The organism is Pseudomonas sp. HMSC057H01, from assembly GCF_001836405.1.
GTDB classification, from domain to species: Bacteria; Pseudomonadota; Gammaproteobacteria; order Pseudomonadales; family Pseudomonadaceae; genus Pseudomonas; species Pseudomonas aeruginosa.
Map to the genome: position 1 here is coordinate 82,217 of NZ_KV828521.1, position 52,766 is coordinate 134,982.

Sequence of the window (52,766 nt, forward strand, 5' to 3'; positions counted from 1 at the left end):
CCTGTGCGGGCCGCCGCCGATGGTCGAGGCGGTCGAGCGCTACCTGCGCGAGCAGGGCGTGCGCCCGGCGAATTTCTACTACGAAAAGTTCGCCGCCAGCGCGGCCTGAACCCGAGCGAGCCAAGGAGATTCCCATGAACGACAGATTCCGCGACAAGGTCGCCCTGGTCAGCGGCGCCGCCCAGGGCATCGGCCTGGGCGTGGCCCGGCGCCTGCTGGAGGAAGGCGCGCGGGTGGTGGCGGTGGACCGCTCCGAGCTGGTCCACGAATTGGCCGGCGACGCCTGCCTGTGCCTGACCGCCGACCTGGAGCGCTATGCCGAATGCCAGCGGGTACTGGAGCGGACCCTGGAGCGTTTCGGCCGGCTGGACATCCTGGTCAACAACGTCGGCGGCACCCTCTGGGCGAAGCCCTACCAGCACTACGCCGAGGACGAGATCGAGGCCGAGCTGCGGCGTTCGCTGCTGCCCACCTTGTGGTGTTGCCGCGCGGCGCTGCCGGCGATGCTGGGGCAGGGTAGCGGGGCGATCGTCAACGTCTCGTCGGTTGCCACCCGCGGGGTCAACCGGGTGCCCTATGGCGCCGCCAAGGGCGGGGTGAACGCGCTGACCGCCTGCCTGGCGTTCGAGACCGCCGACCAGGGCATCCGCGTCAACGCGGTGGCGCCGGGCGGCACCGACGCGCCGCCGCGAAGGATTCCGCGCAACGCCGCGGCGCAGAGCGAGGAGGAGCGGCGCTGGTATCGACAGATCGTCGAGCAGACCCTCGACAGCAGCCTGATGAAGCGCTACGGCAGCATCGACGAGCAGGTCGCGGCGATCCTTTTCCTCGCCTCCGACGAGGCGTCCTACATCACCGGCGTGACCCTGCCGGTAGCTGGCGGCGACCTCGGCTGAGCGCATCAGTCGCCGCTTTCGGTGAACTTCTCCAGGTACAGCCGCAGATGCTCCAGGGAGCGCCCGCGCAGCCACTGGCGGACCGCCTCGACCATCGGCGGCGGCCCGCACAGGTAGAGGTCGAAAGCTTCGTCGCGCAGGCGGGCGGCGTCGAAATGCTCGTGCAGGTAGCCGCGCCGGCCGTCCCAGTCGGCGTCCGCCTCGCTGAGCACCGGGACGAAGCGGAAGCCGGGAAGCCGCTCGGCGTAGCCGGCGATCCGCTGCAATTCGCAGAGATCGGCGGCGCGGCGTACCCCGTAGTAGAGATGCACCGGCCGCTCGCAGCCGCGCTCGGCCAGTTCGTCGAGCATGCCGAGGAACGCCGACAGGCCGGTGCCGCCGGCCACCAGCAGCAACGGGCGCTCCACCTGACGCAGGTAGAAGGTGCCCAGCGGCGCCTCGAAGCGGATCTCGTCGCCGACCCGGCACCCTTGGCGCAGGTAGTCGCTCATGGCGCCGCCCGGGAGCAGGCGGATGAGGAACTGCAGGTGGTTCTGCGGATTCGGCCGGTTGGCGAAGGAGTAGGCGCGCCGGCAGTCGCTGCCGGGTACTTGCAGGCGCGCGTACTGGCCGGGCAGGAAGTCCAACTGGCGGCCCGCGGCGCCGGCGTCGAGGCGGAGCAGCGCTGTGTCCTCGGAGAGCAGGCGCAGTTCGCGCACCACGCCGCTGTGCGCCTGGGCCGCGGCGGCGTGGCAGAGGGTCGAGGCGAAGTCGAAGTAGAAGGCCGCGTCGGAGCGCACCCGGGTCTGGCAGGCGAGCACCTTGCGCTGCTCCAGGTCGGCGGCGGAGAGGGTGTCCTCGTCGGCGTAGTCCAGGCTGTAGCTGCCCGCCTCGCAGCGGCCCATGCAGGTGCCGCAGACCCCTTCGCGGCAGTCCAGCGGCAGGTTGATGCCGTGGCGCAGGGCGGCGTCGAGGAGTAGGTCGTCGTGGCCGACGGGCAGGAACAGGGTCTTGCCGTCGGCGAAGCTGAGGGCGACTTTGTGATTCATCGTGACGGGGCCCGCCGTTCAGAGGTGGTAGAAGTCGAGGACCGAGTCGATCCGGTCGTTGAGCAGGACGATGTGCTTGCGCGCGATCAGCCAGGCCTCGCCATGGGGTTTCAGGCGGTAGGTGGCATGGCCGAAGAAGCTGCCGGTCTGGTCCAGGCGCTGGAACAGGGTCTGCCAGTTGACCCGCACTCGCAGCAGGCCTTCGCCTTCCTCGGCGATGCGCACGTTGCCGATCTGGTGCAGGGTGCGCGGCATCGGCACGGTGGACGCGGCCTTGCCGGTGCGGATACGGAACACCCGGTCTTCCAGGCCGGCACGGCTGGGGTAGTAGATCAGCGACATCTCGCGCTTCGGATCGCGGGTGTAGCGGTGCTCGGACTCCCACTGCGGCAGGTGGAACTCGCACTGTTCGTCGAACTGCGCGAGGTAGCCGTCCCAGTCCTGGGCATCGCAGAGTTCGGCGTGGCGGTAGAGGAACTGTTCGACGCGGTACTGCAGTCCGGCGTTCATGGGGTCACCTCCTTCGCGCGCAGGGCCAGGCGCTCCAGGCCGTCGAGGAGGAAGCGCCGCCAATGCGCGTGCTGGTTGACGTAGAGGCCTTCGTGGGTGATCTCGGTGCCGGTCAGCAGCGGCGCGATACCCAGCGCCTGGCTGTTCGGCGTCGCGCCTTCGAGCCACTTGCCGTGGCCGCGGGAGATGTCGCTCCAGCGCTCCAGGCGGGCCTGGAAGCCACGCTGGGCTTCGCGGAACTCCACCAGATCGTCGGGCGTGCCCATCCCGGAGACGTTGAAGAAGTCCTCGAACTGGCGGATCCGGTTCTCCCGGTCGGCGTCCGACTCGCCCTTGACGCCGATGCACTGGCTGACGATCTCGGTACGGTTCCAGGCCAGCGGGCGGACGATGCGCAGCTGCGAGCTGATCTGGTCGATGACGAACAGGCTGGGGTAGAGATTGAGGTTGCGCAGGCGATGCATCATCCACTCGGCGCGGGCCTGGCCGTATTCCGCCACCAGCCGCGGCATCACGCTGGCGTAGCCGGGGCGTACGGCGGGGTTGGGCATCTCGCTGAAGAGCACGCTGTGGCCGTTGGCGAAGGAGAACCAGCCGTCGTCGGTGGCCGCGTCGCCGGCGCCGAGCTTGCTGTAGTCGAGGGTGGCGGCCGCGCCGCCGCGCTCGGCCTCGACCTGCTGGCGGTGCTGCACGGTGGCTACGTAGTTGTAGTGCACGGTACTGACGTGATAGCCGTCCAGGCCATTCTCGTTCTGCAGCTTCCAGTTGCCTTCGTAGGTGTAGGTGGAGGTGCCGGGCAGCACTTCCAGCTCGCCGCTGGGAGACTGCGCCACCAGCATGTCGAGGAACACCCGGGCGTCGCCGAGGAAGTCCACCAGGTCGTCCTCGCCGGCGACGTCCAGGCTGACGAAGACGAAGCCCCTGTAGCTCTGGATGCGCGCTTTCTTCAGGCCGCGGGTGGCCTTGTCGAAGCCTTCCGGGTATTCGCCCGGCGCCTTGACCTTCACCAGCCGGCCGTCGTTCTTGTAGCACCAGGCATGGAACGGACAGGTGAAGGTCGACTGGTTGCCCTTGCCGACCCGCACCAGGGTCGCGCCGCGATGCTGGCAGGCGTTGACCAGCGCGTGCAACTGGCCGTTGCCGTCGCGGGTGACGATCAGCGGCTGGCGTCCGGCGCGCAGGGTGACGAAGTCGTGGGGCCTGGCCAGTTCGCTTTCGTGGCAGGCGTAGATCCAGTTCTTTTCGAAGATCAGCTCCATCTCCAGGTCGAACAGCTCCGGTTCGGTGAACATGTCCCGGGCGATGCGGAAGATGCCTTCCTCGGGACGGAAGTCGAGACAGCCGCCGACATAGTCGCGCCACTGTTCCAGGCTTCTGCGGGTAGCGTTCATGCGTTCTCACCCTTGTGCGTTGTCGTTATGGGTGAGCCATTCAACGGCCACGAGCGGGGGCGGGCTATCCGCTTAGTCGACGATGCGCATCCCGAAAATGTGCGGCCGCCGAGGAGCGGCCGAGGGCCTCGCGGAGGGCTCGTTCCGGGTTCGAGCGGCGCTTGCGGCGGACGCTTTGTCCGGAAAGTCGGCGAACGCTATCCGGATAGTGGAGGATGCGGGGAGTCGGCCTTGCGCCGGCACATGCCTTGCATTTTGCTGAAAACAGAGCGCCAGCAGAGCGCACCCCCAGCCTTGCCGTGTCGAGTGCCGAACCATGATGAGGAGCCATCCCGTCGCCGATCGTGGCGATCTCCATGCCGACCACCTGGACCTGGCCGCCGCCCGTTCCTGGATGTCGAAGGTCTGCGGGCCGCACCGGCTCGAAGCGGCGAGCCCGGGACTGGTGCAGTTCCAGCACCACGGCAACGTGCTGAAGTCGATGTGCACCACCCTCGGCTACATCGGCTACGGCACCGACGTCACCATCACCGTCGAGGATGCCGCGGCGTTCAACGCCTACAGCCTGAGCCTGCCGCTCAGCGGCGAGCAGGAGCTGTGCCGGGGCGGGCTGCGCCTGCTCTCCGACGTCCGCCGCGGGGTGATCATCGCGCCCAACGAGCGCCAGGAGCTGAGCATCGCCGGGGACTGCCGCAAGTTGCAGGTGGTGATCGGCCGCACGGCGATGCGCAAGGTCCTGGAGGAGATGTTGCAGCGGCCGATCGATACGCCCTTGCGCTTCGATCCGGAGATGGATGCCCTGGACGGCGCCTCCGCGTCCTGGTGGCGCACCGTGCGGCACATCAGCGAGGAGATGGCGCGCAGCGAACTCTACGCCCAGGCGTTTTTCAGCAGCGACCTGGAACGCGCGCTGATCAAGGGACTGATCCTGGCCCAGCCGAACAACTACAGCGAGGCCCTGCAGCAGGGCCTTGGCGGGCGCCCGCCGCACTACCTGCTGCGCGCTCGCGAGTTTCTCCAGGCCAACGCCCGCGAGACCCTGAGCCTGGAGGACGTGGAACGCGCCGCCGGGGTCTCGCGGTTCAAGCTGTTCGAGGGCTTCCGTCGCTACTTCGGGGTGTCGCCGATGAGCTACCTGAAGCACTACCGGCTCGCCGCGGTGCGCGAGGAGATCCTCGCCAGCGGCGGCGCCCGCAGCATCTCGACGATTGCCCTGGGCTGGGGCTTCAGCCACCTCGGACGCTTCTCCGTGGACTACCGCAAGCGCTTCGAGGAAACCCCGAGCATGACCCAGCGCCGCGCCGCGCGGCGCTCCTGAGAGGGCGTTCAGGCGTCCTCGCGGCCGATCAGCGCCAGGCAGCGCCGCAGGTGCGGGGAGCCGTCGCCCTGGCGCCGGCTGACGATGATCGGCGAGGTCAGGGAGGCGTCGGCCAGGGCCTGGTAGGCGACGTCGTCGCGGTGCTGCAACTGCACCGAGGCCGGCACCAGGGTCGCGCCGAGTCCGGCGGCGACCAGGCCGATGGCGGTCTGCATCTCGTTGGCCCATTGCGTCACGCGCAGGCTCAGGCCGTGGGTGGCGAACAGCGCCAGCACATGGTCGGCGTAGCTCGGCCGCGGCTGGCCGGGGTAGAGCACGAACGGCTCGCGCGACAGGCGCTCCAGGCTCAGCGGCTGGCCGAGCAACGGGTGCCCGGCGGGCAGGGCGGCGACCAGCGGCTCTTCGCTGAGCACGCTCTGGCGGATCGCCGGGTCGTCGATGCGGATGCGTCCGAAACCGATGTCGATGCGCCCGCTCTTCAGCGCCTCGACCTGTTGCAGGGTGGTCATCTCCAGCAGGCCCAGCTCCAGCTCCGGGTCGCCGCGCAGGTGGCGGATCAGCTCCGGCAGCACGCCATACAGCGCCGAGGGCACGAAGCCGATGCCGAACCACTGGCGCTGGCCCTGGCCGATCCGCCGGGTGCTGTCGCAGATGCTCTCCAGTTGGTCCAGGAGCGTCGCGCTCTGTTCGTGGAAGAAGCGCCCGGCTTCGGTCAGGCGCAGCGGCCGGCCGCGCTCCAGCAGGGCCACCCCGAGCATTTCCTCGAGTTGCTGGATCTGCCGGCTCAGCGGTGGCTGGGCGATGTGCAGTTGCTCGGCGGCGCGGGTGAAGTTGAGGGTCCGGGCCAGCGCCTGGAAGTAGCGCAGGTGACGAAGCTCCATGATACCTCCAGGGTATGGTTCGAGAGGAAGATGATATTGGACCCCAGTGAAGAAGGCGATGGATGCTTGGCCGAAACGACGGCGAAACCTGCTCGGTATCGAGCGAGCCTTGAGCGGCGAACCGTCGAAAACCCGACCGCAACCCTGGTGGACCCCCGAGAATGAGCCAAGCCGTGATCCAAAGCCTCGAGTCGATCATCGTCGACCTGCCGACCATCCGCCCGCACAAGCTGGCCATGCACACCATGAACCGGCAGACCCTGGTGATCCTCCGCCTGCGTTGCAGCGACGGCATCGAGGGCCTCGGCGAAGCCACCACCATCGGTGGCCTGGCCTACGGCAGCGAGAGCCCGGAGAGCATCAAGAGCAATCTCGACGCGCATTTCGCCCCGTTGCTGCTGGGCCAGCCGGCGGACAACGTGAATGCCGCGATGCAGCGCCTGGACCGGCACATCAGGGGCAACACCTTCGCCCGCTCGGCGGTCGAGACCGCCTTGCTCGACGCCCATGGCAAGCGCCTCGGCCTGGCCGTCAGCGAACTGCTCGGCGGCCGCCTGCACGACAGCCTGGAGGTGGCCTGGACCCTGGCCAGCGGCGACACCGGCCGCGACATCGAGGAAGCCGAGCGGATGCTCGACCTGCGCCGCCACCGGCACTTCAAGCTGAAGATCGGCGCCGGTGAGGTGGATGCCGACGTGGCCCACGCGATCGCCATCAAGCGCGCCCTTGGCGAGCGCGCCAGCGTGCGGGTGGACGTCAACCAGGCCTGGGACGAAGGCGTTGCCCAGCGTGCCTGCGCGACGCTCGGCGACAACGGCATCGCCCTGATCGAACAGCCCATCGCCCGCCACAACCGCATCGGCCTGGCGCGCCTGAGCAGCCGCGGCGGCGCGCCGATCATGGCCGACGAGGCCATCGAGAGCGTCGAGGATGCCTTCCACCTGGCTCGCGAGGGCGCCGCCCCGGTGTTCGCCCTGAAGATCGCCAAGAACGGCGGACCGCGCGCGGTGCTGCGTAGCGCGGCGATCGCCGAGGCGGCCGGGATCGGCCTGTACGGCGGGACCATGCTCGAGGGCGGCATCGGCACCCTGGCCGCCGCCCACGCCTTCGTCACCCTCGACCGCCTGGCCTGGCACAGCGAACTGTTCGGCCCGTTGTTGCTGACCGAGGACATCCTCCTCGAGTCGCCGCGCTACCAGGATTTCCACTTGCACGTGCCGCGTGCGCCGGGTCTCGGCCTGGCGCTCGACGAGGAGCGCCTGGCGCGCTTCCGCCGGCGCTGAAGCCATTCCGCAGACAGAGGAGAAACGACCGATGCTGTTCCACGTGAAGATGACCGTGAAGTTGCCCGTCGACATGGACCCGCAGCAGGCCGAGCGGCTCAAGGCCGAGGAGAAGGAAATGGCCCAGCGCCTCCAGCGCGAGGGCAGCTGGCGGCACCTCTGGCGGATCGCCGGGCACTACGCCAACTACAGCCTGTTCGACCTGCCCAGCGTCGAGGCGCTGCACGACACCCTGACCCGGCTGCCGCTGTTTCCCTACATGGACATCGAGATCGACGGGCTTTGCCGGCATCCCTCGTCGATCCATGCCGACGACCGCTGAGATTCCCTTCCCACGCCCGACAACAACAAGCAGAGGCAAACGCCATGACCGTGAAGATTTCCCAGACTGCCGACGTCCAGCGCTTCTTCGAAGAGGCCAGCGGCCAGCTCAACGAACGCGGCGATCCGCGCACCAAGGCCCTGGTGCGGCGCGTCCTCGACGACACGGCGAAGCTGATCGAAGAGATGCAGGTCACGCCCGACGAATTCTGGAAAGCGGTGGACTACCTGAACCGCCTGGGCAGCCGCCAGGAAGCCGGCCTGCTGGCCGCCGGGCTGGGCCTGGAGCATTACCTGGACCTGCTGCTCGACGCCCAGGACGCCGAGGCCGGCCTCACCGGCGGCACGCCGCGCACCATCGAAGGGCCGCTGTACGTCGCCGGCGCGCCGCTAAGCGACGGCGAGGCACGGATGGACGACGGCCGCGACCCCGGCACCGTGATGTTCCTCCAGGGCCGCGTCAGCGGTCCCGACGGCCAGCCGCTGGCCGGAGCCATCGTCGACGTCTGGCACGCCAATACCCAAGGCACCTATTCCTACTTCGACAGCAGTCAGTCCGAATACAACCTGCGCCGGCGCATCCGCACCGACGCCGACGGCCGCTACCGTGCGCGCAGCATCGTGCCCTCCGGCTACGGTTGCCCGAGCGACGGCCCGACCCAGGAACTGCTCGACCGCCTCGGCCGCCACGGCCAGCGGCCGGCGCACATCCACTTCTTCGTCTCGGCGCCCGGCCATCGCCACCTGACCACCCAGATCAACCTGGCGGGCGACCGCTACCTGTGGGACGACTTCGCCTACGCCACCCGCGATGGGCTGATCGGCGACCTGCGCTTCAACGACGATCCCGCCGCGGCCCGCGACCGCGGCGTGGAGGGCGGACGCTTCGCCGAACTGGATTTCGACTTCCAGCTCCAGGCCAGCCCGGCGCCCGCCGCCGAGCGCCGCAGCCAGCGGCCGCGGGCATTGCAGGAGTAAGGTGGGAAACGGGGAGGGCGGCTGGTCGCTGGCGACCATGCCGCCTTCTTCCGCCAGGCGCGACGGCGGATAAAAAAAGGCGCCATGACTGGCGCCTCAGGACTTGTCCAAAGGAGCAACCCAAAAAGGACAAGTGTATTGCTCGGTGAAAGGCTGCTCAGCCGTTGCCGTTCTTGCGCTCGGCGCATTTGCTGCGGTCGGTCTTCTGCGCTTGCGCTTCCAGTTGTTGCTTCTGCAGGCGCTTTTCGCGCAGTTCTTTCTGCGCGGCGCGGAATTCGGCGTTGTACTGCCAGGAGCGTTCGCTGCCGTCCTGGGCCTGGGCAGTGGCGGCGCCGGTCGCCAGCAGGGCGGCCAGCAGCATCGGGATGATCTTCATGGCAAACCTCTCGGGTTGGCTCGTCGCCGGGGCGAGGTATTCGTCCCGTTTGAGCAAAGAGTAAGAGCGGACGGATTACCCGAGGGTGAGTGGAAAATTACGTTTCCGATAACTTCGGCGATGCTCCGTTGCATGGCGGAGGAGTCTGCGCGAAGCGCATTAAGTGCGAGTTAAGATTGCGGAAAAGTAATCCCCGCCTCATGTCTGCGTCATTTCCCCGGTTCCAGAATCAGCCCCACGGTCAATGCCGGTTGCGGCAGGACTGCGCGGGGGCGCGATCGACCAGAAGTTCACGCACAGCCAGCGTCGCAAGGCATGGCCGCAGAAGAAAAACAGACATGAACCGATCTGGAGCAATCGCCATGCAAGGGGATGGAAAGAAACGACTGTGGACGCTTCCACTGCTGCTGGGCGCTGGAGTGATGGCCTCGGCCGTCGCCGAGGAGAACGCCGAGCGGAGCAAGGAAGGTTTCATCGAGGGCAGCGAGGTCAACCTGCTGCTGCGCAACTTCTACTTCAACCGCGACTTCCGCAAGGGCCAATCGAGCCCGGCGGGCGGCGGCTACACCGAGGAATGGGTGCAGGGCTTCATGGCCAACTTCTCCTCGGGCTTCACCCAGGGCACGCTGGGCGTCGGCATCGACGCCTTCGCCCAGCTCGGCGTGCGCCTGGACAGCGGCGGCGGGCGTTCCGGCGCCGGCGGTAGCGTCGACCTGCTGCCCTATGACGACCAGGGGCGGCCGCAGGACGACTATTCGCGAGCCGGCGGCGCGGTCAAGCTGCGCTGGTACGGCACCGTGCTGCGGGTCGGCGACGTGTTCCCGGAAACCCCGGTGATCCAGTACGGCAACAGCCGGCTGTTCCCCTCCAGCTTCCGCGGCTTTACCCTGGTCAACGACAGCCTGGCGAAGGGCCTGACCCTGCAGGCCGGCAAGCTGAACTCGATGACCCAGCCGAACAGCACCAGCGGCAGCGACGACTTCTACAGCTTCTACACCGGCCGGCGCATCGACTCGCCGTGGGTCGCCTACGCCGGCGGCGACTACCAGGCCACCGAGCACTGGAGCGTCAGCCTCTACGGCAGCCGCCAGAAGGACGCCTGGGACCAGTACTACGCCGGCACCAGCTTCAACTATCCGCTGGACGACAAGCTGTCCCTGCTCGGCGGCGCCAACTACTACAAGGTCAAGGACCAGGGCAGGCAGGTGATGGGCGAACTCGACAACGACATCTGGAGCGTGCGCGGCGGCTTCGCCTACGGCCCGCACCAGGTGCTGCTGTCGTACCAGCGCAACAACGGCGACGACGACTTCGACTACCTGCGCCAGACCGACTCCATCTACCTGGACAACTCGATCCAGTACAGCGACTTCAACTCGCCCAAGGAACGCTCGCTGATGCTCCGCTACGACCTCGACATGGCCGCCTTCGGCGTGCCGGGGCTGAGCTTCATGACCCGCTATGGCAAGGGCTGGGACGCCGATTATTCGAATGCCAACAGCGTCTACATGCGCACCGACGCCAACGGCAACCCGCTGACCAACCAGGGCCGCTGGGAACGCGACGTGGAGGTCAAGTACGTGGTGCAGGGCGGCGCGGCCAAGGACCTGGCGTTCCGCGTGCGCCAGGCCACGGTGCGCTCCGACAGCTTCGAGTCGGACCTCGACGAAGTCCGCCTGATCGTCGAATACCCGCTGCAAATCCTCTGAAGGCGCGCCGCCGCCCCATCCGGGGCGGCGCTCTGCGACAGCCCGTTGCTGGCGGCTGCGCGGCGGCGCTGCTACTTTCCTCTGGGTAGGCGGGCCGAAGGGCGGTTCCTGGCCGGGCATGGCTTCGACCTGCCGGTGGGCGCCGCGACCCGAACCTCGGCCACGCCATTCCACCCATGCCGCCCGGGCACCGGCGTGCCCGTGGCAGCCCAGGCTACGGGCGCCGCGTAGCCAGCCAAGCGGGAGTCGACATGGCCTCGTGGACCTTGGTGGACGCCAGCGCGATCGCTGTCCGCCATCCCTACACCTTCTACAAACCGGACGCGGAGACCATCGACCGGGTCGCCGCCGGGGAAAGCGTCAAGCTGATCTTCGCCTTCGATACCGACAACCCCGATGCGCCGCGCGCCGAGCGGCTCTGGGTGACGGTCGAGGGCATCGAGGCGGATGGCGCCTTCAGCGGCCGCCTGGACAACTATCCGCAATACATCCGCGACCTGTCGCTGGGCGAGCGCATCGTCTTCGAGGCGCGGCACATCATCAACACCGAGCACGACCCGCGGGAAACGCCGATCTCGCGCTATGCCCGGCGCTGCTTCGTGACGCGCCGGGTGATAGACGAGGGGAAGGCGGTCGGCTACCTCTACCGCGAGGCGCCGGAAGAGGAAAACGACAGCGGCTGGCGGCTGATGGCCGGCGACGAGTCGGACGACTACATGAATACCGCCGGGACCACCGCCTACGTCAGCCTGGGCTCGGTGCTGAACGCCGACGACAGCATCCTGCCGCTGCTCGACGCGCCGCCGGGACGGGCGTTCGAGCGGCTGGCCGACGGTTCCTTCATAGAGGTGCAGGGACCGGAGGGTTGAGCCTCAGCCAGGCAGCTCGGCGAGGAAGCGCTCCAGGCGCTCGGCCAGGGCCAGGTAGTCGTCGGGACTGCGGTTGCTGCCCATCTTTCCCGACCTGACCCGCCTGGCGTCGCTGCGCTCGCGCTCGGCGCGGCTGGCGAGGGCCAGGCGCAGGGCGCTGGCCCGCGCCGGCGACTCCTCCAGCAGCGGTCGTGCCATGATCCGCGCGGCGTCGGCGTCGCCGTATTGCAGGGCGAGGAGCACCGTATTCGGGTCGGAGATCGCGCCGAGCCGCAACAGGCGTTCGGCCAGGAGCGCATCGAGGTGCGCGGCGCCAATCTGCAGGCTGTCCTGGTGCACCGCGACGCCCTGGTCGAGCAGCCATCTGGCGGCCTCCAGGCGCCCGCGGGCGAGGCAGGCCTCCAGCACGCCGCCGCGTCCGCGCAAGGTTTCGGCGAAGTCGCAGCCGGCATCGCGCAGGCGTTGCAGCAGGTCGATGTCGCCGTCTTGCGCAGCTTCGGCCAGGGCCAGTTGACGCAGCCTTGGCTCGGCGGCCAGGCTGCCGTCGGCGAGGGCCGGCCGCCAGTCGAGGATGCGCTGGCGCAGCAGGACTTCCAGGCGGCCCTTCAGCGCCTTGCCGGGCTCCCCGGCGGCCTCCAGGGCGTCCAGCGCTTCCAGCAGCTCGTCGGCCACGCCGCAGGCGTTCTCGGCGTCGAACGGGTCCTGTTCGAAGGACAGCAGGCGGAACAGCCCGCCGACGTCGTCGGCCAGGCGCGTCAGCGAATCCTGGTGCAGGCGTCCGGCCCAGGCCGGCGGCAGGCCGTGGCTCCAGGCGATTACCGCGCCATACTCGGGGCCGGGTTCGACGCAGACGTAGAGCCGCTCCAGGTACTCGAAGCCACCGAACGGCAGGTAGGCCAGCTTGCCGTTCCAGTCGCGGCCTTCTTCTGCCGCGGCTTCCGCCGCCAGCTCGCGCTCGTGTTCGATCCAGCCCCAGAGGTCGTGGTAGCCGTCGCTGTCCGGATAGAACAGTTCGCTGAAAGAGAACGGGTGGCGGTGGCCGTCGTAGTCGACTTCCAGGTCATAGCCGAGGCGCCCGCCGAAACAGGTGCGCCAGAGGCGTAGCAGGTCTTCTGGAATCGGTCCGGCCAGGCCTTCGGCAAGACGCTGGACGTGTTCGGCGGACACCGGCGGTTGGGCGTCGTATACCACGCAGCCGTCGAACACGGCCAGGCGATGGGCCAGCAGGAGTTGGCGTTCGGCGGGGGAGAGTTCCATTCTCTGTGGTCCTGTCGATTCGGGGCGGCCACTCTAGCACGGCGAGGGTGCGCGTTCCGCAACGCCTTGGCTATCATGCGCGGCTTTCCATCCGCCCTGGCCGGAGTCCGTCGAACCATGCACACCTTGCAGCAACTGCGCAGCGGCGAACTGGCCGGCGCCACGCGCCTGGACCTGTCCTGCGGCCTGCGCGAGTTCCCCCGGGAAATCTTCGAACTGGCCGACTCCCTGGAGGTGCTCAACCTCAGCGGCAACGCCCTGGACAGCCTGCCGGACGACCTCGGCCGGCTGCATCGTCTCAAGGTGCTGTTCTGTTCCGCCAACGACTTCGCCGAATTGCCGGCGGCGGTGGGCGACTGTCCGGCGCTGAGCATGGTCGGCTTCAAGTCCAACCGCATCGAGCGGGTGCCGGCCGCGGCCCTGCCGCCGGCGTTGCGCTGGCTGATCCTCACCGACAACCGGATTGCCACGCTGCCCGAGGAACTGGGTCGCCGGCCGTTGCAGAAGCTGATGCTGGCCGGCAACCGCCTGGAGGCCTTGCCCGAGAGCATGGCCGCTTGCGAAGGCCTGGAACTGCTGCGGATCGCCGCCAACCGTTTCCAGCGCCTGCCGGCCTGGCTGGCGACGCTGCCGCGCCTGGCCTGGCTGGCTTACGCCGGCAACCCGTTGTGCCGCCTGCCGGCGCTGGCCGACAGCGGCATCGCCGCGCTGGACTGGAGCGAGCTGAGCCTGGAAGGGCTGATCGGCGAAGGAGCCTCCGGGGTCATCCATCGCGCCGGCTGGCGCCAGCCGGACGGCTCGACGCGCACGGTGGCGCTGAAGCTGTTCAAGGGCGAAGTGACCAGCGATGGCACCCCTGCCAGCGAGATGGCCGCCTGCCTGGCGGCGGGGCGCCATGCGCAATTGATCGAGGTGCTCGGCCGGCTCGCCGGGCATCCGCAAGGGCGCGACGGGCTGGTGCTGGAGCTGCTCGACGGCGCCTATCGCAACCTGGCGGGGCCGCCGAGCCTGGAGTCCTGTACCCGCGACGTCTATCCGTCGGGACTGCGCTTCGAGCTGGCCACGGCGCTGCGCCTGGCGGCCTCGCTCGCCGGGTTGATGGACCATCTGCATGGACGCGGCATCAGCCATGGCGACTTCTATGCGCATAACATCCTCTGGCGCGAGGAGGGTGCCTGCCTGCTCGGCGATTTCGGCGCCGCGTCCTTCCTCCCGGACGACGCCGTGCTCGCCGGCGCCCTGCGGCGCCTGGAAGTGCGTGCCTTCGCCTGCCTACTGGAGGAGTTGCTCGAGCGCAGTGAGGCGCCGCCGGGGCAGGCCTCGCTACGTGCGGCGCTGGTCGAGTTGCAGCGACGTTGCGCGCTGCCACGGGTGAGCGAGCGGCCGGACTTCGGCGAGATCCAGGCGATCTTGCGCGACCTTGCCGCTCGCAGCCAGGCGTTTCCTCAAGTTCGATGAATTTGCCCGAGATTGACCGCAGGCTGATAAATATCAACGCAGTTCTAGCGGGCTTGGAGCTAGACTGACAAGTATGTCAGGAACGCGGCCAACGAGGGTAAACATGGATTCCTACGGCGTCACTTTCGCAATCATCGTGCTGGGCATGCTCTTCATCGGCACGGGTTTCACCAAGCGCGACACGCCGTTCGGCCTGTTCCTCATGTGGGTCGGGGTGATCTGCATGCTGGCCATCATCAGCTACCGCATCTATATCGCCACCCATTACTGAAGCGCCACCCGCGCCCGCAATGGCGGGCGCGGAGGTCCGCCGCTCAGTCGCGCGTATCGCCCATGGCCCGGGCATAGCCGGACGGGGCGAAGCGCAGGGTCACCAGCAACATCGCCACCACGCTCGCCGCGAGCAGCAGCCAGGAGGCCTGGAAGCTGCCGGTGGCGTCGCGCAGCCAGCCGGTCAGGTAGGGCACGATGCCGGTGATGATGAAGCCGATGCCTTGCACGAAGGCCGCCAGGCTTCCCGCCGCACGCGGCTCGTGGAGGTGGTCGAGGGTCAGGGTCAGGCTGAGGGCGAAGCAGGCGCCCAGGCCGTAGCCGATCAACGCCACCCACAGCGCCGCGTGCTGCAGCGGCATCAGCAGCAGGCCGCAGAAGCCGCCGAGCTGGACCAGCAGCGCGGCCAGCAGCCAGGGCCGGCGGTCGAGGCGGCGGCGAATCAGCAGCGGCACGCTGAGCGCGGCGAGCACCTGGAAGATGGTCATGATCCCGACCAGCCCGCCGCTGTCCTGGGCGCTCCAGCCGAGCTGGCGGTAGTACACCGGCAACCAGGCCACCATGCTGGTGTAGCCGCCGTTGATCAACCCGAAATACACCGCCAGCAGCCAGCCACGGCGATTGCCGAAGAAGTGCCGGACCGGCCCCTCGCCAGCGCTCGGCAGCACCTCCCTTGGCCGCGCGAACATCCACAGCAGCAGCGCCAGCAGGGCCGGTACGGCCCAGGCGCCGAGGCCGGCCTGCCAGTTGGAGAAGTGTTCGGCGATCCGCGGGCTGAGCACCGCCGCGGTTCCGCCGCCGGCCATCAGCGAGGCCGAGTAGAGGCCCATCGCCGCCGGGACCCGCCTCGGGAACCAGCGCTTGACCACGCCCGGTACCAGCGCCTGGATGATCGCCACGCCGCTGCCGGCCAGCGCGGCACTGGCGATCAGCGCCAGCCCGCTATCCAGTTCCAGGCGCCAGAGGCAGGCCGCGGCGATGGCCAGCAGTCCGCAGACGATGCCGCGGTGCTCGGCCAGCCAGCGCCCGAGCCAGGGCAGGAACAGCGCCACCAGGCCCATGCAGAGCACCGGCAACACCGTCAGCAGCGACGCGCCCTGGAAGCCGAGACCGGTGCCGGCGGTGATTTCCTCGAGCAGCGGGCCGATGCCGGTGAGGATCGGTCGCAGGTTGATGCCAAGGCAGAAGATTACCAGCAGGCCGACCCAACTGACCTCCGCCGCGCCGACGCCGGTGGCGGCCTGGCCGCCGGAAGGGATTCGCGCGCTCATGCCTGGCCTTGCCGCCATTGCCGGTACAGACCCTCTTCGCCGGCAGGACGCAGGGCGCGTAGCGGCAGGCTCTGCCGCTGTGGCGGGCGCGCCATCTCGGCGTAGAGCGTGGCCGTGGACAGGCCGAACGCTTCGCCGTCCTCGTTGGAATAGGCGAACCAGGCCGCCTGGATGCCGCAGAGATGCATGGCGGCCAGGCACATCGGGCAGGGATGGCCGCTGGCGTAGATCACGCAACCGTCCAGGTGCGGGCTGCCGAGCGCCTGGCTGGCCTGGCGGATCGCCTGCAGCTCGGCGTGGGCGCTGGGGTCGTGGGTCTCGTGGATCTGGTTGACGCCGCGGGCCAGGACCCGCCCGTCGCGCACCAGCACGGCGCCGAACGGGCGGCCGCCGGCCTCGACGTTGGCGCGGGCGAGGGCGATGGCCTCGCGCATGAAGGTTTCATCGGACATGTCTTTCTCCTTCGCTTTCATTGGGCGCCGGCGGCCAGCAGCAGCCGCTCGATCCCGCCCTGGCCGCGCTGGCGGGCGTGGGCCAGCGGGCTGACGCCGTCGGCATCGGCCAGGTTGACGTCGGCGCCGGCGTCGATCAGCAGGCGCACGATCTCCTGGTGGCGCGGACCGCCGTCACTCAGCAGGATCGCCTCGAGCAGCCCGGTCCAGCCGAGCTTGTTGACATGGTTGGGATCGACCCCGGCTTGCAGCAGCGTCTTCACCACTTCCACATGGCCGCGTTCGCAGGCCGGGATCAGCGCGGTGCCGCCATAGCGGTTGGTACTCTTCAGGTCGGCGCCGTGGAGCAGGGTCAGGCGCAGGATTTCCAGGCGGCCCTCGGCGCCGGCCAGCAGATACGGGCTGTCGAGCCGGCTGTTCTGCCGGTTGACGTCGGCGCCGGCCTCGATCAACTGGCGCGCCACCGCCAGGTGGTCGTTGGCGGTGGCCAGCAGCAGCGGGGTGCTACCGTCGGCGCTGGGCGCGTCGACCTCGACCTTGCGTTCGAGCAGGCTGGCGACCTGCGCGGTATCGCCGCGACGCGCGGCTTCGAGCAATGCTCCGGCGTCGCTCGCGCCGGCGCCTCCGCTGAATGCTGCGCAGACCAGCATGGCTCCGCTCCTGCATAGATTGGCCAGGGACATGTCGATGGGCTCCGATAGGCGTTGGCGAAAAGTATGGCGTCGATGTCATGTATGCTGAAATTAAATGATGTAATGCCTTTCAGTGGGAGTGTGCATGCTCGATCTGGTCCTGCTCCGTACCTTCGTCAGCGTTGTCGACACCGGCAACTTCACCCGCGCCGGCGAACACCTGCACCTGACCCAGTCCACCGTCAGCCAGCAGGTCATCCGCCTCGAACAGAACCTCGGTTGCCGCCTGCTCGACCGCAGCCAGCGGCAGGTCTTGCCGACCGAGGAAGGCGAGCGCCTGCTTGGCTACGCGCGGCGCCTGCTGCGGCTCTCGGACGAGGCCAGCGAGGCCCTCAGCCCGGCCCATGGCGACGGCGTGCTGCGCCTCGGCGTGCCGGAAGACCTCGCCGGCGAAGTGCTGATGCCGGTGCTGACGCGCTTCACCGAAGAGCGTCCGCGACTGCGCCTGGAGGTCGAGAGCGGTCTCAGCCATCACCTGCTGCGCCTCTATCGCAGCGGCGAGCTGGACCTGCTGCTGGTCAAGCAGTGGGGGGCCGACAGCGACTGCCATGCGCGCTGGGCCGAGCCGCTGGGCTGGTTCGGCAGCGCCGCGCGGCCGTTCGGCGAGGGTTCGCCGGAGGAGCCGGTGCCGCTGGTGGTGTTCCCGGTCGGCGCGCTGTATCGCCAGGAGATGATCCATGCCCTGGAGAGCATCGGGCGTCGCTGGCGCATCGGCTATTCCAGCGCCAGCCTGGCCAGCCTGGTGGCCGCGGTCGGCGCCGGACTGGGGGTCAGCCTGCTGCCGCTGGGCTGCGTCGGGCCCGAGCATCGCCTGCTTGGCGCGCAGGCCGGCTTCCCGCCCATCGCTGGCCTGGAGCTGGCGCTCTACGCGCGGCCCGAGCTGGACAGCGCCGGGCGCACCCTCCGCGACCGCCTGCGCGACCTCTGCGATGCACGCCTGGAAGGGTTGCAGGGCGAGCGCTGAGCACTGTCTCCGGGCTATGATCCGGCTCCCTCAGCGAATGGACACGGAAGCCCGCCACATGTCCCGACCCAACCTGCAAGTCGACCTGCTGGTCGAGTCCTTCAACTACAAGGCCTGGTCCGACCGCCGCACCCTCGATGCCATCGCCCGGATCGACGCCGAGGCGTTCCCGGCCTCGCTGGCCTTCGCCTTGCAACAGCTCAATCACATGGCGATCGTCGAGGAACTGTTCAGGGCGCGCCTGCTGGGCGAGCCGGCGCCCCACCAACAGACCAACAGCGAGGTGGTGCCTGGCTACGACGTCCTGCGTCGCCGGCTGGAGGATTCGGCCGCCTGGTTCGCCGGCTATGTCGCCGAGCTGCCGCTGGAGCGTCGCGGCGAATGGCTGCGCTTCCGCTTCGCCGATGGCCGCGACGGCGGCATGACGCGCCAGGAGATCCTCTTCCATATCGTCAACCATGGCACCTACCATCGCGGCGCCATCGGTCATGCCCTCGACCTGGCGGGCGCGCCCCGGCCGGCGGATACCTACACCCTGTATATCCACTCCGCGCAGCCGGAGCGGCGGGAATAGCCCGCGGCAATGGCCGCCGAGCCTCTACGCCATCGCCGAGAAACGACGTGGGGCTCGACCGAGCGTCCGCCCCGCGCTGCGCATAAAAAAGCCCCGCGACCAGGAGCTGCAATCGCGGGGCTGGAGTGGCCGATTTCCATCGGCCGGGGATAGCCGGTTCAGGCGCTGGGTTGCCAGCCACCGCCGAGGGAGCGGTAGATCGCCACGATGCCGCGGTACAGCTCGACCTCGGCCTGGGCCTGGGCATCTTCGGCGGAGAGTTGCTCGCGTTCGGCGTCCAGCAGCACCAGGAAATCGGTGGTGCCTTCGCGGTAGCGGATCGCCGCCTGTTGCGCGGCGGCGCGGCTGGCTTCCGACTGGCGGACCAGCGAGACCAGGCGCTCCTGGCGCTTGCCATAGTCGCTGAAGGCATTCGCCGATTCTTCCAGGGCCAGCAGCACCTGCTGTTCGTAGCTGGCCAGCGCGGCGTCGGCGTCGGCCTTGGCGCCGCGCAGGCGGGCACGCACGCTGCCGAGGTCGAAGGCGGCCCAACTGATGCTCGGGCCGACGCTCCAGGCGCGGGCGGCGCTTGAGCCGATCTGCGAGCCCCGCCCGGCGGTGAAGCCGAGGAAGCCGCTGAGGCTGACCCGCGGGAACAGGTCGGCGGTGGCCACGCCGACGTCGGCGGTGCTGGCGGCCAGGCGCCGTTCGGCGGCGCGGATGTCCGGTCGGCGGCGCAGCAGCTCGCCGGGATCGCCGATCGGCAGGGCCTTGGTGATCGCCGGCAGGTCGCGCGGCGAAAGGTCCACTGTCAACTCTTCCGGCCGTTGGCCGAGGAGGGTGGCGATACGGTGCCTGGCGCGCTCGGCTTCCGCCTGCAGTTGCGGCACGCTGGCGGCGGTGGCCGCCAGGCGCGCATCGGCGCGCAGTACGTCGAGTTCGGCACCGACCCCGGCGTCGCGCAGTTGCTCGGTGAGCTGGCGCGACTCCTTCTGGTTCTCCAGGTTGCTCAGGGCAATCTTCTCGCGCAGTTGCGCGCCGCGCAGCTGGCCGTAGGCGTCCACCAGCTCGGCGATCAGGCTGACCTGCAGTTGCTGCAGGTCGGCCTCGGCCGCTTCGCTGAGGGCGTCGCTGGACTCCAGCTGACGGCGGATGCGCCCGAACAGATCAAGCTCCCAGGCGCTATCCAGGCCAAGGTCGTAGCGCTCGCTGTTGACCCGGTCCTCGGTCACTCCCGGTTGCTGGCCCTTGCCGATGTCGGCGCTGGCGCGGCTGGTGACCACCGGGAAGCGATCGTTGGCCACGTCGTCGCGCAGGGCGCGGGCGGCGCGCAGGCGGGCGAAGGCCACGCGCAGGTCGCGGTTGCCGCTCAGCGACTGTTCGACCAACTGGTTCAGGGTCGGATCGTCGAACTGTTTCCACCACAGGCTTTCGAAGCGGCTGCGGTCGTAGGGCTTGCTCGCCGTGGCGTCGATCTTCGCCGCCGCGGTGTCGGGGGTCCGGTAGTCCGGACCCACCGTGCAGGCGCTGAGCGCCAGCAGACTGAACAGACCCAGGGCGGGCGCGAGCCCGCTCCGGATCGACTGCGCGTGAATCATGCATGCACCTCTGGCAGGCCTTTGTCGTTGGCGGCGCGGCGCGCTTCGCGGTTCTCCACGAAGCGGCGGATGAGGACGTAGAACACCGGCGTCAGCAGCAGGCCGAAGAAGGTCACCCCGATCATCCCGGAGAACACCGCCACGCCCATCGCATGGCGCATCTCGGCGCCGGCGCCGGTGGAGATCACCAGCGGCACCACGCCCATGATGAAGGCGATGGACGTCATCAGGATCGGCCGCAGGCGCAGGCGGCAGGCTTCCAGCACCGCGGCGACGCGGTCCATGCCTTCCTCCTGCTTGTCCTTGGCGAACTCGACGATCAGGATCGCGTTCTTGCACGCCAGCCCCACCAGAACGATCAGGCCGATCTGGGTAAAGATGTTGTTGTCGCTGCCGGCCAGGATCACCCCGGTGATCGCCGACAGCAGGGTCATCGGCACGATCAGGATCACCGCCAGCGGCAGGCTCCAGCTCTCGTACTGGGCGGCCAGCACGAGGAAGGCCAGCAGCACGCAGAGCGGGAAGACGAACAGCGCGGTATTGCCGGCGAGGATCTGCTGGTAGGTCAGCTCGGTCCACTCGTAGGTCATGCCGTTGGGCAGTTCCTCCTTCAGCAGCTTCTCGATCGCCGCCTGCGCCTGGCCGGAGCTGTAGCCCGCGGCCGGGGCGCCGTTGAGTTCGGCGGTGATGAAGCCGTTGTAGTGCATCACACGGTCCGGACCGGAGGTGTCGCTGACCTTGATGAAGGACGCCAGCGGGACCATCTCGCCGAGGTTGTTGCGCACCTTCAACTGGCCGATCTGCTCGGGTTCGAGGCGGAACTGCTGCTCGGCCTGGACGTTGACCTGGTAGGTACGGCCGAAGCGGTTGAAGTCGTTCGCGTACAGCGAGCCGAGGTAGACCTGCAGGGTGTCGAAGATGTCGCTGATCGCCACGCCGTGGGTCTTGGCCTTCTCGCGGTCGATGTCGGCGTCGATCTGCGGCACGTTGACCTGGTAGCTGGAGAACACCGAGCTGGGTTCCAGCTCAGGCAGCGCACGGGCCTTGGTGATGATGTTCTGGGTCTGCTTGAACAGCTCCTCGTAGCCCTGGTTGCCACGGTCCTCGATCTGCAGGCGGAAGCCGCCGATGGTCCCCAGCCCCTGTACCGGCGGCGGTGGGAAGATCGCGATGTAGGCGTCCTGGATGTCGGCGTACTTGGCGTTCAGCGCGGCGGCGATGGCCCCGGCCGACTGGCTCGGGTCCTTGCGCTCGTCGAACGGCTTCAGCGGGGTGAACACGATGCCGCTGTTCGGGCTGTTGGTGAAGCCGTTGATCGACAGGCCGGGGAAGGCCACCGAGTCCGCCACGCCGGGCTGCGCCAGGGCGATCTCGGACATCTGCTTGATCACCGCCTCGGTACGGTCCAGGCTGGCCGCGTCGGGCAACTGGGCGAAGGCCACCAGGTACTGCTTGTCCTGCTGCGGGACGAAACCGGTCGGCGTGCTGGAGAAGCCGAAGTAGGTCAGCACCATCAGCCCGCCGTAGACCAGCAGGGCGATCGAGCTGCCGCGCAGGACCCGGTTCACCGTGCCGACGTAGCCATGGCTGGCGCGGTCGAAGAAACGGTTGAACGGACGGAACAGCCAACTGCCGAGGAGCTTGTCGAGGAACACCGAGAAGCGGTCCTTCGGCTCGTGGTGGCCCTTGAGCAGGACCGCCGCCAGCGCTGGCGACAGGGTCAGCGAGTTGAACGCCGAGATCACCGTGGAGATCGCGATGGTCAGGGCGAACTGGCGGTAGAACTGCCCGGTGAGGCCGGAGATGAACGCGGTCGGGATGAACACCGCGCAGAGCACCAGCGCCGTGGCGATGATCGGCCCGGTCACCTCGCGCATGGCACGCTTGGTGGCTTCCACCGGCTTGAGGCCGAGGCCGATGTTGCGCTCGACGTTCTCCACCACCACGATGGCGTCGTCCACCACGATGCCGATGGCCAGCACCAGGCCGAACAGCGACAGCGCGTTGAGCGAGAAGCCGAGCATGTGCATCACCGCGAAGGTGCCGATCAGCGACACCGGCACCGCGGCCAGCGGGATGATCGAGGCGCGCCAGGTCTGCAGGAACAGGATCACCACCAGCACCACCAGCACCAGGGCTTCGAACAGGGTGTGCACCACCGCCTCGATGGAGCCGCGGACGAAGATGGTCGGGTCGTAGACGATGGAGTAGTCCATGCCCTGCGGGAAGCTGTGCTTCAGCTCGGCCATCTTCTCCCGCACCAGGTTGGAGATTTCGATGGCGTTCGAGCCGGGACGCTGGAAGATCGGGATCGCCACCGCCGGCTTGTTGTTCAGCAGCGAACGCAGGGCGTACTGGTTGGAGCCCAGCTCGACCCGGGCGATGTCGCGCAGACGGGTGATCTCGCCGTTGGCGCCGGCGCGGATGATGATGTTCTCGAACTCTTCCTCGGTGACCAGGCGCCCCTGGGTGTTGATCGACAACTGGAAGCTGGTATCGCTCGGCGCCGGCGGCGCGCCCAGGGTGCCGGCGGCGACCTGGCGGTTCTGCTCGCGGATGGCGTTGACCACGTCGGTGGCGGTGAGGTTGCGCGAGGCGACCTTGTTCGGGTCCAGCCAGACGCGCAGCGAATAGTCGCCGAGGCCGAACAACTGGACGTCGCCGACGCCGTCGAGGCGGGCCAGTTCGTCCTTCACGTTGAGCACCGCGTAGTTCGACAGGTAGAGCATGTCGTAGCGGTTATCCGGCGAGGTCAGGTGCACGACCATGGTCAGGTCGGGCGAGGCCTTGTCGACGGTGATGCCGAGCCGGGTCACTTCTTCCGGGAGCTTCGGCTCGGTCCGGGTGACGCGGTTCTGCACCTGCACCTGGGCGTTGTCCAGGTCGGTGCCGAGGGCGAAGGTGATGGTCAGGGTCAGCTTGCCGTCGGAGGTCGACTGGGAGGACATGTAGAGCATGTTCTCCACCCCGGTGATCGCCTGTTCAAGGGGAGAGGCGACGGTCTCGCCGATGACTTTCGGGTTGGCGCCGGGGAAGTTGGCGCGGACCACGACGGTCGGCGGCACCACTTCCGGGTATTCGCTGATCGGTAGCTGGAACAGGGAGATGGCGCCGCCGATCAGGATCAGCAGCGACAGCACCGCGGCGAAGATCGGCCGCTGGATGAAGAATTGGGAGAAATTCATCGGTTCTTCCTATCGCCGCGCTCAGCCGCGCGGCTCGTTGCGAGTGGCGTTGTCCTTGGACGCCGCCACCTTCGGTGGTTCGCTGTCGCCGACCGACTGCCGCAGGCGCGCGAGGGTGGCCAGGGTGTCGGCGCTGGCCATCTCGACCTTCTGCGGATCCACCTGCATGCCCGGGCGGACCCGCTGCAGGCCATTCACGACGATCCGGTCGCCCTTGCTCAGGCCGCTGCGGACGATGCGCAGGCCCTCCAGCTTCGGTCCCATCTCGACAGTGCGGTAGACGGTCTTGTTGTCGCCATCCAGGACCAGCACGAACTTCTTGCCCAGGTCGGTGCCGACCGCTTCGTCCTTGATCAGGGTGGCGGCGTAGGTCTTGCTGCCGACCAGCTTCAGGCGCACGTAGAGGCCCGGGGTGAACTCGCCCTTGGCGTTGTCGAACACGGCGCGGCCGCGGATGGTGCCGGTACGCGGGTTGACCTGGTTGTCGAGGAAGTCCAGCCGGCCCAGGTGCGGGTTGCCGTCCTCGCTGCTCAGGCCGAGGTACACCGGGCTCTCGCTGCGCGTGTCGCGACCGGCCTGGCGGGCCAGCTCGACGTACTTGAGGAACACGCGCTCGTCGGCGTCGAAGTAGGCGTAGACCTTGTCGGTGCTGACCAGGGTGGTGAGCAGGGTCTCCCCGGAGTTGACCAGGTTGCCGGCGGTGACCTCGGCGCGGCTGACGCGACCGTCGATCGGCGCGGTGATCCGGGTGAAGCTCAGGTTCAGGCGTGCCGCGTCCAGTTGCGCCTGGGTCGCGGCGACCGCCGCCTTGGCTTCCTGGGCGGCGGTGGTGCGGGCGTCGGCGAGTTCCGCGGAGATCGCGTTGCTGGCGCGCAGGCGTTCGCCGCGCTGGGCTTCGTTGACGCTCCGCGCCTGGGCCGCGCGGGCCTGTTGCAGCTGGGCTTCGAGGCGCTTGACCTCGGCCTCGAACGGGCGCGGGTCGATCTGGAACAGCAGGTCGCCTTTCTTCACCAGGGCGCCTTCATGGAAGGCCACGCGGTCGATGTAGCCCGATACCCGCGGGCGCAGCTCCACCGACTCCGGGGCCTCCAGGCGGCCGGTGAATTCGTCCCACTCGTTCAGCGGTTGTTCGATGACTTCGGCGACGCTGACCTTGGGCGCCGCCATGCCTTGGGTGGTTTCCGGGGCCTTGCCGCAGGCGCTCAGGACCAGTACGGCCGCGAGTGCGAGGGGGTAGCGCCAGGAGAAGTGGGATGACTGTTCCATGCTTGACTCCGCCAGTCGGTTTTTCGGGATTGGCGAAGTCTGCGGGCTGCTCCGGCAGGGAACTAATCGAACGATGAGATTTTGATTATCACGAACAGTGATACATGGTTTTTCGTTTTCTGTAACAGTCGATGGTTATGGACAGTGCTTTCGATGGAATAAGCCACAGGCTCGCGGTGCGCGATCGATTTCCCCGTTGCGACGCCTCGTGCAGGTAGCCGCCGGAGGGCTCAGAGACTGTCCGGATCGCCGATGAACATGCTGATCCGCGAGCGCAGCCAGCGTTCCGCCGGGTCGTTGTCCTGGGCGCCGCGCCAGGCCATCGACAGTTCGAAGGCGCGGGTCTCGAACGGCGGGTCCTCGGCGCGCAGGCCGCCGGCGGCGATCAGCGCCTGGGCGGCGTAGTCGGGCACGGTGGCGATGATGTCGGTGCCGGCGAGGAGGGTGCCGAGGCCGTTGAACTGCGGCACCGCCAGGACCACCTTGCGCTTGCGGCCGAATTTCTCCAGTTCCTCGTCGACGAAGCCGCTGAGGTCGCCGGCGAAGGACACCAGCGCGTGCGGTCGCGCGCAGTAGTCGTCGAGGGTCAGCTGGCCGGGCGCGGAGTCGGCGCGGAGGATCTTCGGCTTGCTGCGGCGCACGGTCTTGCGCTTGGCGTTGGCCGGCAGTTCGTCGGTGTAGCTGACGCCCACCGATATCTCCCCCGAGGCCAGCAGGTTCGGCATCAATAGATAGTTGGCGCGGCGCACGACGAGGACGATCCCCGGCGCCTCCGCGCGCAGGCGGCGGAGCAGGGGCGGCAGCAGGCCGAACTCGACGTCGTCGGAAAGGCCGATGCGGAACACCGCGGTGCTGGTCGCCGGATCGAACTCGCTGGCGCGACTCATGGCGGTGGAGATGGAATCCAGCGCCGGCGACAGGTGGGCGAAGATTTCCTGGGCTCGCGCGGTGGGCTCCATGCTGCGTCCGGTACGGACGAACAGCGGGTCGTCGAACAGCGTGCGCAGGCGCGACAGCGCGGCGCTGATGGCCGGCTGGCCGAGGAACAGTTTCTCTGCGGCGCGGGTCACGCTGCGTTCGTGCATCAGGGTCTCGAACACGATCAGCAGGTTCAGATCGACGCGGCGCAGGTCGTTTCGGTTCATGGCGTTCCTCGTTTCCAGGGGCTAGAGGCTGCAACCGCGGGGGCTCGCCGTCAAGCCTTGCGTGCGAGACGGGGCGGGGCCTGGCGAGGTGCCGGAGGGGCATAGGATCACTGACAGGCATAGCCATTATCAATAACGACGGGTGGTTTTGTCAGGCATGGGCGGATACAGTCACAACCCATGAGGTTATTCACCCCGTGATGCACTGCAGAGGTTTGCGATGTCCCGAGTGATCCGTTTTCATCAGTTTGGCCCGCCAGAGGTCCTCAAATGCGAAGAGCTGCCGACCCCGGCGCCGGCCGCAGGGGAAGTCCTGGTGCGTGTCCAGGCGATCGGCGTGAGCTGGAAGGATGTGCTCTGGCGTCAGAACCTGGCCCCGGAGCAGGCTGCGCTGCCGTCCGGTCTCGGCTTCGAACTGGCCGGCGAGGTGCTGGCGGTCGGCGCCGGCGTCGGCGACCTGCCGCTGGGTTCCCGCGTGGCCAGTTTCCCCGCCCATACCCCCGATCATTATCCGGCCTATGGCGACGTGGTGCTGATGCCGCGCGCGGCCCTGGCGGTCTACCCCGAGGTACTCACCCCGGTGGAGGCCAGCGTCTACTACACCGGCCTGCTGGTGGCCTATTTCGGCCTGGTCGACCTGGCCGGGTTGAAGGCTGGGCAGACCGTGCTGATCACCGAGGCGGCGCGCATGTACGGACCGGTCTCGATCCAGTTGGCCAAGGCTCTCGGCGCGCGGGTGATCGCTTCCACCAAGTCCGCCGAGGAGCGCGAGTTCCTCCGCGAGCAGGGCGCCGACAAGGTGGTGGTGACCGACGAGCAGGACCTGGTCCTGGAAGTCGAGCGCTTCACCGAGGGCAAGGGCGTCAATGTCATCCTCGACGAATTGGGCGGCCCGCAGATGACCCTGCTCGGCGATGTCTCCGCCACCCGCGGCAAGCTGGTGCTGTATGGCTGCAACGGCGGCAACGAGTCGGCGTTCCCGGCCTGCGCCGCGTTCAAGAAGCACCTGCAGTTCTACCGCCACTGCCTGATGGATTTCACCGGTCATCCGGAGATGGGCCTGGAACGCAACGACGAGTCGGTGAGCAAGGCCCTCGCGCACATCGAGCAACTGACCCGCGATCGCCTGCTCAAGCCGGTGGTCGACCGGGTATTCGAGTTCGACCAGGTGGTCGAGGCGCACCGCTACATGGAAACCTGTCCGAAGCGCGGCCGGGTGGTGATCCACGTCGCCGATTGAGGACGACCCGCAGCGAAAGAGCCCGGCCATCGAGCCGGGCTTTTTCGTGGGCGCGGTTTCAGATCCACAGATCGTTGACCGCCGTCCGCTCGCCGCCCTGGTCGCCGGTATTGCGCACGCCGCAGGGCTCCACCAGGAGCATGCGCACCTCGCCCTCGGCGAACGGCTTGTGCTCCACGCCACGCGGCACCACATACATCTCGCCGGGGCCCAGGTGCACCGCGCCGTCGCGGAAATCGATGCGCAGGCGACCGGCGAGGACGATGAAGGTCTCGTCGGTGTCGGCGTGGCTGTGCCAGACGAAGTCGCCTTCGATCTTCACCAGCTTGAACTGGTAGTCGTTCATCTGGGCGATCACCCTGGGTTGCCAGCGGTCGTCGAACAGGGCGAGCTTGGCGGCGAAGTTGATCGCTTGGGTTGTGCTGGTGGACATCGGTGCGCTCCGGTGGTTGGTCTCTGGCGCCAGGGTAGGCGGCTACGGAGCGGGCGGTCTTGGATGATCGTGCAACCTGGCTAGGCGCGGCCGAGCATACGCAGCCAGCGTGCCGGCGGCAGGCCGTAGCTCTGGCCGAAATGGCGGGTCATGTGGCTCTGGTCGGCGAAACCGGCGGCAAGCGCGGCTTCGGCCAGCGTCTGGCCGCCGAGCATCAGCCGGCGGGCGATGTCCAGCCGGCGCTGGATCAGGTAGCGGTAGGGGCTGGTGCCGAACAGCGCGCGGAAATCGCGCGACAGGCTCCAGCGTTCGCGCTGGGCGACCTGCGCCAGTTCGTCGAGGCTCAGCGGGCGCTCCAGGTGCGCGTGGATGTACTGCCGGGCGCGCTCGGCGGCGACGAAGTCGAAGTGGCGCCTGCCGCGCGCCCGGTTGCCGGCTACAGCGTCGAGGGCGTGGGCCAGTTCGAACAGGGCGTCCTGTTCTTCCAGCGGCTCCAGCGGGGTATCCATGGCCTGTAGCAGGGTCCGGCTGGCGGCGATCAGGCGCGGGTCGTCGGACAAGCCCCCGCGCACGAACGGCAGCGGCCGGCCGCCGAGGGCCTGTTGGATCAGCGCCGGCTCGACGTAGAGCATCCGGTAGCGGAACCCTTCCTGGCTGCCGGCCTCGCCGTCGTGCAGCTCGTCGGGATGCAGCACCAGGCAGCCGCCCGGCAGGCTGTGGCGCTGGCTGCGGCGATAGCGGAAGCTCTGCACCCCGGCCAGGGTCTGGCCGATGGCATAGGTGTCGTGGCGATGCGGATCGTAGCCGTGGCCGGCGAAGTAAGCCTCGATGCGTTCCACCGCACCGTGTTGCGGGGCGCGTCGAACCCAGTCGCGGGGCGTATTGGCGTGGCTCATGGGGAAAGGCTCGTGGCGCGGAAGGTTCAGGCTAGCGCTTCGTTGGCGCGACTGGAATAGCCGGACGGCGTCTCGCCGAATACTGCGCGGAAGGCACTGGCGAAGCTGCTCGGGCTTTCGTAGCCGAGCGACCAGGCGACCTCGCCGACCGCCTGGCCCGCTGCCAGCCGTTCGACGGCCGCGTGCAGTCGCGCCAGTTGCCGCCATTGCGCGAAGCTCATGCCGGTCTCGGCGCCGAACAGCCGGCTCAGGCTACGGCTGCTGAGGCCCGCCCAGCGCGCCCATTCGGCCGCCGGCCGCGGATCGCCGGGGTTGGCCAGCAATGCCTCGGCGATCCTGCGCAGGCGCGAATCTCCCGGATAGGGCAGGCGGGTCCGCTGGGGCACGGCGTGGCGCAGTTCGTCCAGCAGCACGCGCAGCAGGTTCTCGCGTTCGGTGCTCCAGGCGGAGCCGGTCGGCGGCCAGCGGGTGGCGCGTTCGACGATCAGCGCCACGAAAGCCGAGCAGGCGAGCACGCCGGGGTGCCGGGGCAGGTCGCGGCAGTGTTCGGCGGCGAGGTAGGCGCTCCAGCCCGCCAGGCTGCCGTGGGAGTGCGCCGAGTGTGGGTGACCCGGTGGGATCCAGGCGATCTGGCGCGGAGGCAGGGCCTGGCGGCCATGCTCGTCCTCGACCACCAGAAGGCCGCGCTCCAGGCAGTAGAGCTGGCCGCAGGCATGGCGGTGGGAGGCCGTGCGGCTGGCTGCGCGGTCGATGCGCAGGGCGAAGAGCGGGACGGGCAGGGGGGCCGGAAGCATTTGGCGGAAAAACGACGATGATTGGCTTGGAATGGATAATAGGCCATTCGACTGCGGATGTAGCCTGGCGGCTCATCATTCTTGCCTGGAGCACGCCATGAAGGCCGAAGACATCCTTCCCGACCGACAGGACCGCATCCACCTGGGCGGCGTGGAGATACGCAAGGGCAGCGTCGGCGCGTTCATCGCCAACGCCCGGCTGCTGCTTGAGGAGGAACTGCCCGCGGAGCAACGGCGGCAGGCCGAAGAAGACCTGCGCGCCCTGCTGCCGGCGATCCGGGCACTGGGGCTGCTGGAACTCTTCGAACTGCGCGACGCGCGACTGCGGACGCTGGTGGCGGATTGGGAAAACGCCGCTGGCCGCTCCTGAGAGCGGCACACGGGCACTGGAGGTATCAGTCGTCGATGCAGCTTTCGATCAGGCGTTGCAGGGCTTCGCGCTCACTGACCGGCGTGCGCATCGGCATGTGCGCGAGGCTGCCGTCGCGGCGCTCGATGATGTACTCGGTCTCGAAGTGCAGGGTGCAATCCTCGAGGCTCACATAGGTGACGCCATAGGTCGGGGCCTTGCGGGAGCGGGCTGAGAGCATGGATGCCTCCTTGGGCTCATTTCTTCTCGCTGGTCGATGCGGGCGCGCTGGCCTGAACCGGGCGAGTAGGGGTCACTGCATTGCTGTAGAACGCGGAAGCGGCGAAGTAGCTGGCGAGGGCGCTGAAGCTGGACATGATCGGTTCTCCTGAGGAAGGGTGGGCGTCTGCCCTTGGAGAGCATGTTTGCCCAGCGGGAGAACCGGCAGAAGTAAAAAGCCTGCATGGTGTATATCGAGCGCGGTGATGGATCAAGCGACCCCCTCCAGCCTTGCGACTGTTCGCCGGTGTTACCATATGACGTGTTTTTTTCTCAGGAATTCCCATGGCCAAGCGTGGACGCCCCTGCGGCTTCGATCGTGAACAGGCATTGCGCCGGGCGCTCGACGTGTTCTGGGAGGCCGGTTACGAAGGCGCGACCATGGCCGCGCTGAAGGAGGCCATGGGTGGCATCTGCGCGCCGAGCATGTATGCCGCCTATGGTTCCAAGGAGGCGCTGTTCCGTTCGGCGGTGGAACTCTACCTGAGCCAGGAGTGCCAGCTTTCCAAGGGCGCCTTCGCCCTGCCGACGGCGCGCGAGTCGATCGCCGCGCTGCTGGAAAGCGCCGCCGTCAGCTACACCACGGAAGGCAAGCCGCGCGGTTGCCTGGTCGACCTCAGCACGACCAATTTCTCGCCGGCCAACAAAGGCGTCGAAGACTACCTGCGCGATCACCGGCGGCGCGCCGCGCGCCTGCTGCGCGAGCGTTTCGCACGAGGCGTGGCTGACGGCGACGTGCCGGCCGGAGCCGATCTCGACGCGCTCACCAGTTTCTACAGCAGCGTGCTCCAGGGCCTGTCGATCCAGGCCCGCGACGGCGCCAGCCGCCAGCAGTTGCTGGCCATCGGCCGCTGCGCGATGGCGGCCTGGGATTCCCTGCTGGCGGTCGAGGCCGCCTGACGCCACAGCGCTCCTTGGCTGGAAAAAGCCCATGGATTCTCCGTGGGCAAAAACTATAACGCGTGATATAGAATTGATCCAAACCCCGGGCGAAGTCCTTCCGCGCGTGTCTCGCGCCCTGGCCATCGCCCGCTGCCGATTGGAGCCTTCATGACAACGCTTGCTGATATTCCCCTGTCCATGCTCGACCTGGTGCCGGTGCGCACCGGCGGCAGCGTGGCCGAAGCCCTGCACAACTCCCTGGACCTGGCGCGCCATGTGGAGCGCCTGGGCTTCAACCGTTTCTGGCTGGCCGAGCACCACAACATGGATGGCATCGCCAGCTCCGCCACCGCGCTGCTGATCGGCCATATCGCCGGCGGCACCTCGCGGATCCGCGTCGGCTCGGGTGGGGTGATGCTGCCGAACCATGCGCCGCTGGTGGTGGCGGAAAACTTCGGCACCCTGGAGACGCTCTACCCGGGCCGCATCGACCTCGGCCTTGGCCGCGCCCCGGGCGCCGACCAGGCGACCATGCGCGCCTTGCGTCGCGACCGCCTGGGCAACGGCGACGACTTCCCCGAGCAGGTCGCCGAGCTGGAAATGCTGCTCGGCCCGCGCCGTTCCCAGCAGAGCCTGCTGGCGGTGCCGGGCGAGGGTACCCAGGTGCCGATCTGGCTACTCGGTTCGAGCCTGTTCAGCGCCCACCTGGCGGCGCAGAAAGGCTTGCCCTATGCCTTCGCTTCGCATTTCGCACCGCGTTACCTGCACGAGGCGCTGCGCATCTACCGCAGCAACTTCCAGCCCTCGGCGGTACTCGACAAACCTTACGCGATGATCGGCGTGCCGCTGATCGCCGCACCTACCGACGAAGAGGCCGAGTTCCTCGCCACTACCGCCTTCCAGCGCGTGCTGGCGCTGATCCGCGGCGAGAGCCTGAAACAGAAGCCGCCGGTGGAAAGCATGGCGCCGTTGTGGCTGCCCCACGAGCAGGATGCGGTCGGCAGCTTCTTCGGCCTGGCGGTGATCGGCGGTCCGGAGAAGGTTCGCGCGCGCCTGGAGATCCTCCTGGAGCAGACCGGCGCCGACGAGCTTATCTTCACCAGCGACTTCTACGAGCACGCCCATCGGCTGCGCTCTTGCGAAATCGTCGCGGGGCTGAAAGGGGCGTGATCCGGGGCCTGTAGGGAAAATGATGTAGACCTGCGTGCGGTAGGGTCTTTCGGTGATAGGTTTTTTGGTTCTAAACTTAGAACTAAAAACAATAAGCCAGAGAGGAACCCTGCCATGCCGGTTGCACACCGACTGCTGTTTTCATTGACCGCCTTGCTGGCGGCGACGGCCCAGGCCGCCGTCGACGGCCAGAAACTCTATACCCAGGGCGGCGCCAACCCGGCCGCCGCGGCCTGCGTCACCTGCCACGGCGCCGATGGCATGGGCCTGGCCGCCGCCGGCTTTCCGCGCCTGGCGGGCCTTCCCGCCGCCTACCTGAGCAAGCAGCTGCACGACCTCAAGCAGGGCGGCAGTCGCGAGCACCCGGTGATGAAGGGCATAGCCGATGCTCTCGGCGACGACGAGATCCAGGCGCTCGCCACTACCCTCGCGGCAATGCCGGCGCCCAAGCCGGTGGAGCTGTCGCGCGTGGCCACCCCGCGCAGCCCCGGCGAGACCCTGGCGGTGCGTGGCGCCTGGGAGCGCAACATTCCCGAGTGCGTGACCTGTCACGGTCCGGCCGGCAGCGGCGTGGGGGAGGCCTTCCCGCCGTTGCAGGGGCAGGGCGAGATGTACCTGAGCAACCAGTTGCGCGCCTGGCAGCTTGGCACTCGCCGCAACGACCCGAACGATCTGATGGGACATATCGCCAAATCCCTCAGCGAAGAGGAGATCCGCAGCGTCAGCCAGTTCTTCGCCACCCTCGGTCAGGCAGGAGGCCAGCCATGAACATGCCGTCGATCCTTTCCCTGGTCGTCGCCGGCCTGCTGGTCGCTCCCGTCCACGCGGCAACGGCGCCCTCGGAGCCGTTCCAGCCGCCGGCGGAAAGCAGCCTCCCGGACAACGCCTTCGGCGAAATGGTCCGCCAGGGCCAGGCGTTGTTCGTGGAAACCCGGAAGAACGCGCCGCATCTGGTCGGCAACCAGCTCAACTGCGTCAACTGCCATCTCGACCAGGGCCGCCGGGCCAACTCCGCGCCGCAGTGGGCGGCCTACCCGGTCTATCCGGCGTTCCGCGCCAAGAACAACAAGGTCAATACGTTCGCCGAGCGCCTGCAGGGCTGCTTCCAGTTCAGCATGAACGGCAAGGTGCCGGCGGCCGACAGCCCGGAGATCAAGGCCCTGACCGTCTACGCCTATTGGCTGGCGAGCCAGGCGCCGACCGGGGTCAGCCTGCCCGGACGCGGCTATCCGGACGTGGCCCCGCCGGAAGGCGGCTACAGCATCGAGCGCGGCGCCAAGGTCTATGCCGCGCAATGCGCGATCTGCCACGGCGCCGACAGCCAGGGCCAGATGGCTCTGGGGCAGACGGTGTTCCCACCGCTGTGGGGCGCGCAGTCGTTCAACTGGGGCGCGGGCATGCACCGCATCAACACCGCGGCTTCCTTCATCAAGTACAACATGCCGTTGGGCAAGCCCGGTACCCTCAGCGACCGCGACGCCTGGGACGTCGCCGCCTTCATGAACAGCCACGAGCGCGAGCGCCCGCAGGACCCGCGCCTGGTGGACGGTTCCGTGGAGAAGACGCGGCAGAAGTTCCATGCCAACGACGGCGTCAACCTGTACGGACAGAAGGTCAACGGCGTGCTGCTGGGACAGGGAATCTGACCCTCGTGGCCTGGCGTCCGCAGGACGGAGACCCGGTCCGGCGGAAGCAGGTCGGCGCGGGGGTAGGGCGGATAACGCCAACGGCGTTATCCGCCGATGCCTGGGCCTCGGTCCGGCGGATAGCCGCGGGGCGGCTATTCGCCCTACGGGAGTCGGTTGGCGGGTGGGCGCGCGCGTGGTGCCCGCGCATCACTCGCGCAGCGGCATTTCCAGCGTCACCCGCAGGCCGTCCGCGCGGCTGTCGAAGTCCAGCCGGCATTGGCAGCGTTGCACGATGGCCTGGACGATGGCCAGACCGAGCCCGCTGCCGCCGCTCTTGCCGTGGCGCCAGAAGCGCCGGGTGAGGTGCGGCAGGTCGGTTTCGGCGATGCCCGGACCGTGGTCGCGGACGTGGAAGCGCGCGCAGCCTTGCGCGGTTTCCACCGCCAGCTCCACCCGGGTGCCGGCGGCGGTGTGGCGCAGGGCGTTGTCCAGCAGGTTGCGCAGCGCGGCGATGGCCAGCACCGAGGGGACTTCCAGCGGCGCCTCGGACAAGCCGTCGGCCAGCTTCAGTTCGAACATCCGCACGTCGCCGTGGCCGGCGTCGTGCATGGCCACCCGGGCGGCGTCCTCGGCGCTGCACTGCACGCCGTCGTCGAACGACAGGCTGCCTTCCACCCGCGCCAGCAGCAACAGCTGGTCCAGTGTCCGATGCAGACGGTCGGCGCCTTCCTCGGCGTGGGCCAGGGCCTGCTCGGCGGCGGCGCCCTCGGTCATGCGCGCGACCTGCAGGTGGGTCTTGATCGCGGTCAGCGGGCTGCGCAGTTCGTGGGCGGCATCGCCGGTCAGGCGTCGCTCGCGTTCGATGGCCTGGGCGATGCGCTGGAACAACTGGTTCTGGGTTTCCACCAGCGGCTTCAGTTCGCTCGGCAGGGCCGCCAGCTCCAGTGGCTCCAGCGAGTCGGCGCCGCGCCGGGTGAGGGCGTCGCGAATCCGCTTGAGCGGCGCCAGACCCTGGCCGGCGCCGAGCCAGAGCAGGGCCAGGCTGCCGAGCAGGGCGACCGTCACCGGCACCGCGGCGGCCACCACCACCGAGCGTTGCAGCACGTCGCGCTCTTCCAGGCGGTCGGCGGTGCTGACCCGCAGGTCGCCGGCCTGCACGGTGAAGCTGCGCCACAGCACGCCGTTGATTTCCTGGTCGCGGAAGCCGCTGGCGGTGCTGTCCAGCGCCCGCTCCGGGGTGGCATGGCTCTGCGCCAGGACTTCGCCGCGCAATGAGCTGACCTGGCAGGCCATGCCGTTGGGAATCCCCAGTTGCTCCGCGCTCAGGCGCGTGGTCTGGCCGTCCGCCGGCTGCGGCTGCGGCAACTGCTGGAGCAGGCCGGCGACCATCCGCGCCGAGGCCGCCAGGCGTTGGTCGAAGGAGCGCATCATCTGCCCGCGCAGGTCGCAGAGCATCCAGGCCGCGGCCAGCGACCAGAGCAGGATGAAGGCCGAGCCGAGGATCAGGGTCAGGCGCAGGCGCAGGCTCATGCGTCGTCTCCGTCGCCGCGCGCCGGCCCGAGGCGGTAGCCGAGGCCGCGCACGGTCTGCACGATGGCGTTGCCGAGCTTGCGCCGCAGGTGATGGATGTGGACGTTGAGGGCGTTGCTCTCGACCTCGTCGCCGAAGCCATAGACGCTGTCCTTGAGCTGCTCGCCGCTGAGGATCCGCCCGCGGTTGTTGAGCAATGCCTGCAACAGCGCCTGTTCGCGTCGCGACAGCTCCACGGGGCGACCGTCGAGCCAGGTTTCGCGGGTGCTCGGATCGTAGCTGAGGCGACCGTGTTCGATGACGTTGACGCAGCGCCCGGCGGAGCGCCGCTGCAAGGTATGCAGGCGGGCGCCGAGTTCGCGCAGGTCGAAGGGCTTGAGCAGGTAGTCGTCGGCGCCGGCCTGCAACCCGGCGACCCGGTCGGTCACCGCGTCGCGCGCGGTCAGCACCAGCACCGGCAGGTCGACGCCCTGCTGGCGCAGGCGTTGCAGCAGGCGCAGGCCGTCCTCGTCGGGCAGGCCGAGATCGAGGACCAGCACGTCGAAGCGCGCCACCTGGAGCAGCGCCTGGGTATCGGCGGCGCTGGCCACCCGGTCCACGGTCAGGCCCTGGGCGTTGAGGCCGGCGACGATGCCGCTGGCGATCAGGTCGTCGTCTTCGGTGAGCAGTACATGCATGGCGGTATCGCTGGTTAAAGGGATAGGAGTCTGAAGCGGGCGAATTAAGCCAGGATTATGCCCCGCCCGGCGCGTCGCCGGGGTTTTCCCGTGGCCGCGTTAACGGCCTGTTAATCGTCGCTGGCCATGCTGCCGCCGAGTTCATCGTAGAAGGCGTTATCCATGCGTGTGTTGATCCTGCTCCTGATGTTCCTGCTGCCGGGCCTGTCCCAGGCGCAACCGGGCGACGACCTGTTCGCGCCGCGCGGCGCGACGCAGACGGATTTCCTGCCGGTGGAGAAAGCCTTCCGCTTCACCTGGGAGCGCCTCGACGACGGCCAGGTGCAACTGCGCTGGCAGATCGCGCCGGGCTACTACCTGTACCAGAAGCGCCTGCGCTTCGACGGACTCGACCCGGCCTTGCAGCCGCAGCTGCCGCCGGGCGAAAGCCACAGCGACGAGTTCTTCGGCGAGTCGCAGGTCTATCGCCAGAGCCTGGAACTGACCCTGCCGGCGGCCGCCGCCGGACAACTGCGCCTGGGCTGGCAGGGCTGCGCTGACGCCGGCCTGTGCTATCCGCCGCAGAGCCAGGCGCTCGACCTGGGCGGTACCGGCCCTGCCGCCGCCGTCGCCGGGACGAGCGGCGAAGTCGCCGAGGACCAGGGCCTGGCCGGCAGCCTGCAGGCCGGCAACCTGGCCTGGAGCCTGTTGCTGTTCTTCGGCCTCGGCCTGTTGCTGGCGTTCGCTCCCTGTTCGCTGCCGATGCTGCCGATCCTCGCCGGGCTGGTGGTCGGCAGCGGCGCCCGCCCTCGTCGCGGCCTGTTGCTGGCCGGTAGCTACGTGCTGAGCATGGCGCTGGTCTACGCCGGACTCGGGGTGGTCGCGGCGCTGCTTGGCGGCAACCTGCAGGCCTGGCTGCAACAGCCGTGGCTGCTGGGCAGCTTCGCCGCGCTGTTCGTGTTCCTCGCGCTGCCGATGTTCGGCTTCTTCGAACTGCAACTGCCGGCGGCCCTGCGCGACCGCCTCGACGGTCTCAGTCGCGGCCGCAAGGGCGGCAGCCTGGCCGGCGCGGCCGCGCTCGGCGCGTTGTCCGGGCTGCTGGTGGGGCCGTGCATGACCGCGCCGCTGGCCGGCGCCTTGCTCTATATCGCGCAGACCGGCAATGCCCTGCATGGCGGCCTGGTGCTGTTCAGCCTGGGCCTCGGCATCGGCATGCCGCTGTTGCTGCTGGTGACGGTCGGCAGCCGCTTCCTGCCCAAGCCCGGTCCCTGGATGAACCTGGTCAAGGGCGTGTTCGGCTTCCTTTTCCTCGGCACCGCCTGGATACTCCTGCGTCCGCTGCTCGGCGAGGCGCTGTGGATCGGCCTTGGCGGCGCGTTGCTGCTGGTCCTGGCCTACGCCGCGCTGCACACGGCGCGAGGCCTGGCACGGCACGCGGTGCTGTTCGGCGCGGCGGGCTGCATCTTCGGTCTCTGGGGCGCGGCGATGCTGCTGGGCGCCGCGGCCGGGGCAGACGACCCCTGGCGTCCGCTACAGGTGTATGCGGCGGCGAACCGGGGCGCTACGCCGACGGCCAGCGCGCATGAGGCGTTCCTCACGGTCAGCCAGCCGGCCGAGCTGGACCGTCAGTTGGCTGCGGCCAAGGCCGAGGGACAATGGGTGCTGCTCGACTACTACGCTGACTGGTGCGTGTCCTGCCGGATCATGGAGAAACAGGTGTTCGCCAAACCCGATGTGCTCGCCGCCCTGCAGGGCGTGCGCCTGCTGCGGCTCGACGTGACCGCGGACAACGCCGCCAGCCGCGAGCTGCTGCGCCGCTACCAGGTACCCGGCCCGCCGAGCCTGATCTGGATCGGTCCGGAAGGTGAGGAGCGCCGCGCGCGCCGGTTGACCGGCGAAGTCGACGCCGGCGGCTTCCTCGCCCATTGGCAGGCGACCCGGGAGCGCGGCTGATGCTGAGTTTTTCCCTGGGGCCGCTGGTGGTCTCGCTGCAACACCTGCTGCTGTTCCTCGCCCTCGGCGCCGCGCTGCTCGGTGGTTGGCTGGCGGCGCGCGGCGGCGGGCGCAACGCCGAGCCGGTGCTGTTCAACCTGTTGTTGCTCGGCCTGCTGGTGGCGCGCCTGGCCTTCGTGGTGCGCTACTGGCCGCAGTACCGTGGCGACTTCGCACAGATGCTGGATATCCGCGATGGCGGTTTCCTCGCCTGGCCAGGCCTGCTCGCCGCCGTGCTCGGCGCGCTGTTCTGGGCCTGGCGGCGACCGGCGCTACGTCGCTCGCTGGGTGTCGGCGCCAGCCTCGGGCTGGCGTTCTGGCTGCTTGGCAGCCTGGGCCTGGGCATCTACGAGCGCGGTACGCGCCTGCCCGAACTGAGCCTGCGCAACGCCGCCGGCGAGTCGGTGCAACTGGCCGATTTCCGGGGCCGCCCGCTGGTGATCAACCTCTGGGCCAGCTGGTGCCCGCCGTGTCGGCGTGAGATGCCGGTGCTGCAACAGGCGCAGGCGGAGAATCCCGACGTGGTGTTCCTCTTCGCCAACCAGGGCGAGAGCGCCGAGACCGTGCGCCATTTCCTCCAGGGCGAGAACCTGCGCCTGGACAACCTGCTGTTCGACAACGGCGGGCAGCTTGGCCAGCAGGTCGGCTCGGTCGCCTTGCCCACCACCGTTTTCTACACCGCCGAGGGCCGCCTGCTGGGCAGCCATCTCGGCGAACTGTCCCGCGGCAGCCTGGCGCGCTACCTCGAAGCCTTCGAGCCGGCCGCTGCCGCCCCCGCAACCAGGAGTTCCGAATGAGACTGCCGCGCAACCTGATCACCCTTGGCCTGGGCCTGACCCTCCTCAACGCCGGCCTGGCCACGGCGGCGGAGGAGCTGCCGGCACCGATCCGCATGGTCCAGGAGAAGGGCGCCCGCATCCTCGGCAGCTTCGACGCCCCGGATGGCCTGCGCGGCTACGCCGCCGAATACCAGAACCAGGGCATGGCGCTGTACCTAACGCCCGACGGCAAGCACGTACTCACCGGCCACCTGTTCGACGCCCAGGGCAAGGACCTCAGCCGCGAACCGCTGGAGCGCCTGGTGTATGCGCCGCTGGCCAAGGAAATGTGGCAGAAGATGGAGCAGAGCGCCTGGATCGCCGATGGCCGTGCCGACGCGCCGCGCGTGGTCTACCTGTTCAGCGACCCGAACTGCCCGTACTGCACCATGTTCTGGGAGCAGGCGCGACCCTGGGTGGATGCCGGCAAGGTGCAGTTGCGGCATATCATGGTCGGCATCATCCGCGAGGACAGCGAAGCCAAGTCCGCCGCGCTGCTGGCCAGCAAGGACCCGCAGAAGGCCCTGCACGACCATGAGCAGGCGGGCAAGGCCAGCACCCTGAAGCCGCTGGCGAAGATCCCGGCGGCGGTGCGCAAGCAGCTCGCCGGCAACATGGAACTGATGGAGTCGATGGGCGCCGCGGCGACCCCGGCGATCTTCTATCTCAATGCCGAGGGGCGCATGCAGCAGCAACAGGGCGCGCCGCAGCCGGACCAGTTGGCGGAGATCCTCGGTCCGCGTTGATCCTCCGGGCCGGCGCCGAGCCGCCGGCCATCTATACTCCCTGCGTTACGCCAACCCAGCGGAGCAAGGGCCATGGACGACGCATTCAGCGAGGAAGGCAGCGCGCAGCCGCGCCATGACGCTCAGCGTCCGGCGCTCGCTCCGCGGAGCGACGGTTTCGACATCCACACCTACCATCCCGACTTCGTCGCCGATCCCTATCCGCTGTTGCGGCTGATCCGCTCCCGTGCGCCGGTCTGCCGCGACCAGGCCTCGATCTGGTGGATCAGTCGCTATGCCGATGTCTCGGCGTGCCTGCGCGACCGCCGTTTCTCCGCCGACCCCGCTCGCCTTGGCGCCGCCGGCGTCCGCCAGGGCGGCGCCAGCTGGTTCGGCCACCAGCAATTGCAACCGCTGGCGCGCTTCTACGACAACTTCATGCTGTTCAACGACGCGCCGCGGCACACCCGCCTGCGCAGGCTGTTCGCTCCGGCCTTCGGCCCCGACGCCGTGCGCCGCTGGGAGGCGTGCATCGAGGCGCTGGTGGAAGAGCTCCTCGACAGCTTGCTGGAGCGCCGCGAGCCCGATCTGCTCAGGGACTTCGCCGAACCGCTGACGATCCGGGTGGCCGCCGAGCTGTTCGGCTTTCCCCGCGAAGACACCGGGCAACTGCTGCCCTGGGGCCGCGACCTGGCCGCCGGGCTCGATCTCGCCGCCAGCCACGGCGATGCCGGGCAGATCAACCGCAGCGCGGCCGCCTTCAGCGACTACCTGCAACGCCAGGCGCGCGGCTGGAGCGATGGCTCTTCGCGCCCGCCGCCCGGCGCAGCGCCGAGCATCCTCGACGGCGCCGCGATGCTGGAGGCCGGACTGGGCCTCGAGGGCCTGGTGGCGGCCTATGCCATGGTGTTCATGGCCGCGTTCGAAACCACCATCAGCATGGTCGGCAACGCTACGCTGGCGCTGCTCACCCATCCCGACCAGCTCGATCTGCTGCGGCGGTGCCCGGAGCTGGTGGCGAACGCGGTGGAGGAACTGCTGCGCTTCGACGGCGCGGTGCGCGGCGGCGTGCGTTGCACCCTGGAGGAGGTGGAGATCGGCGGCCAGCGGATTCCGCCTGGAGAGAAGGTCTGGCTGAGCTTCCTCGCGGCGAACCGCGACCCGGAGATGTTCGCCGCCCCCGACCGTCTGCAATTGCAGCGAGCGAACGCCAAGCAGCACGTGGCGTTCGCCCATGGTCCGCACTACTGCCTGGGCGCGTACCTGGCCCGGCTCGAATTGCAATGCGCATTGCGCGGCCTGGTGCGTCGCCGTTTCGCCCTGGCCTCGGAACCGACGGACCTGCGCTGGCGGCGCAGCTCGGTGTTCCGCACCCTGGAGCGCTTGCCGATCGTCCCGGAAGGCGACGCTCAGAAGACCTGCGAGTAGCGCAGGATCAGCCGGCTGCCCTCGCTGCGGTTGCGTGCGCCGTATTCGTGATAGGCGTTGAGGAACAGCCGCGACTTGCCCCAGCCGAACATCAGCGCCGGGCCGATGGCATCGACCCGCTCGCGGGAGTCCGGGCGGTCGTGCCCGTCGACCCGCTCGTCGGTGATCTGTCGCAGGCTGTAGCCGGACAACCCGACTCGCCAATGCGCATCCAGCGCCAGCGATACCGAGTAGTTGGCGTGGAACGCCTGGCCCGGCTGCAGGTAGTCGTCGGCCAACGGCGGCGCCGGGTCGCGATTCTTGCCCGGCAACAGGTACTGCAGGCGAGCGCTGGCTTCCCAGCCTTCGGCGAATTCCCAGGTCAGCGCGTAGTGCGGGTTGAAGCTCCAGTGGTTGCTGCCGGGATTGATCGCCCGATGCCTGTCGTAGCGCCCGGTGGGTAACTGGAAGGCGAGGTTCAGGCGCTGCCAGTAGGGCCGGCCGAACAGCTCGGTCTGCGGCCATTGCAGGATGAACGGACTGACGATCAGGTTGCCGAGGCCGTTGGCGCTGCCAGCGTGGGGTTCGAAGTCGGGATCGGCGAGCAGCACCGGGACGAGGATTTCCGCGCCGTAGTAGGCGCCGAACAGCTGGTGCTGGCTGATGTGGGCGAAGTGGCTGGTGGCGAGCAGGGTGCGCAGGCGATTGTCGAGCGGGCGCCGGTGACCGTTGGCGTCCATGAAGTCGTCGGCCTCGTAGATATTCACGAACTGCTGGAACAGCGTGCCGGGCAGGGCCTTGCCGTCGAGGAAGGAGGTCTGGCCGAGGTTCATCCCCGGCAGCGCGGCGATAGCCTGGAACGAGGGCAGCAGCAGGGGCAGGGCCAGCAGGCTGGCCCGGATGCGGGTGGTCATGGGCGTGTCCTTCTTGTTGTTGTTTTCCACGGGGCAGCGCGTCAGTCCGGGAGGTAGTCGGGCTGGCGCTCGGGGCTGGCGCGCTGGAAGGCTTCGAGCGCCAGGCAGCGCCCCTCCAGTTCGAGCAACGCCGGGTAGGGCGCCAGGACACAGCCCATGCGCCGGGCGTTGGCCAGTTGCGGCACCAGGCAGCACTCGACGATGCCCGCTGCGGTGCCGGCGAAGAAGGCGCCGCGACGGTGTCGGTTCAGCAGGGTCTCCGCCGCCGCCAGGCCCTCGGCGACCCAGTGCGCGTACCAGCGCTGGCGGTCCTCGGCGTCTATGCCGAGGACCTGGGTCAGGTACTTGAGCACCCGCACGTTGTTCAGCGGATGGATGTCGCAGGCCACCAGCAGGGCCAGTTCCAGCGCCTGGGCGCGATGCAGTGGGTCGAGAGGGATCAGGCGCGGTTCGGGCTGCACGGCGTCGAGGTAGTCGATGATCGCCAGCGACTGGCTGAACCGACGGCCGTCGGCGTCGACCAGGGTCGGCAGCGCGCCCAGCGGGTTGCGCTGGCGGTCGGCCGGGCGCAGTTGCTCGCCCTGCCGCAGGTTGACCGGCACTACCTGGTAATCCAGACCTTTCAGGGCCAATGCGATACGCACCCGATAGGACGTGGAGCTGTTGAAGAAGCTGTAGAGCTGCATGGGAAGTCCTGTTCAGAGAGTGACGGAAGAAGGCCTGGCCCGGCGCCGGCCCAGGCGATGCACGGCCACGGCGGCGAGCAGCGCCGGGATCACCAGCAGGGCGAGGATGCCGCTGAAGCCAAGGCCCAGGCCGAGCAGGGCGCCGCCGCTGAGGGAGCCGACGATCGAGCCGATGCGGCCCAGGCCGAGGGCCCAGCTGACCCCGGTGGCGCGGCTGCGGGTCGGATAGAAATCGGCGGCCAGGGCGTTGGCGCCGACCTGCGAGCCGCTGATGCAGAAACCGACGCCGGCGACGCACAGCGCCAGCAGGGCGAAGCTGTGGTAGAGGCTGGCGATGCCGAGGATGAACAGGGCGCCGCCGACGTAGGCCAGGCTCAGCACCCGGTGCGCGTCGAAGCGATCCATGGCGCTGCCCAGGAGGAGTGCGCCGAGGGTGCCGCCGAGCTGGAACATGGCGCTGATCGTCGCCGCCTCGCCGAGACTGAAGCCGGTGCCGCCGATCAGCGTCGGCAGCCAGTTGGTCAGCAGGTAGATGATCAGCAGGCCCATGAAAAAGGTGGCCCAGAGCAGCAGGGTGCCGCCGCGCAGCTCGGCGCCGAGGATCTGCCGCAGGGGCGAGGTGCCGTCGGACTCGTCGGCGGGCAGTTCGAGGCGCCCGGCCCAGCCGTCGGGCAGGCGCCCCAGGCGTTCGAGGATGCGCCGCAGGCGCGCCGCGTCCGGTGCGCGGCGGGCGAGGAAGCGCACCGACTCCGGCAGGCATGCCCAGAGCAGCGGCAGGCTCGCCAGGGGCAGGCCGCCGCCGAGCAGCAGCACGCTTTCCCAGCCCAGCGCCGGGACCATCCGCGCGGCGAGCAGGCCGCCCAGCGCCGAGCCGAGGGTGAAACCGCAGAACATTGCGGTGACCATCAGCGCGCGGTGCCGGCGCGGGCAGTATTCGGAGGTCAGGGTGATCGCGTTGGGCATCGCCCCGCCCAGGCCGAGGCCGGTGAAAAAGCGCAGCAGGGCCAGGGTTTCCACCGAACCGGCGTAGGCCGAGGCGAGGCTCCAGCCGCCGAAGAACAGCACCGAGAGCAGGAGCACGCTCTTGCGTCCGAAACGGTCGGCCAGCGGGCCGGCGGCGAAGGCGCCGAGGGCCAGGCCGGCCAGTGCGGCGCCGAGGATCGGGCTGAGTTGCGCCGGGCTCAGTTGCCAGTCGTGGGCCAGGGCCGGGGCGATGAAGCCGATGGCGGCGGTGTCGAATCCGTCCATGGCGACGATCAGGAAGCACAGCGACAGGACTCGCAACTGGAAGGCGGAAACCGCCTGCGCATCGATGAAGGCCTGGACGTCGATCTTGTTGTTCTTGTCGGGCGTAGGCATGAGCGTTCCTCGGCCGTCGCCGCGGCGACGGCCCGGATGAAGGGCAGGGTGGGCCCGCGCCGTGCGCGGGCGGTGGGTCAGACCACGCGGACGCTGAGTTCGCCGAGGCCGTCGATGGCGCCGAGCATCCGCTCGCCGCGCTCGACCGCGCCGACGCCTTCCGGGGTGCCGGTGAAGACCAGGTCGCCGGGGCGCAGCTCGAAGAAGCGCGACAGGTAGCTGACGGTTTCCGCCACCGACCAGATCAACTGGTCGATGTCGCTGCGCTGGCGATCCTCGCCGTCGACCTGGAGGCTGATGGCGGCGTGGCGCGGATGGCCGACCTGGCTGGCAGGGTAGAGCGGGCCGATCGGCGCCGAGCGGTCGAAGGCCTTGCCGATCTCCCAGGGCCGGCCCATCTCGCGCATGCGCATCTGCAGGTCGCGGCGGGTCATGTCCAGGCCCACCGCGTAGCCCCAGACGTGTTCCTCGGCCTGCTCCAGGGGGATGTCGCAGCCGCCCTTGCCGATCGCCGCCACCAGTTCGATCTCGTAGTGGTAGTTACCGGTCTGGCTCGGGTAGGCCAGCTCCAGGGTGCTGCCGGCGGCGACCGGGACCACCGCGTCGGCCGGCTTGCAGAAGAAGAACGGCGGCTCGCGCTCGGGATCGAAGCCCATTTCCCGGGCGTGGGCGGCGTAGTTGCGGCCGACGCAGTAGACCCGCCGCACCGGGAAGGTCTGGTCGCTGCCATGGATGGTGAGGCTGACGGGCGCTTCGGGCGCGAAGAGATGGCTCATGGGACGGGTCCTTCAGTGGGCGAGGGGTTCGCGGGATTCGCGGAGGATGCCGAGCGCCTGCTGCACAGGACGGTCGGAGAAACTGAACAGCACGCAGTCGGTGGCGCCGGCTTCCAGGCGCAGCTCGGCCCAGGAGGGCACGACGAACAGATCCTTGGCCTCGAAGGCGAAGCGCCGGCCGCCGATTTGCGCCACGCCGCTGCCTTCCACCACCGAATAGACGCTGGCGTCGGTGCTGCGCGCGGGTTGGCCGAGGAAGCCGGCCGGCAGCAGTTGCAGGCAGGTGGCGATGGTCGGCATGGCCCAGCCGCCGGTGGCCGGGTTGACGTAGCGCAGCTTGTGGCCTTCCCAGGGATCGGGCCGTTCGAGGCGCGCCAGGCGCTCGAGGGCCTCGCGGCTGCGCGCGTAGGGGTAACTGAACAGCGGCGAGGTCGGCGTCGTCGGCTGGTGGCGCAGCGGCAGCATGTTGCTGCCGTAGCGGGCGAGGCTGTCGCCTTCGCCACGTCGCAACGGCTGCACCGGTTCGCCGTAGCTCTCGGCGAAGGTGGCGCCGAAGAAACGCAGCATCGGGATGTCCAGGCCGTCCAGCCAGACCACCGGCTCGCCGCCTTCCGCGGCGGGGCGGTTGCCGTGGTCGTGCCAGGTCCAGGACGGAGTGATGATGAAGTTGCCCGGCTCCATGCGGGTGCGTTCGCCGTCCACCGAGGTGTAGGCGCCGTAGCCCTCGACGACGAAGCGCAGGGCCGACTGGGTGTGCCGGTGGCTGGGGGCGATCTCGCCCGGCAGGATCAGTTGCAGGCCGGCGTAGAGGCTCGGGGTGATCGCCGACTGGCCGGGAAGGTCCGGGTTCTCCAGCACCAGCACGCGGCGCACCGCTTCCTCGGCGCTGATCAGGTCGCCTGCCTCGAGCAGGAACGGGCGCAGTTCGCGATAGCGCCACAGCGCCGCCTGGCAGCCGCCGGCGGGTTGCGCCGGGACCAGGTTGTGCAGGGCTTCCCAGAGCGGGGTGAGGTGCTGCTGGCGGATGCGTCGATAGAAGTCGGCGCGCTTCTCGGTGGAATTGTCGTTATGCATACCGATGAATCTCCGGCGGGAGGAGGCGGGGCCGCCTCGGTCTGGTAGTCATTATTCGAGGTGAAGGCATAACCGAATAATGATATTTAGACATCGACCTATACGTATTCGAGGATGGCTTGCGATGGACTGGACCCGCCGCCTGCGCCTGCAACACCTGCAACTGCTGGTCAGCCTGATGGAGACCGGCAACCTCAGCGGCACCGCCCGGGCCGCACACACCACCCAACCGGGCCTGTCGAAGTGGCTCAAGGAACTGGAGGAGGACGTCGGCGCGCCGCTGTTCGAGCGCCACGCCCGTGGCCTGCGCCCGACGCCCTACGGCATGACTCTGTTCAACCACGCCCAGCGCGTGCTCACCGAGATGGAGCGGGCGCGGCAGAACCTCGAGGCGATGCGCAGCGGCAGCGGCAGCCGGGTGCTCCTCGGCACGTCGCCGGCCTCCGCGCCGAGCCTGGTGCCGCGCGCATTGCGGGCGTTCCTCGGACGCTACCCCGGGGCCCAGGTGGAACTGCTCGAAGGCACCATGAACGGCCTTCTCGAACGGCTGGAGAAACGCCAGCTCGATGTGGTGGTGGGGCGCCTGGACAACTATGCGCCGCGCGCCAGCCTGCGCTGCGAGGTGCTCTACAGCGAGGCGATCGTGGTGATGGCGCGGCCCGGTCACCCCCTGGCCCAGGCCGCCGCGCTGGACTGGGAAGACGTGCGGCGCTACGACTGGATCGTCTGGCCGCCCGGCTCGCCGATCCGCAGCAAGCTCGACATGGCCCTGACCCAGGGCGGCCGGCAGCCGCCGGCCTACCGCCTGGAGTCATCGTCGATGCTGGCCAACATCGAATTGTTGCGTGGCAGCGACATGCTATCCATCGGCTCGGCGCGGGTGGTCGAGCACCTCGCCGGGCTCGGCCTGGTGGCCAGGCTGGCGCTGGAGATTCCCGGCGAGGGCGCGGTGGGTATGTGCTGGCGCGACGAACCGCATCGCGACCGCGCCAGCGAAGACCTGCTGGCCTGCCTGCGCGAAGGCGCGGCGGCCGAGTAGGGCGCCGGCCGGCGGGTGCTATTGCAAAAAGGCCGCGGCTTCTCGACAATGCGATTCATTATCATTCATGTGTCGCCCCGACTTTCCCATGTCCGCCCCGATCCTTCTCAGCGCCCACCATCGCGCCATGCATGCGCTGTACAGCGAGCACCATGGCTGGTTGCAGAACTGGTTGCGCGGCAAGCTGGGCTGCGCGGCGGACGCGGCGGACCTGGCCCAGGACACCTTCCTGCGCATCCTGCTCAAGCGCGAACTGCGCGAGATCGGCATGCCGCGCGCGTTCCTGCGGACCATCGCCCGCGGCCTGGTGATCGACCACTGGCGTCGCGAGGAACTGCAGCGCGCCTACCTCGAAAGCATCGCCCACTTGCCCGAGGCACAGGCGCCGTCGCCCGAGGCGCGGGAACTGGTGCTGGAACTGCTGGAGGAAATCTCGCGGATGCTCGACGGGCTCAAGCCGAAGGTCCGCACCGCCTTCCTCCTGGCCCAGTGCGAAGACCTCAGCCACCGGCAGATCGCCGAACGCATGGGGGTTTCCCAGCGTAGCGTCGAGCGCTACGTGGCCGAGGCGCTGTACCACTGCTACCTGCTGCGCTACGGCGAATGAGCGGAGCCGTGGACGGGACGCGCGGTAGGGTCGACGAAGCGGTGGTCAGGCAGGCCATCCACTGGCTGGTCCGCCTGCGCTCGCAGCCGGCCGACGATCGCCTGCAGCGCGCCTGCGCGGCCTGGCGCGCGGAGCACGGCGAGCACGAGCGGGCCTGGCAGCAGGTCAGCGCGCTCAACGAAGAACTGCACGGACGCTTCAAGGCGCTGCCCGGCGGGGTCGCCTACGGCACCCTGGACAGCAGCGCGCAGCGCCTGCAGCGGCGCCAGGCGCTGAAACTGCTGTCGCTGCTGGTGGCTGGCGGCGCCGTGGCCTGGGTCGGTCGCGACAGCCTGCCCTGGCAGCGCCTGAGCGCCGACTACAGCACCGCCACCGGCGAGCGACGCAGTATCGAGCTGGTCGACGGCACCCGCCTGCAACTGAACACCGACAGCGCGGTCGACGTGCGCTACGACGCCGGCCAGCGCCTGATCCTCCTCGCCCGCGGCGAGATCTTCCTCGCCAGCGGCGCCGATACGCAATCGCCCACGCACAGGCCGCTGCGGGTACGTACCGCGCAAGGGCTGTTCGAGGCCCTCGGCACCCGTTTCAACGTACGCCTGCAAGATGCCGCCACCTGTCTCAGCGTCAGCGAGGGTTCGGTGCGCATCGATGCCTTCGGCGCGCGTCCGCTGCAGGCTCCGGTGGCCGAGGCGGGGCAGAGCTATCGGATCGCCGCCGACGGCGTGCGGCGCCTCGAACGGCCGCAGATGGACGCCGTGGCCTGGGCCGATGGCCTGATCGTCACCCGCGACATGCGCCTGGCCGACTTCCTCGCCGAGGTCGGCCGCTACCGCAACGGCTACCTCGGCTGCGCCGCGGAGGTCGCCGACCTGCGTCTGTCCGGGGTCTACCGCCTGGACGACACCGACAAGCTGTTGCAGGTGCTCGCGCGGACCCTGCCGGTGCGCCTGCAGCGGCATACCCGCTGGTGGGTGAGGGTGGTCGCCGCCTGAGTCGCGCCGGCGGCCGCGTGGACGCTTGCTTCCGCCCGGAGCGAAACGCACTGAAAATTATTTTCATTATTTTTGTCGGCTTTCCGCGACTGGTCCGGCTTTATCGATTGAACACCCTTCAACGACTCCAACGGATTCCGTTCATGACCGCCACCGCCGTCGTCCTCCGCAATGCCCCGTCGTCCCTCGATTTCCCCCGCGCCTCGCGCCTGAGCCGTTCGGTGCGCGCGGCCCTGCTGTCGCTGGCCATGGCGGCCGGCGCGGCGCCGCTCTGCGCCTCGGCCGCCGAAGCGGCGGCGGAACAGGCGCGGCCCTATGCGATCCCCGCCGGACAGTTGGGTGACGTGCTCAACCGCTTCGCCCGCGAAGCCGGCATCACCCTCTCGGCCACTCCGGCGCAGACCGGTGGCTACAGCTCCCAGGGGTTGCGCGGCAGTTTCACCGTGCAGCAGGGCCTGGCCCGGCTGCTCGCCGACACCCCGCTGGAAGCGGAAGACCAGGGCGACGGCAGCTTCGTCTTGCGCGAGGCGCCGGCAAAGGACGGCGACGTGCTGAACATGCAGGCGGTGGAAGTCTTCGCCCTCGGCAACAACCTGGGCAGCACCGATGGCTACCTGGCCACCCATAGCCAGATCGCCACCAAGACCAGCAAGCCGCTGCTGGAAACCAGCCAGACCGTCTCGGTGATCACCCGCGAGCAGATCGACGACACCGCCTCCAAGACCGTGCAGCAGGCGATGCGCTATACCCCCGGCATCTTCACCGGCCAGGTCGGCGCCTCCAACCGCTACGACTACGTGGTGATGCGCGGCTTCGCCGACAACAGCGTGGACAACATCTACCTCGACGGCCTCAAGGCCATGGGCGACAGCGGTACCTTCAGCTCGATGCAGGTCGACCCGTACTTCCTCGAACGCATCGATGTGCTCAAGGGCCCGTCCTCGGTGCTCTACGGCCGTAGCCTGCCGGGCGGCCTGGTGGCGCTGACCAGCAAGAAGCCGTTGTACGAGGACTACCGCCAGATCACCGGCAGCATCGGCAACATGGGCCAGAAGGAGATGGGCTTCGATTTCAGCGGGCCGCTCGACGAGGAGAAGCGCATCGCCTACCGCCTGGTCGGTCTCGGCAAGGGCTCGGACACCCAGTTCGATCACGTCAAGGAGGAGCGCTACGCCATCGCCCCGACCCTGGCCATCGACTTCAGCGATGACACCACCCTGACCCTGCAAGGCTACCTGCAACACGATCCCAACGGGGGCTACCACGGCGGCGTACCGGCCGACGGCACCCTGTCGCACCACAACGGCCGGCACATCTCCCGCGAGTTCTTCGATGGCGAGCCGAGCAAGGACGACTTCGACCGCACCCAGCGGATGTTCGGCTACCAGCTGGAGCACCGCATCGACGACGTCTGGTCGGCGCGGCAGAACTTCCGCTACCTGGACTCCGACGTCGACTTGTCGCAGGTCTACGCCTACGGCTGGAGCGCCAGCGAGCCGAACAAGCTGAACCGCTACTTCAGCGGCGCCCGCGAGCACCTGCAGGCGTATATCGTCGACAACATGCTGCAGGCCGAATTCGCCACCGGCGCGGCGCGCCACACCCTGCTCACCGGCCTCGACTATCAGCGCCGGCGCACCGTGGTCGACTGGCGTTCCGGCTCGGCCTCGGCGCTGGACGCGTTCAACCCGGTCTACGGCGACGACGCCATCAGCTATTTCCCGGACGACAACCACACCCGCCGCCTGGAGCAGACCGGCGTCTACCTCCAGGACCTGATCGACATCGACCAGTGGCGCTTCTCGCTCGGCCTGCGCCAGGACTGGGTCAGCGTCACCGACAAGAACCGCAGCACCGGCAGCAAGGCCGACGACGACTGGGAGAAATTCACCGGGCGGATCGGCGCGCTGTACCTGTTCGACAACGGCCTGGCGCCCTACGTCAGCTACTCCGAGTCGTTCAACCCGAACGCCTATTCCGACGCCTCCGGCACGCCCCTGGCGCCCACCGAGGGCAAGCAGTGGGAACTCGGCCTGAAGTTCCAGGCGCCGGGCAGCAACAGCTTCTACACCGCCTCGCTGTTCCATATCACCCAGGAAAACGTCGCCTCCAAGGAGCCCCAGGACAACTTCTACACCTCGGTCGGCGAAGTGCGCTCCCAGGGGCTCGAACTGGAGGCCCATACCCAGCTCAGCGACAACCTGAAGCTGCTCGGCAGCTACACCTACACCGACATCACCTACACCAAGTCGCTGGACGGCAACCAGGGCCATACGCCGAACCAGGCGCCCAAGCACATGGCATCGCTGTGGGCCGACTATGCCTTCGACGCCGGCCCGCTCAGCGGTCTGAGCATCGGCGGCGGCGCGCGCTACGTCGGCGAGACCTGGGCGGACAAGGAAAACACCTTGCGGGTGCCGGACTACACCCTGGTCGACGCGCGGATCGGCTACGACCTCGGCAAGCTCGGCCTGAAAGGCCTGGACGTCAGCCTCAATGCCAACAACCTGCTGGACAAGGACTACGTGGCGTCCTGCTACAGCCTGGACTTCTGCTACTTCGGCGAGAAGCGCAACGTCACCGCGACGGTGAACTACCAGTTCTGACCGTCCACCCGGGCCCCGGCGCCAGCGCCGCGGTACCGGCCAAGCAGCCCGGCGCGCAACGTACGCGCCGGGCATTCGCCGGCGTCGCCGGCCGTACCCTGGTTACCTGGAGCCCCCATGCGCCCCGTCCTGGTTCTGCTGCACCGCTATGTCGGTCTGGCTACCGCGCTGTTCCTTTTCCTCGCCGGTCTCACCGGCAGCCTGCTGGCCTTCCATCATGAAATCGACGAATGGCTGAACCCCGGCTTCTACGCCGTGGGCGAGGGCGGCGAGCGCCTTTCCCCGGGCAGCCTGGTGCAACGCGTCGAGTCACGCTATCCGCGACAACTGGTGTGGTACATGGAGTATCCCGAGGCGGGCGGGCACCCGGCGTTGCTCGCCACCGTGCCGCGCGAGGCCGGCGCCAAGGTCGAGCACGACGTGTTCTACCTCGACCCGGTCAGCGGCGAGGAAGTCGGCAAGCGCCTCTGGGCGGCCTGCTGCTTCCAGCCGGCGAACCTGGTTCCCTGGGTCCTGGAGTTCCACCACAACCTGACCCTGCCGGGGAACTGGGGCCTGTACCTGATGGGCGGGGTGGCGATGTTCTGGTTCCTCGACTGCTTCGTCGGCGCCTGGCTGACCCTGCCGCGCGGCCGGCCGTTCTGGAGCAAGTGGGCGACCGCCTGGAAGATCAAGCGCGGCAACGCCTACCGCTTCAACTTCGACCTGCATCGCGCCGGCGGCCTCTGGCTCTGGCTGCTGCTGGCGCCGGTGGCGCTGAGCAGCGTCGCCCTGAACCTGCCGAGCCAGGTGTTCAAGCCGCTGGTATCGCTGTTCTCGCCGATCGAACCGAGCGTCTACGAGGCGCGCGGGCGGCTGCCCAGGGAGCAACTGGGGGAGACCCGCCTGGACTACGACCGCACCTTCCAGTTGGCCAGCGTCGAAGCGGCGCGGCTGGGCATCGCCGAGCCGATTGGCGAGCTGTACTACAGCTTCGAATACAACTTCTTCGGCGCCGGCTTCGGCGACCACGACGACCCCATGGGCAAGTCCTGGCTGTTCTTCCACGGCAGCGACGGCCGCCTGCTCGGCCAGGAAGTCGCCGGGCAGGGCAGTTGGGGAGAGCGTTTCTACCGCTTGCAGTACCCGATCCACGGCGGGCGCATCGCCGGCCTGCCGGGACGCATCGCCATCGCCGCCCTCGGCCTGGCCATCGCCGGGCTGTCGCTGACCGGTGTCTACATCTGGTGGCGCAAGCGCCGGGCGCGCCACTGGAACGGCCGCTAGCCGGCTGTTAGTCTGGCTGCCTCCCACACCACCAGAGGATGGACGAATGAACGCAAGGATCGCCGCATTGGGACTGCTCCTGCCCCTGGCCGCCGGCAGCGCCGTGGCCACGGAGGAGGGCAGCTCGGTCAAGGATGCGGCCAAGGCCGCGGTGTCCTCGGCCATCGAGACCGGCAAGAACCTCCTCGGCGGGGTCAGCGAGGGCATCACCAGCGGCCGCCAGTCGGCCCAGGGCGCTGATGGCGCCAAGGTGGTCTCCGACAACGCCGGCTTCGCCGAGATCGGCCAGGTCGAAGTGCTCAAGACCGAGCCGCGCGACCAGCAACTGGCCGTCACCCTCGGCTTCAAGAACGACGGCGACGCCACCGTGCGCCTGATCAACCTGACCCAGACCGGCGCGCTGCTGGTGATCGACAACGATGGCTACTCCAACGCCCTGGTCGCCCTCGCCAACCCCGACGACGTCACCGTCCCGGCCAAGGCCGGCATCCGCCAGACCTTCGTCTTCGAAGGCGGCGCGGAAGGGATCAAGGCGGTGCGCCTGTGGGGCAAGGACCTGCCGGTGAAGTGAATTCGAGTCTGCGTCAAAGCAGCCCCGCCTTGGCGGGGCTTCTTTCTGCCGGGCCACGAGCGCAAATAATCAGCTCACCAGAACCCGGCCGAGCGCTGCCTGGAGACCGATAGGTCCTTCCCATTACGAAAATGACGACATCGCATCGATCCTGAAACGTCCGCACAGCCAGGACGACGCAATGAAGGCAAAGTGCCATTCCCTCCTGTCCCTGTTTGGATTAGCATTCCTACTTTTGGACTAATCCCCTCTCAACACGCCCATGTCGTTTAGCTATGCGGTGGATATTGAAGGGAACTCGCAGGACATCGGATGTTGCGTTCTAGCTATCGAGCGGTTGTCGCTGGCTTGGTTTTACTGCCGCTTCTTGCCAGCGCCGCCCCCTTCACCTCCCCCGGCGACC

At 68.7% G+C, this 52,766-nt stretch carries 53 protein-coding genes and 1 pseudogene; 29 read left to right on the forward strand and 25 right to left on the reverse strand.

What is annotated here, in order from left to right; genetic code table 11:
- Positions 1-109 (forward strand): annotated as a pseudogene (locus HMPREF2581_RS33095) (NADH oxidase); the annotation flags it as partial.
- Positions 110-134: 25 nt separating this feature from the next.
- A complete protein-coding gene (locus HMPREF2581_RS29300; protein WP_003113313.1) occupies positions 135-896 on the forward strand; it encodes a 1,6-dihydroxycyclohexa-2,4-diene-1-carboxylate dehydrogenase in 762 nt (253 codons plus the stop codon).
- 5 nt (positions 897-901) lie between these two features.
- Here the strand turns inward: HMPREF2581_RS29300 and antC are convergent, their stop codons facing one another.
- From antC to antA, 3 genes are read right to left on the reverse strand one after another with little or no spacing between them, the layout of a single operon-like run.
- Entirely contained in the window at positions 902-1,924 is a 1,023-nt protein-coding gene (gene antC / locus HMPREF2581_RS29305; protein ID WP_003089878.1) for an anthranilate 1,2-dioxygenase electron transfer component AntC, read from the reverse strand.
- Between the two features lie 18 nt (positions 1,925-1,942).
- Positions 1,943-2,434 (reverse strand): anthranilate 1,2-dioxygenase small subunit, encoded by a 492-nt coding sequence (antB, locus tag HMPREF2581_RS29310; protein ID WP_003131295.1) that lies wholly within the window; start codon positions 2,432-2,434, stop codon positions 1,943-1,945.
- Complete coding sequence (gene antA / locus HMPREF2581_RS29315; RefSeq protein WP_003139109.1) at positions 2,431-3,825, reverse strand: anthranilate 1,2-dioxygenase large subunit; 1,395 nt, start codon at positions 3,823-3,825, stop codon at positions 2,431-2,433. Before antA ends, antB begins: the two co-directional genes overlap by 4 nt.
- A gap of 316 nt (positions 3,826-4,141) precedes the next feature.
- On the opposite strand from antA, the gene HMPREF2581_RS29320 reads away from it, so the two are divergent.
- Positions 4,142-5,143, forward strand: a complete 1,002-nt coding sequence (locus HMPREF2581_RS29320; protein ID WP_003089872.1) for an AraC family transcriptional regulator — start codon at positions 4,142-4,144, stop codon at positions 5,141-5,143.
- Positions 5,144-5,151: 8 nt separating this feature from the next.
- Here HMPREF2581_RS29320 and HMPREF2581_RS29325 read toward each other — a convergent pair whose 3' ends face one another.
- Positions 5,152-6,024, reverse strand: a complete 873-nt coding sequence (locus HMPREF2581_RS29325; protein WP_003089870.1) for a LysR family transcriptional regulator — start codon at positions 6,022-6,024, stop codon at positions 5,152-5,154.
- A gap of 161 nt (positions 6,025-6,185) precedes the next feature.
- On the opposite strand from HMPREF2581_RS29325, the gene HMPREF2581_RS29330 reads away from it, so the two are divergent.
- Genes HMPREF2581_RS29330 through catA form a run of 3 tightly spaced genes read left to right on the forward strand, consistent with a single transcriptional unit; the run spans position 6,186 to position 8,606 of the window.
- Positions 6,186-7,307 carry a muconate cycloisomerase family protein gene (locus HMPREF2581_RS29330; protein WP_003139111.1) on the forward strand — a complete coding sequence of 374 codons (1,122 nt, stop codon included), beginning with the start codon at positions 6,186-6,188 and terminating at the stop codon, positions 7,305-7,307.
- Positions 7,308-7,338: 31 nt separating this feature from the next.
- Entirely contained in the window at positions 7,339-7,629 is a 291-nt protein-coding gene (catC, locus tag HMPREF2581_RS29335; protein ID WP_003089864.1) for a muconolactone Delta-isomerase, read from the forward strand.
- A gap of 44 nt (positions 7,630-7,673) precedes the next feature.
- Positions 7,674-8,606 (forward strand): catechol 1,2-dioxygenase, encoded by a 933-nt coding sequence (gene catA / locus HMPREF2581_RS29340; protein ID WP_003139114.1) that lies wholly within the window; start codon positions 7,674-7,676, stop codon positions 8,604-8,606.
- A gap of 157 nt (positions 8,607-8,763) precedes the next feature.
- On the opposite strand, the gene HMPREF2581_RS29345 is transcribed toward catA, so the two are convergent.
- The gene (locus HMPREF2581_RS29345) at positions 8,764-8,982 is read right to left on the reverse strand and encodes a hypothetical protein (RefSeq protein ID WP_003089862.1); all 219 of its coding nucleotides are present in this window, start codon (positions 8,980-8,982) and stop codon (positions 8,764-8,766) included.
- 362 nt (positions 8,983-9,344) lie between these two features.
- Here HMPREF2581_RS29345 and HMPREF2581_RS29350 point away from each other — a divergent pair, with 362 nt between their 5' ends.
- Complete coding sequence (locus HMPREF2581_RS29350) at positions 9,345-10,691, forward strand: OprD family porin (RefSeq protein ID WP_003139115.1); 1,347 nt, start codon at positions 9,345-9,347, stop codon at positions 10,689-10,691.
- Positions 10,692-10,942: 251 nt separating this feature from the next.
- On the forward strand, positions 10,943-11,560 hold the full coding sequence (locus tag HMPREF2581_RS29355; protein ID WP_003089860.1) for an immunity protein Imm33 domain-containing protein: 618 nt from the start codon (positions 10,943-10,945) through the stop codon (positions 11,558-11,560).
- 3 nt (positions 11,561-11,563) lie between these two features.
- Here HMPREF2581_RS29355 and HMPREF2581_RS29360 read toward each other — a convergent pair whose 3' ends face one another.
- Positions 11,564-12,817 carry an SMI1/KNR4 family protein gene (locus tag HMPREF2581_RS29360; protein WP_003139117.1) on the reverse strand — a complete coding sequence of 418 codons (1,254 nt, stop codon included), beginning with the start codon at positions 12,815-12,817 and terminating at the stop codon, positions 11,564-11,566.
- Between the two features lie 117 nt (positions 12,818-12,934).
- On the opposite strand from HMPREF2581_RS29360, the gene HMPREF2581_RS29365 reads away from it, so the two are divergent.
- Together HMPREF2581_RS29365 and HMPREF2581_RS29370 are read left to right on the forward strand one after the other, a co-directional pair.
- Positions 12,935-14,275 (forward strand): leucine-rich repeat-containing protein kinase family protein, encoded by a 1,341-nt coding sequence (locus HMPREF2581_RS29365; protein ID WP_016254201.1) that lies wholly within the window; start codon positions 12,935-12,937, stop codon positions 14,273-14,275.
- Positions 14,276-14,378: 103 nt separating this feature from the next.
- A complete protein-coding gene (locus HMPREF2581_RS29370) occupies positions 14,379-14,546 on the forward strand; it encodes a hypothetical protein (protein ID WP_003089849.1) in 168 nt (55 codons plus the stop codon).
- Between the two features lie 43 nt (positions 14,547-14,589).
- On the opposite strand, the gene HMPREF2581_RS29375 is transcribed toward HMPREF2581_RS29370, so the two are convergent.
- The 3 genes from HMPREF2581_RS29375 to HMPREF2581_RS29385 are packed head-to-tail and all read right to left on the reverse strand — an operon-like array spanning position 14,590 to position 16,918.
- A complete protein-coding gene (locus tag HMPREF2581_RS29375; RefSeq protein WP_003139119.1) occupies positions 14,590-15,816 on the reverse strand; it encodes a CynX/NimT family MFS transporter in 1,227 nt (408 codons plus the stop codon).
- Entirely contained in the window at positions 15,813-16,268 is a 456-nt protein-coding gene (locus HMPREF2581_RS29380) for a nucleoside deaminase (RefSeq protein ID WP_003139120.1), read from the reverse strand. The genes HMPREF2581_RS29375 and HMPREF2581_RS29380 overlap by 4 nt, the downstream gene beginning before the upstream one ends.
- A 17-nt stretch (positions 16,269-16,285) precedes the next feature.
- Complete coding sequence (locus HMPREF2581_RS29385) at positions 16,286-16,918, reverse strand: ankyrin repeat domain-containing protein (protein WP_003109549.1); 633 nt, start codon at positions 16,916-16,918, stop codon at positions 16,286-16,288.
- A 127-nt stretch (positions 16,919-17,045) separates the two neighbouring features.
- Between HMPREF2581_RS29385 and HMPREF2581_RS29390 the strand changes: the two genes are divergently transcribed.
- The gene (locus HMPREF2581_RS29390) at positions 17,046-17,924 is read left to right on the forward strand and encodes a LysR substrate-binding domain-containing protein (protein WP_003089840.1); all 879 of its coding nucleotides are present in this window, start codon (positions 17,046-17,048) and stop codon (positions 17,922-17,924) included.
- 58 nt (positions 17,925-17,982) lie between these two features.
- Positions 17,983-18,498 (forward strand): DinB family protein, encoded by a 516-nt coding sequence (locus HMPREF2581_RS29395; RefSeq protein ID WP_003139121.1) that lies wholly within the window; start codon positions 17,983-17,985, stop codon positions 18,496-18,498.
- A gap of 158 nt (positions 18,499-18,656) precedes the next feature.
- On the opposite strand, the gene oprN is transcribed toward HMPREF2581_RS29395, so the two are convergent.
- The 4 genes from oprN to mexT form a co-directional block, all read right to left on the reverse strand.
- On the reverse strand, positions 18,657-20,075 hold the full coding sequence (oprN, locus tag HMPREF2581_RS29400) for a multidrug efflux RND transporter outer membrane subunit OprN (protein WP_003089836.1): 1,419 nt from the start codon (positions 20,073-20,075) through the stop codon (positions 18,657-18,659).
- A complete protein-coding gene (gene mexF / locus HMPREF2581_RS29405; RefSeq protein ID WP_003089834.1) occupies positions 20,072-23,260 on the reverse strand; it encodes a multidrug efflux RND transporter permease subunit MexF in 3,189 nt (1,062 codons plus the stop codon). Before mexF ends, oprN begins: the two co-directional genes overlap by 4 nt.
- Before the next feature lie 21 nt (positions 23,261-23,281).
- Positions 23,282-24,526 (reverse strand): multidrug efflux RND transporter periplasmic adaptor subunit MexE, encoded by a 1,245-nt coding sequence (mexE, locus tag HMPREF2581_RS29410; RefSeq protein WP_003103549.1) that lies wholly within the window; start codon positions 24,524-24,526, stop codon positions 23,282-23,284.
- A 230-nt stretch (positions 24,527-24,756) separates the two neighbouring features.
- The gene (gene mexT, locus HMPREF2581_RS29415; protein WP_003089829.1) at positions 24,757-25,671 is read right to left on the reverse strand and encodes a multidrug efflux system transcriptional regulator MexT; all 915 of its coding nucleotides are present in this window, start codon (positions 25,669-25,671) and stop codon (positions 24,757-24,759) included.
- Between the two features lie 220 nt (positions 25,672-25,891).
- Here mexT and mexS point away from each other — a divergent pair, with 220 nt between their 5' ends.
- The gene (mexS, locus tag HMPREF2581_RS29420) at positions 25,892-26,911 is read left to right on the forward strand and encodes an oxidoreductase MexS (protein WP_003103552.1); all 1,020 of its coding nucleotides are present in this window, start codon (positions 25,892-25,894) and stop codon (positions 26,909-26,911) included.
- A 58-nt stretch (positions 26,912-26,969) separates the two neighbouring features.
- Here mexS and HMPREF2581_RS29425 read toward each other — a convergent pair whose 3' ends face one another.
- The 3 genes from HMPREF2581_RS29425 to HMPREF2581_RS29435 form a co-directional block, all read right to left on the reverse strand.
- Positions 26,970-27,344 (reverse strand): cupin domain-containing protein, encoded by a 375-nt coding sequence (locus HMPREF2581_RS29425; protein ID WP_003089825.1) that lies wholly within the window; start codon positions 27,342-27,344, stop codon positions 26,970-26,972.
- An 80-nt stretch (positions 27,345-27,424) separates the two neighbouring features.
- A complete protein-coding gene (locus HMPREF2581_RS29430; protein WP_003139123.1) occupies positions 27,425-28,240 on the reverse strand; it encodes an AraC family transcriptional regulator in 816 nt (271 codons plus the stop codon).
- A 26-nt stretch (positions 28,241-28,266) separates the two neighbouring features.
- Complete coding sequence (locus HMPREF2581_RS29435) at positions 28,267-29,034, reverse strand: AraC family transcriptional regulator (protein ID WP_003139124.1); 768 nt, start codon at positions 29,032-29,034, stop codon at positions 28,267-28,269.
- 97 nt (positions 29,035-29,131) lie between these two features.
- On the opposite strand from HMPREF2581_RS29435, the gene HMPREF2581_RS29440 reads away from it, so the two are divergent.
- Positions 29,132-29,404: a hypothetical protein gene (locus HMPREF2581_RS29440; RefSeq protein ID WP_003139125.1), complete on the forward strand. Its 273-nt coding sequence runs from the start codon at positions 29,132-29,134 to the stop codon at positions 29,402-29,404.
- Positions 29,405-29,429: 25 nt separating this feature from the next.
- On the opposite strand, the gene ptrC is transcribed toward HMPREF2581_RS29440, so the two are convergent.
- Complete coding sequence (gene ptrC, locus HMPREF2581_RS29445; protein WP_003089814.1) at positions 29,430-29,624, reverse strand: type III secretion system co-regulatory protein PtrC; 195 nt, start codon at positions 29,622-29,624, stop codon at positions 29,430-29,432.
- Between the two features lie 16 nt (positions 29,625-29,640).
- Positions 29,641-29,760, reverse strand: a complete 120-nt coding sequence (locus HMPREF2581_RS33750) for a PA2485 family small membrane protein (protein ID WP_003116878.1) — start codon at positions 29,758-29,760, stop codon at positions 29,641-29,643.
- A gap of 187 nt (positions 29,761-29,947) precedes the next feature.
- Here HMPREF2581_RS33750 and HMPREF2581_RS29450 point away from each other — a divergent pair, with 187 nt between their 5' ends.
- The 4 genes from HMPREF2581_RS29450 to HMPREF2581_RS29465 all read left to right on the forward strand — a co-directional run bounded on the left by HMPREF2581_RS29450 (position 29,948) and on the right by HMPREF2581_RS29465 (position 33,360).
- Entirely contained in the window at positions 29,948-30,562 is a 615-nt protein-coding gene (locus HMPREF2581_RS29450) for a TetR/AcrR family transcriptional regulator (RefSeq protein ID WP_003089808.1), read from the forward strand.
- 150 nt (positions 30,563-30,712) lie between these two features.
- Positions 30,713-31,714, forward strand: a complete 1,002-nt coding sequence (locus HMPREF2581_RS29455) for an LLM class flavin-dependent oxidoreductase (protein ID WP_003089806.1) — start codon at positions 30,713-30,715, stop codon at positions 31,712-31,714.
- A 114-nt stretch (positions 31,715-31,828) separates the two neighbouring features.
- The gene (locus HMPREF2581_RS29460; RefSeq protein ID WP_003089803.1) at positions 31,829-32,482 is read left to right on the forward strand and encodes a c-type cytochrome; all 654 of its coding nucleotides are present in this window, start codon (positions 31,829-31,831) and stop codon (positions 32,480-32,482) included.
- A complete protein-coding gene (locus HMPREF2581_RS29465; protein WP_003139130.1) occupies positions 32,479-33,360 on the forward strand; it encodes a c-type cytochrome in 882 nt (293 codons plus the stop codon). Before HMPREF2581_RS29460 ends, HMPREF2581_RS29465 begins: the two co-directional genes overlap by 4 nt.
- A gap of 189 nt (positions 33,361-33,549) precedes the next feature.
- Here the strand turns inward: HMPREF2581_RS29465 and HMPREF2581_RS29470 are convergent, their stop codons facing one another.
- Both HMPREF2581_RS29470 and HMPREF2581_RS29475 read right to left on the reverse strand, forming a co-directional pair.
- Complete coding sequence (locus tag HMPREF2581_RS29470) at positions 33,550-34,872, reverse strand: ATP-binding protein (protein ID WP_003103567.1); 1,323 nt, start codon at positions 34,870-34,872, stop codon at positions 33,550-33,552.
- Entirely contained in the window at positions 34,869-35,549 is a 681-nt protein-coding gene (locus tag HMPREF2581_RS29475) for a response regulator (RefSeq protein ID WP_003103570.1), read from the reverse strand. Before HMPREF2581_RS29475 ends, HMPREF2581_RS29470 begins: the two co-directional genes overlap by 4 nt.
- A gap of 162 nt (positions 35,550-35,711) precedes the next feature.
- On the opposite strand from HMPREF2581_RS29475, the gene dsbD reads away from it, so the two are divergent.
- The 4 genes from dsbD to HMPREF2581_RS29495 all read left to right on the forward strand — a co-directional run bounded on the left by dsbD (position 35,712) and on the right by HMPREF2581_RS29495 (position 40,491).
- The gene (dsbD, locus tag HMPREF2581_RS29480) at positions 35,712-37,481 is read left to right on the forward strand and encodes a protein-disulfide reductase DsbD (RefSeq protein ID WP_003139132.1); all 1,770 of its coding nucleotides are present in this window, start codon (positions 35,712-35,714) and stop codon (positions 37,479-37,481) included.
- Positions 37,481-38,317 (forward strand): TlpA family protein disulfide reductase, encoded by an 837-nt coding sequence (locus tag HMPREF2581_RS29485; RefSeq protein WP_003089792.1) that lies wholly within the window; start codon positions 37,481-37,483, stop codon positions 38,315-38,317. The genes dsbD and HMPREF2581_RS29485 overlap by 1 nt, the downstream gene beginning before the upstream one ends.
- Entirely contained in the window at positions 38,314-39,084 is a 771-nt protein-coding gene (gene dsbG, locus HMPREF2581_RS29490; protein ID WP_003089790.1) for a thiol:disulfide interchange protein DsbG, read from the forward strand. The genes HMPREF2581_RS29485 and dsbG overlap by 4 nt, the downstream gene beginning before the upstream one ends.
- 72 nt (positions 39,085-39,156) lie before the next feature.
- Positions 39,157-40,491, forward strand: coding sequence for a cytochrome P450 (locus HMPREF2581_RS29495; RefSeq protein WP_003139135.1), 1,335 nt, complete (start codon positions 39,157-39,159; stop codon positions 40,489-40,491).
- Here the strand turns inward: HMPREF2581_RS29495 and HMPREF2581_RS29500 are convergent.
- The 5 genes from HMPREF2581_RS29500 to gtdA all read right to left on the reverse strand — a co-directional run bounded on the left by HMPREF2581_RS29500 (position 40,473) and on the right by gtdA (position 45,279).
- A complete protein-coding gene (locus HMPREF2581_RS29500; protein ID WP_003139136.1) occupies positions 40,473-41,384 on the reverse strand; it encodes a SphA family protein in 912 nt (303 codons plus the stop codon). The genes HMPREF2581_RS29495 and HMPREF2581_RS29500 overlap by 19 nt on opposite strands.
- A gap of 41 nt (positions 41,385-41,425) precedes the next feature.
- The gene (gene maiA, locus HMPREF2581_RS29505) at positions 41,426-42,070 is read right to left on the reverse strand and encodes a maleylacetoacetate isomerase (RefSeq protein ID WP_003139138.1); all 645 of its coding nucleotides are present in this window, start codon (positions 42,068-42,070) and stop codon (positions 41,426-41,428) included.
- A gap of 12 nt (positions 42,071-42,082) precedes the next feature.
- Positions 42,083-43,429, reverse strand: a complete 1,347-nt coding sequence (locus HMPREF2581_RS29510) for an MFS transporter (protein ID WP_003139140.1) — start codon at positions 43,427-43,429, stop codon at positions 42,083-42,085.
- Between the two features lie 77 nt (positions 43,430-43,506).
- Complete coding sequence (locus tag HMPREF2581_RS29515) at positions 43,507-44,205, reverse strand: fumarylacetoacetate hydrolase family protein (protein ID WP_003116882.1); 699 nt, start codon at positions 44,203-44,205, stop codon at positions 43,507-43,509.
- 12 nt (positions 44,206-44,217) lie between these two features.
- Positions 44,218-45,279 (reverse strand): gentisate 1,2-dioxygenase, encoded by a 1,062-nt coding sequence (gtdA, locus tag HMPREF2581_RS29520; RefSeq protein ID WP_003139142.1) that lies wholly within the window; start codon positions 45,277-45,279, stop codon positions 44,218-44,220.
- Between the two features lie 124 nt (positions 45,280-45,403).
- Between gtdA and HMPREF2581_RS29525 the strand changes: the two genes are divergently transcribed.
- The 7 genes from HMPREF2581_RS29525 to HMPREF2581_RS33700 all read left to right on the forward strand — a co-directional run.
- Positions 45,404-46,318 (forward strand): LysR family transcriptional regulator, encoded by a 915-nt coding sequence (locus HMPREF2581_RS29525; RefSeq protein ID WP_003089777.1) that lies wholly within the window; start codon positions 45,404-45,406, stop codon positions 46,316-46,318.
- Positions 46,319-46,406: 88 nt separating this feature from the next.
- Positions 46,407-46,925 (forward strand): sigma-70 family RNA polymerase sigma factor, encoded by a 519-nt coding sequence (locus HMPREF2581_RS29530; protein WP_003089775.1) that lies wholly within the window; start codon positions 46,407-46,409, stop codon positions 46,923-46,925.
- An 8-nt stretch (positions 46,926-46,933) separates the two neighbouring features.
- Positions 46,934-47,920, forward strand: a complete 987-nt coding sequence (gene foxR / locus HMPREF2581_RS29535) for an anti-sigma factor FoxR (protein ID WP_003111631.1) — start codon at positions 46,934-46,936, stop codon at positions 47,918-47,920.
- Positions 47,921-48,063: 143 nt separating this feature from the next.
- The gene (gene foxA / locus HMPREF2581_RS29540; RefSeq protein ID WP_003116885.1) at positions 48,064-50,526 is read left to right on the forward strand and encodes a ferrioxamine receptor FoxA; all 2,463 of its coding nucleotides are present in this window, start codon (positions 48,064-48,066) and stop codon (positions 50,524-50,526) included.
- Positions 50,527-50,643: 117 nt separating this feature from the next.
- A complete protein-coding gene (locus HMPREF2581_RS29545) occupies positions 50,644-51,792 on the forward strand; it encodes a PepSY-associated TM helix domain-containing protein (RefSeq protein WP_003089766.1) in 1,149 nt (382 codons plus the stop codon).
- A gap of 46 nt (positions 51,793-51,838) precedes the next feature.
- The gene (locus tag HMPREF2581_RS29550; RefSeq protein WP_003139145.1) at positions 51,839-52,363 is read left to right on the forward strand and encodes a hypothetical protein; all 525 of its coding nucleotides are present in this window, start codon (positions 51,839-51,841) and stop codon (positions 52,361-52,363) included.
- A gap of 312 nt (positions 52,364-52,675) precedes the next feature.
- Positions 52,676-52,766 (forward strand): hypothetical protein (locus HMPREF2581_RS33700; protein ID WP_228491289.1); only part of this gene is annotated, 91 nt, incomplete at its 3' end.

What these genes read in the sequence shown, in the direction of transcription:
- HMPREF2581_RS29300 (WP_003113313.1), top strand. Translation starts at nt 135, where the DNA reads ATGAACGACAGATTCCGCGACAAGGTCGCCCTGGTCAGCGGCGCCGCC.
- antC (WP_003089878.1), bottom strand. Translation starts at nt 1,924, where the DNA reads ATGAATCACAAAGTCGCCCTCAGCTTCGCCGACGGCAAGACCCTGTTC.
- antB (WP_003131295.1), bottom strand. Translation starts at nt 2,434, where the DNA reads ATGAACGCCGGACTGCAGTACCGCGTCGAACAGTTCCTCTACCGCCAC.
- antA (WP_003139109.1), bottom strand. Translation starts at nt 3,825, where the DNA reads ATGAACGCTACCCGCAGAAGCCTGGAACAGTGGCGCGACTATGTCGGC.
- HMPREF2581_RS29320 (WP_003089872.1), top strand. Translation starts at nt 4,142, where the DNA reads ATGATGAGGAGCCATCCCGTCGCCGATCGTGGCGATCTCCATGCCGAC.
- HMPREF2581_RS29325 (WP_003089870.1), bottom strand. Translation starts at nt 6,024, where the DNA reads ATGGAGCTTCGTCACCTGCGCTACTTCCAGGCGCTGGCCCGGACCCTC.
- HMPREF2581_RS29330 (WP_003139111.1), top strand. Translation starts at nt 6,186, where the DNA reads ATGAGCCAAGCCGTGATCCAAAGCCTCGAGTCGATCATCGTCGACCTG.
- catC (WP_003089864.1), top strand. Translation starts at nt 7,339, where the DNA reads ATGCTGTTCCACGTGAAGATGACCGTGAAGTTGCCCGTCGACATGGAC.
- catA (WP_003139114.1), top strand. Translation starts at nt 7,674, where the DNA reads ATGACCGTGAAGATTTCCCAGACTGCCGACGTCCAGCGCTTCTTCGAA.
- HMPREF2581_RS29345 (WP_003089862.1), bottom strand. Translation starts at nt 8,982, where the DNA reads ATGAAGATCATCCCGATGCTGCTGGCCGCCCTGCTGGCGACCGGCGCC.
- HMPREF2581_RS29350 (WP_003139115.1), top strand. Translation starts at nt 9,345, where the DNA reads ATGCAAGGGGATGGAAAGAAACGACTGTGGACGCTTCCACTGCTGCTG.
- HMPREF2581_RS29355 (WP_003089860.1), top strand. Translation starts at nt 10,943, where the DNA reads ATGGCCTCGTGGACCTTGGTGGACGCCAGCGCGATCGCTGTCCGCCAT.
- HMPREF2581_RS29360 (WP_003139117.1), bottom strand. Translation starts at nt 12,817, where the DNA reads ATGGAACTCTCCCCCGCCGAACGCCAACTCCTGCTGGCCCATCGCCTG.
- HMPREF2581_RS29365 (WP_016254201.1), top strand. Translation starts at nt 12,935, where the DNA reads ATGCACACCTTGCAGCAACTGCGCAGCGGCGAACTGGCCGGCGCCACG.
- HMPREF2581_RS29370 (WP_003089849.1), top strand. Translation starts at nt 14,379, where the DNA reads ATGGATTCCTACGGCGTCACTTTCGCAATCATCGTGCTGGGCATGCTC.
- HMPREF2581_RS29375 (WP_003139119.1), bottom strand. Translation starts at nt 15,816, where the DNA reads ATGAGCGCGCGAATCCCTTCCGGCGGCCAGGCCGCCACCGGCGTCGGC.
- HMPREF2581_RS29380 (WP_003139120.1), bottom strand. Translation starts at nt 16,268, where the DNA reads ATGTCCGATGAAACCTTCATGCGCGAGGCCATCGCCCTCGCCCGCGCC.
- HMPREF2581_RS29385 (WP_003109549.1), bottom strand. Translation starts at nt 16,918, where the DNA reads ATGCTGGTCTGCGCAGCATTCAGCGGAGGCGCCGGCGCGAGCGACGCC.
- HMPREF2581_RS29390 (WP_003089840.1), top strand. Translation starts at nt 17,046, where the DNA reads ATGCTCGATCTGGTCCTGCTCCGTACCTTCGTCAGCGTTGTCGACACC.
- HMPREF2581_RS29395 (WP_003139121.1), top strand. Translation starts at nt 17,983, where the DNA reads ATGTCCCGACCCAACCTGCAAGTCGACCTGCTGGTCGAGTCCTTCAAC.
- oprN (WP_003089836.1), bottom strand. Translation starts at nt 20,075, where the DNA reads ATGATTCACGCGCAGTCGATCCGGAGCGGGCTCGCGCCCGCCCTGGGT.
- mexF (WP_003089834.1), bottom strand. Translation starts at nt 23,260, where the DNA reads ATGAATTTCTCCCAATTCTTCATCCAGCGGCCGATCTTCGCCGCGGTG.
- mexE (WP_003103549.1), bottom strand. Translation starts at nt 24,526, where the DNA reads ATGGAACAGTCATCCCACTTCTCCTGGCGCTACCCCCTCGCACTCGCG.
- mexT (WP_003089829.1), bottom strand. Translation starts at nt 25,671, where the DNA reads ATGAACCGAAACGACCTGCGCCGCGTCGATCTGAACCTGCTGATCGTG.
- mexS (WP_003103552.1), top strand. Translation starts at nt 25,892, where the DNA reads ATGTCCCGAGTGATCCGTTTTCATCAGTTTGGCCCGCCAGAGGTCCTC.
- HMPREF2581_RS29425 (WP_003089825.1), bottom strand. Translation starts at nt 27,344, where the DNA reads ATGTCCACCAGCACAACCCAAGCGATCAACTTCGCCGCCAAGCTCGCC.
- HMPREF2581_RS29430 (WP_003139123.1), bottom strand. Translation starts at nt 28,240, where the DNA reads ATGAGCCACGCCAATACGCCCCGCGACTGGGTTCGACGCGCCCCGCAA.
- HMPREF2581_RS29435 (WP_003139124.1), bottom strand. Translation starts at nt 29,034, where the DNA reads ATGCTTCCGGCCCCCCTGCCCGTCCCGCTCTTCGCCCTGCGCATCGAC.
- HMPREF2581_RS29440 (WP_003139125.1), top strand. Translation starts at nt 29,132, where the DNA reads ATGAAGGCCGAAGACATCCTTCCCGACCGACAGGACCGCATCCACCTG.
- ptrC (WP_003089814.1), bottom strand. Translation starts at nt 29,624, where the DNA reads ATGCTCTCAGCCCGCTCCCGCAAGGCCCCGACCTATGGCGTCACCTAT.
- HMPREF2581_RS33750 (WP_003116878.1), bottom strand. Translation starts at nt 29,760, where the DNA reads ATGTCCAGCTTCAGCGCCCTCGCCAGCTACTTCGCCGCTTCCGCGTTC.
- HMPREF2581_RS29450 (WP_003089808.1), top strand. Translation starts at nt 29,948, where the DNA reads ATGGCCAAGCGTGGACGCCCCTGCGGCTTCGATCGTGAACAGGCATTG.
- HMPREF2581_RS29455 (WP_003089806.1), top strand. Translation starts at nt 30,713, where the DNA reads ATGACAACGCTTGCTGATATTCCCCTGTCCATGCTCGACCTGGTGCCG.
- HMPREF2581_RS29460 (WP_003089803.1), top strand. Translation starts at nt 31,829, where the DNA reads ATGCCGGTTGCACACCGACTGCTGTTTTCATTGACCGCCTTGCTGGCG.
- HMPREF2581_RS29465 (WP_003139130.1), top strand. Translation starts at nt 32,479, where the DNA reads ATGAACATGCCGTCGATCCTTTCCCTGGTCGTCGCCGGCCTGCTGGTC.
- HMPREF2581_RS29470 (WP_003103567.1), bottom strand. Translation starts at nt 34,872, where the DNA reads ATGAGCCTGCGCCTGCGCCTGACCCTGATCCTCGGCTCGGCCTTCATC.
- HMPREF2581_RS29475 (WP_003103570.1), bottom strand. Translation starts at nt 35,549, where the DNA reads ATGCATGTACTGCTCACCGAAGACGACGACCTGATCGCCAGCGGCATC.
- dsbD (WP_003139132.1), top strand. Translation starts at nt 35,712, where the DNA reads ATGCGTGTGTTGATCCTGCTCCTGATGTTCCTGCTGCCGGGCCTGTCC.
- HMPREF2581_RS29485 (WP_003089792.1), top strand. Translation starts at nt 37,481, where the DNA reads ATGCTGAGTTTTTCCCTGGGGCCGCTGGTGGTCTCGCTGCAACACCTG.
- dsbG (WP_003089790.1), top strand. Translation starts at nt 38,314, where the DNA reads ATGAGACTGCCGCGCAACCTGATCACCCTTGGCCTGGGCCTGACCCTC.
- HMPREF2581_RS29495 (WP_003139135.1), top strand. Translation starts at nt 39,157, where the DNA reads ATGGACGACGCATTCAGCGAGGAAGGCAGCGCGCAGCCGCGCCATGAC.
- HMPREF2581_RS29500 (WP_003139136.1), bottom strand. Translation starts at nt 41,384, where the DNA reads ATGACCACCCGCATCCGGGCCAGCCTGCTGGCCCTGCCCCTGCTGCTG.
- maiA (WP_003139138.1), bottom strand. Translation starts at nt 42,070, where the DNA reads ATGCAGCTCTACAGCTTCTTCAACAGCTCCACGTCCTATCGGGTGCGT.
- HMPREF2581_RS29510 (WP_003139140.1), bottom strand. Translation starts at nt 43,429, where the DNA reads ATGCCTACGCCCGACAAGAACAACAAGATCGACGTCCAGGCCTTCATC.
- HMPREF2581_RS29515 (WP_003116882.1), bottom strand. Translation starts at nt 44,205, where the DNA reads ATGAGCCATCTCTTCGCGCCCGAAGCGCCCGTCAGCCTCACCATCCAT.
- gtdA (WP_003139142.1), bottom strand. Translation starts at nt 45,279, where the DNA reads ATGCATAACGACAATTCCACCGAGAAGCGCGCCGACTTCTATCGACGC.
- HMPREF2581_RS29525 (WP_003089777.1), top strand. Translation starts at nt 45,404, where the DNA reads ATGGACTGGACCCGCCGCCTGCGCCTGCAACACCTGCAACTGCTGGTC.
- HMPREF2581_RS29530 (WP_003089775.1), top strand. Translation starts at nt 46,407, where the DNA reads ATGTCCGCCCCGATCCTTCTCAGCGCCCACCATCGCGCCATGCATGCG.
- foxA (WP_003116885.1), top strand. Translation starts at nt 48,064, where the DNA reads ATGACCGCCACCGCCGTCGTCCTCCGCAATGCCCCGTCGTCCCTCGAT.
- HMPREF2581_RS29545 (WP_003089766.1), top strand. Translation starts at nt 50,644, where the DNA reads ATGCGCCCCGTCCTGGTTCTGCTGCACCGCTATGTCGGTCTGGCTACC.
- HMPREF2581_RS29550 (WP_003139145.1), top strand. Translation starts at nt 51,839, where the DNA reads ATGAACGCAAGGATCGCCGCATTGGGACTGCTCCTGCCCCTGGCCGCC.